Source organism: Pseudomonas sp. xss_2, from assembly GCF_043104195.1.
GTDB lineage: Bacteria > Pseudomonadota > Gammaproteobacteria > Pseudomonadales > Pseudomonadaceae > Aquipseudomonas > Aquipseudomonas urmiensis.
The window spans coordinates 1-49,532 of record NZ_JBICKL010000036.1 but is presented as its reverse complement, the minus strand read 5'-3'; the positions used below and the strand labels follow the sequence as shown (position 1 = coordinate 49,532).

Sequence of the window (49,532 nt, the reverse complement as noted above, 5' to 3'; positions counted from 1 at the left end):
GGTCAATAATCAGCCACTGCAATCGAAAAGGCCGGCATCCCTAAGGGGTGCCGGCCTTTTTGCATGTGTCGGTGAAAAAGCTGGCGAGCTGTTCAGCGCACAGGCTGCGACTCGATCCCTTCCAGCATCGCTTCAACCAGCCCATCAGCCATTTCGACGGCGTGCAGGTTGGCCCAGAGCAGACCTTTGCCTTTTTCGTGCACATGATCGAGTGCCTGGTAGCCACTGGCGTAGGCGCTGCGCAGGTACAGCGCGACATGCACCAAGGCGTCGTGGGCGGTGATGTTGGGATTGACGCAGAAGATCGGCGGATGGCCGGCGTCGCAGTGGCCGAAGGCGTGTTGCTGGGTGCTGGGGAGCGGTGGGTCGGGGACGATTTTTTTCATTGCAGGATCTCTGAAGTTGAGCTGCAACCGTCCGTTTCCACGCGAAGGGTGGCAGTTGTACGCAGGGTGGAAAACCGGTCAGAGAGTCACCCGGTAGGCCGTAAGGCCTCCCGCGTACAACCGCCATTGAAGACGAAACTCTGTAGCCAGGTTTCCACACCTGATCGCTGAAACGTCAGCGACTCGGTCAGCCTAGAGGGCTCGGATATCCCGGACAATCAGATGGGGGGCGACAGATTTCGTAGGGTATTTCGCTGGTCTGGTGGTAACCAGTAAGAAAGGTATTCAGCGGTTGTAGGACGATGCTGATACAACGATCTGGGGCCGCTTTGCGCCCCTTCGCGGGCCGCTCCCACAGGGACAGCGCGAAGCTTCAGAGCAGCGCTGTACTTGTGGGAGCGGGCTTGTCGGGGCGCCGAACCGCCGCGAAGGGGCGCAAAGCGGCCCCAAATGTACCCGTCTGGCTTTTGCCTGAGCCGCTCAATCGGCATCAGACTCGAACAAGCGTTGCAGCTCCTCCCGCGCCTCCTGGGCGTTCTGCATTACCTTGGCGCGGTCATCACGCACACGGCCCTGGGTCTCCAGTACCTGTTCGTCATGCTCGGTGAAGCGCTCGATACGATCCGCCGCCTGCTCCTCGGTCAAGCCCAGGCCAACCAAGGCGCGCCGGGTCATCTCCAGGCTGGAGTAGAAGGTTTCCCGAATCGGTACGGCGCCAACGTCAGTCAACTTGTGCACATGCTGGCGGTTACGTGCCCGGGCCAACACTTTCAAGTGCGGGTAGAGGCGCTTGACCCGTTCGGCAGTGCGGGTGGTGATCTCAGGATCATCCGTGGTGATCACGAAATACTCGGCCTCGCCCACCTTCGCCGCATGCAGCACCTCGGCGCGCAGCGGGTCGCCATAGAACACCGGTACTTGTTCGAAGGTGCGGGTCATTTCGATGGCGTCCACCGACGTGTCGAGGGCGATGAAGGGGATGTTCTGCGCGCGCAGGATGCGCGAGACGATCTGGCCCATGCGGCCCATGCCGACGATCACCACGCGCGGCGCATCGGTCTGGATCTGTTTGTACTGCTCGGGCACTTCGCGGGTGGCTTGCGGGCGCTTGAGCAGGCGCGCGCAGATGATCAATAGCAGCGGGGTAGCCGCCATCGACAGGGTGATGGTCATCAGCAGCAGGTCATAGGTGTAGGCGTCGAACAGGCCTTGGTCCTTGCCCAGCTTGAAGACCACGAAGGCAAACTCGCCACCAGCCGCCAGCACCACGCCCAAGCGCAGCGCATTGGCTTTGTTGAGGCCGCCGATGCGCCCGACCAGCATCAGCAGTGGCAGTTTCACCGCCACCAGCAGCAGCGTCAGGCCCAGCAGCAGAAGGGGGGCCTCGAGCAGCAGGCTGAGATTTGCGCCCATGCCCACACTGATGAAGAACAACCCCAGCAGCAAGCCTTTGAACGGTTCGATCTGTGATTCCAGCTCGTGGCGATACTCCGAGTCCGCCAACAGCAGGCCGGCCAGGAAAGCGCCCAGGGCCATGGAGATGCCGGCTTCTTCCATCAGCCAGGCGGTACCGATTACTACCAGCAGCGCAGTGGCGGTGGAGACTTCCGGCAGGCCGGTGCGGGCGACGATGCGGAACACCGGGCGCAGCAGGTAACGACCGCCGACGATGACCACCGCGATGCTGGCGAACACCTTCAGGCCATGCTCCAGGCTGTCGCCATGACTGGTCTCCGGGCCACTGGCAGCCAGCAGCGGCACCAGTGCGATCAGGGGAATGGCGGCGATGTCCTGAAACAGCAGGATGGCAAACGCCAAGCGGCCATGCGGCGCGTTGAGCTGCTTACTCTCGGCCAGGCTTTGCAGGCCAAGCGCAGTGGAGGAGAGCGCCAGGCCCAGGCCCACCACCAGCGCCGCCGGCAGCGATTGGCCGAAGCCGAACACGGCAATGGCGCCAATCACGGCGCCGGTCAGCAGCACTTGTGCCAGGCCCACGCCGAAGACCGACTTGCGCATCAGCCACAGGCGTCGAGGCGAAAGCTCCAGGCCGATGATGAACAGCAGCAGGACCACGCCCAGTTCAGAGATATGCGCGACGCTTTCGGTATCACGGATCAGGCCCAAGGCCTGTGGGCCGATGGCGACCCCGGCGAGCAGATAGCCGATTACGGCGCCCAGTTGCAGGCGCTTGGCCAGAGGCACGGCAATGACGGCGGCAAGCAGAAAGATCACCGCGGTTTGTAGAAGGCTGCCTTCGTGTGGCATCGCTCGGACTCCATGAGCTGCTACGGGGCAGCGTTGATAGGTGGAGGGCGGATTGTGGGGTGTCGGGGAGGCTTGGACAATCTGGATCGTATGAGACTGATTGTCTCCTTCAAGGTGACAGTCAGTTTTGCCCTCAGCCCTCGCCAAACTGCGCGCGATACTGATTCGGCGTCATCCCGATCCGTTCGCAGAACACCTTGCGCATGTGCCGATCGCTACCGAAACCACTGCGCGCCGCCACTACTTTCAACGCAAGGTCGCTACCTTCAAGGAGTTTGCGGGCGTGGTCGATGCGTGCATTCTGCAGGTACTGCAGGGGTGTCAGGCCCACCTCGCGGTGGAAGGTGCGAGCAAAATTGCGGCTGCTCATGGCCACCAGCTCGGCCATTTTTTGCACGGTATACGCTTGGTCGATGTGATCGACGATATACGCCTGGACCCTGGCGATAGGTGAGCCATCGCGCGGTACAGCGGCAAGCAAGGGCCCGTAGGGCAACTGGCCGCCCTGGCGATGGCGGGCCACCAGCAGCACCTTGGCCACTTCCAAGGCCAGCGCTTTGCCGTGGTCTTCGGCGACCACGGCCAGGGCCAGGTCGATCCCGGCGGTAATTCCGCCCGAGGTGATCAGGTTGCGGTCAATCACGTAGATCTGCTCGGTCTCGACCTTCGCTTCGGGAAACTGCTGGGCCAGGCGCTCCACGTAGTTCCAGTGGGTCGTGCAGCGAAAGCCGCCGAGCAGGCCGGCGCGGCCGAGCAAGAACACCCCGGTGCAGATCGCGCCAAAGCGCTTGGCGCTGGCTACGGCCTGGGGCAGCCAGCTTTCCAGCCCAGGCAGTGCCAGGTCATAGGCGCCCGGTCCGCCAGGTACCAGCAACAGGTCAATGTCACCGGGCAGCTGCTGCAAGCTGAGGTCAGCCACCACCTGCAAGCCACAGGAGCTGCGGATCTTGCCTTCGCCCTCTGCCAGGGTAAGCAGGCGGTAACGGCGCTCTGCTGGCAAGAAGCGGTTGGCCAGGGCGAACGCGTCCATTGGGCCCGTCACGTCGAGCATCAGCACATCATCGAACAGGACCACTGCCACGGTTTTGTGAGCATGAGGCTGCTGCATAACCCATATACCTCTTGAATCTGTGCGGCATCTTAACAAGGCGCGGGCGGCACAATTAAGAACTATTAAGCTTTGCCTCAGGACTTTGTAATGAGCCGGCGGCGAGACTGCTCCCATTGAAAGAGGAGCCTCGACATGCCCACCCAGACCGAGCCAGGCGCACTTACGGCCGGGCGTCTGCATCGAGCCAAGGAGCTGATGCTGCGCAGCGACCTGTCGATTATCGAGATCGCCGCGGTGTGCAACCTGACCCGCAGCCACTTCTCTCGCGCGTTCAAGATCAATACCGGGCTGTCACCACAGGCCTGGCGCCTGCTGGCGCGGCTGGAGAAGGCCAAGCAACTGCTGGTCACTGAAGCGCCAATCACCCATGTCAGCCTGGAGTGCGGGTTTTTCGACCAGTCGCACTTCACCCGTGTCTTCAGCCGCCTGGTCGGGCAGCCGCCCAAGGCCTGGCGCCAGTCGGCTAGATCGCAAGTTCCGAGCTACCACCCTTAAGCCATTTCTATCCCTATGGATAGGTCTGAAGGGTGTTCCCAACCCAAGGAGTTACCATCATGAGCAATCCCGACTACAAGCGCCTGAACAAAGATGATGCCGTGGTACTGCTGGTCGATCACCAGACTGGTCTGATTTCGTTGGTCCAGGATTTCTCGCCCAACGAATTCAAGAACAACGTCCTGGCCCTGGGCGATCTGGCCAAGTTCTTCGGCCTGCCGACCATTCTGACCACCAGCTTCGAGCAAGGCCCGAACGGCCCGCTGGTGCCCGAGCTCAAGGAAATGTTCCCGGACGCGCCGTACATTGCCCGTCCAGGGCAGATCAACGCGTGGGACAACGAAGATTTCGTCAAGGCGATCAAGGCCACTGGGCGCAAGCAGTTGATCATCGCGGGCGTGGTCACTGACGTGTGCGTGGCGTTCCCGACCTTGTCGGCACTGGCCGAAGGCTTTGAGGTGTTCGTGGTGACGGATGCGTCCGGCACCTTCAACGAAACCGTGCAGCAGGCGGCGTGGGTGCGCATGACCCAGGCCGGGGCGCAGATGATGAACTGGTTCTCGGTGGCGTGTGAGCTGCACCGTGACTGGCGCAACGACATCGAAGGCTTGGGCAATCTGCTGTCGCAGCGGATTCCTAACTATCGCAACCTGATGAACAGCTACTCGGCACTCACGGCCAAGTAATACCGCGGGGCCGCTGCGGCGGCCCCAGCTTTCAGGGCAGCGTCACCACAATTCGGCAGCCGCCCAGCGTCGAGGCCTGCACACGCAGACTGCCGCCATGCGCCTGCACGACTGAATTGCAGATCGCCAAGCCCATCCCCAAACCACTGGCCTTGGTGGTATAGAACGCGTCGAAAATCCGCTCTTGTTCCTCTGGCGCGATGCCTGGTCCGTTGTCATCCACACTGATTTCAACGCCCGCCTCGCCAAGGGCGCAGGCAATCTGCAGCACCCCGTCAGTGCGAAAATCGCTTAGCGCTTCCAGGGCATTGGTGATCAGGTTGAACACCAGTTGCTGAATCTGCACTGCATCGACCTTGGCGCTTACCCCAGGCTGCAGTTGCGCCTGGACCTTCACCGCAGCCCTGAGCGCATCGGATGACGTCATGCGGATAACGTCTTCGAGCAACTCATCCAGCCTGGCCACCTTGAGCTGCATCGGCGTCTGCTTGGCCAGGGCGCGCAACGCCTTGACGATGCTCGCCGCCCGTTCGCTGTCGGCGCGGATGTCTTGCAGGCCGTCGATGGCTTCCTCAAGGTTGGGCTGTTCGCGCTTGAGCCAGCGCAGGCTGGCCGCGGCATTGGAGGCGATGCCCAGCAGGGGCTGGCTGATTTCGTGGGCGATCGAGGCGGACAACTCGTTCATCACCTGCAGGTGCGAGCTGCGCGCAAGCTCGGCACGCGAGTGGCGCAGTTCCGCGGCCATCTGCGCGCGGGCCTGGTTGTCTTCGGCCAGGCGGGTATAGAACTTGGCCGTCTGGAGCGATACTGCGGCCTGCGAGGCGAGGATTTCCAGCATGGCTAGCCGCTGGCTGCCGAACAGGTTGGGCACCAGGCGATTTTCCAGATAGACCAGGCCGATCAACACCCCTTGAATCACCAGCGGCAGGCACAGCACCGAGCGCGCGCCGCGCGCTTGCAGGTCGTGGCGGAAGGCCTCGGGGCAGTCGGACAGGGCGTCATGCAGCAGCAGCGGCTTTTTGGTGCGCATGGTCGCGTTGATGATCGACAGCGGCGCTTGGGTGATGAACTTCTGGCAATCTTCCATGCTCACTTGCAGCCCGCCGTCGCTGATGGCTGCGCTGGCGGCCATCTGGAACTCGGCACCGCTGACGATCAGCAACGCGCCGTGGTCGGCACCGGAGTGCAGGGTCAGGTGGCCCATGAGCGTTTCGATCAGCCCTTCAAGCAGCACTTCTTCAGACAGCGCCCGCGCAGCCTGGATGCCGGCTTCAAGGTCCAGGCTGGCCTGGGAGGTCGAGCGATAGGTCTCCTGAATCGGCTGGGTACGCAAAAACGGGTGCAGTGTTTCCAACTGACGCACCTTGCCGGCTGCCCCCCAGATATGGAAGCAGTCGCGGGCAATACGCAGATGCAGGTTGGCCCCGGATATCAGACCGCTGGGGATGCACACTTCGGCCAGTTGCTCGTGGGCCAGCGCTTGCTCATGAATGAAGCCTGCGGCGGTAGCGGCGATCTGCGCCTGGTCAAAGCAGCGGATGGCTGCCAGTCCATCGCCGTCGAGTTTGGCGATCACCCCTTCGATCAACAGCAGTTTGTTGCGGAAGGTGACTGGATTGAACTGTGCCCACTGGCTGAACAGCTCGCGCAGCCGGCTCAACTGTTCACGCTTGTGCTCAAGGCTGCCGGGCGCTTCCGGGCTGCCCAGGGTCAAGCCGCAAAACAGGTGATAGTCGGCCAGGTTGATATGCGCAGGCGCTGCCCAGGTCAGGGGTGCGGCGCGCTCGAGGGCGACCACGGCCTGGTTGATATCCCCCAGGTAGAACGCCGACATGCCCTCGAACAGCCGCTTGAAGAATAACGTCGTGCGCGAAGTGGCGTGGGTTTCCAAGGCGTCGTAGAGCGCGCTTTCGAGGCTGTCGCGGTGGGCTTCGCCACCTTCGCTCAAGGCGCTCACGAAGGCCTGTTGGGCCAGCAGGATCTGTTCGATATCGCGATAGCCATACTGGCGCACAGTAGCCAGGCCGAGTTGGATTTCCTCGGCAACCGAATGCAAGTGCTGGCCCATCACCAGCGAATCGGAGACCAAATGGTTGCAGGCGTAGCAGGCCATCGCCAGGTCGCCGCTCAAGCGTCCCGAGTCGATGGCTTGCTGCGCGGTGCGCCGGGCGAAATCCATCGACGCAGTCCAGGCGCTGACTTGGTCGAGGGCTAGCAGGGTGCTGGTCAGGTCGACCTCAAAGCCGTACCGCTCGATCAGCTTGAGCGCCGCCAGGCAGTAGGCGTGACCATCGTGATACGCACCAAAGCGCTCTGCCGCCATCACCCCGAACCAGGCCAGGCCGTAGGTACTGCCGGGAGCAACGCCGTGCGCGAGGGTCAGTTCGAGGATTTTCGCCAGGTGCAGGTAACGGATATCGTCATCGATGAAGAAGGAGCAAGACAAGGTCGCCAGTAGGCCAATGGCGACGATGACTGTTTCGCTCTCGGCCTTGGGCAACGCCTCAAGGCAATGCCGGCCGCGCTGTTCGATCAGCGCCTGGATGCTGCGCAGCTGAGTCTCGACCTGAAGCGCGTCGTTGCCACGGCCTAGCTCGATGCCCAGCAGGCGCAGGCCTTCAAGCGCATCGTTGATCGCCGCGTCATAGTCTGAATGCAGGGTTTTGTATCGCGCGCGCAGTTTGCAGGCGATGGCCTGGTCGAGCGGCGAGCGCGCCCGTTTGCTGCATTCGCCGATCCGCTGCTGGGCTTGGCTCATGCGCGACAGCAGCATGTCGCATTCTGCCGCCATGCAGGCAAGGCTGAAGGCGTGTCGGTAGTCGACCGCTGGCGAGCCGCAGGTCTGTAGCAGTTCTTCGCCGGCGTTCAGATATCCAGCGGCTTGCTCGTGCGAGGCCGAGTCACGGGCGCGGCGTGCCGCCTCCATCAGGAGAATCAGGTAGGCCTCGCACTCCTCAGTGCTGAACACAGACTTTTCTGCACGTTGGACCTGATTGGCGATCTCGAACACTGCATCGGCCAGCGCGTTGCGCCACACGTATTTCATCACCCGGGCGATCTGGGCATGCTGTGCAGCGCGCTCCGGAGCGGCAGTCAGCAGGTAGGCGGCTTCCTCCACGCGGTCGTGCGAGAAACTCAAGCCGTGCTGGCTGGCCGCAAGAAAGCCTGCGTCCAGCAAAGCGTTGAGATGCTCGCCCAAGCGATCGTGGTCGATCGTCACCAGCTTGGCCAGCAGCGGTGGGTCGAAGCGCCCGCCAGCGGCGCCGGCGACCCGCAGGATCTCCCGTTGCGCCGCTGGCAAGCGGCCCAGGCGATGGATCATCAGGTCGGCGACATTGTCGGCATAACGGTGTTGGGCCACAGCTTCGAGAGACCACGACCAGCGCATGGCCAGGGGGTCGAAGGTGAACAATTTGTCTTCGACCATGGCTTTGAGGATTTGCCGAGCGAACAGCGGGTTGCCGGCGGTTTTCGCGTGCACCAGTTCAGCGACCTGCCGGGCGTCGTCAGTGGTGACGTGATAGCGCTCGCTGATCAGCTGGGCGACGGCATCGACCGGCAGCGCCAGCAGCTCCAGGTGATGGCTGTGCAGCGGGGTCAAATGGGTGGAGTTGGCCAGTTCGTAGGCTTTGCCAGCCGGGTTGCCGGCAGCATTGCAGCGGCTGGCAAAAATCAGCAGCAGGTTAGCCGGGGAGCGCGCGAGCAACTCCCTGAGCAGGTGCAACGAGGCGTCGTCAGCCCACTGCAAGTCGTCGAAAAAAAGAATCAATGGCCGGCCAGGCGCGGTGAACAGCTGAAGGAAATCGACGATTGCCCGCAACTCCTTTTCCAGTGCCAGCCGAGAGGGTTGTTGCGGAAATTCGGCCATTGGCCCGATGATCAGCTTCAGCTCTGGAGCCAGCGTGCCGAGCAAGCGGCCGCGGTTTTGGATGCGCTGCTGGATCTGGCTGCGGATGGTCTCCAGGTCTGCACGGTTCTTGGCCAGCAACTGGGTGGTCAGCGCACCTAGGATATCGACCCACGGCGCGTAGGGGATGGCCTGCTCCAGGCTGTTGCATTTGCCGGCCGCCCAATAGCCGGCGTCATGATCGCGCAAGGCCGCCTTGACCAGGCTCGATTTGCCCATGCCCGTCGCCCCGCTGATGAACAGCGCTTGGGCTGTGCTGTCACGACGCAAGGTCTTGAGGATGCGGGCGATGGACTGCAACTCGCTGCTGCGGCCATACAGGCGCTCGTGGGTGCAGGGCATGGGGTCGGAGCAGCCCAGGGTAAAGGTCGCGATCGTCTGGCTCGCCTGCCATTGACGCTGGCAATGGGCAAGATCGACGGCCAGCGCCTGGGCGCTCTGGTAACGCGCATCAGGCTCTTTGGCCAAGGCTTTGGCGAGGATCAGGCTGATCGCCTGGGGCACGTCTGGGCTGAGCTCGGCGGCGGGGCGGGGCAGAACGCCTGCGTGCAGCTGGCGCCAATGCTGCTTGTCGCGACCGGCCAGCGGTAGTTCACCCACCAGCAATTGGTAGAGGATGGCGGCTAGGGCGTAGAGGTCGCTGCGTCGGTCGCTGCTGGCGCCGTGTGGGCAAACCTGCTCGGGCGCAAGGAAGGACCAGGTATCGGTCGCTGTACCCTGATCACTGATCCGCTCGCCGCTGTCGGCCTGGAACCCACCGAGCTTGACCCGATTATCAGCGAGCAATACGACATGCTGCGGCTGCAACGCGCCATGCAAGACCCCGGCCTGATGGGCCTGCGCCAGCGCCTTGCTGGCGTTGACCGCGATCTGCAGAAACGCGCGCAAGGTAGGCCGTCCTTGGGCGATGACCTCGGCCAGCGATTCACCTGCTGGGTAGACCAACAAGGGGCCTTCGGCCGAGCGCACGAATGCACATGGCGTGACAGCCCATTCAGGGTCGAGCCGCAGTCGGTAGTCGCGCTCCAGACGCTGGCAGGCAGCCGGCGATTCCACTGGCGCGCGTATCGCCGTCCAGGCTCGAGCAGAACGTGCGTCCCACAAGCGGAAGTAGCTGAGCTCGCCCTCCTGTGTCAGCAAGGCAGTATCGCAACGGTTGAGCCAATCTTCATCGATCGACGGATCGTGATCCATAGGCCATTGAACGAGGCGTTCACCCAGCATCGCGCATCCCCTGCAGCCTGCATTTTCCACGCGAGTATACGCAGCGGACCCGGCGCGAATGCCCGTTGTAGGCGGCTTGGCAGGAATGGGAACCAATCTGACCGTTCTGGATCCTGCGCCGCGGCCTTTGCTCGATTGCCGCGTGCCTTGGAGGTGTATCCTCAGGCCAACCTATCCCTCGGGATAATTGTCTGAACGCGCAGGCTCACCTAGATTGCACAGGGCTGCGCAACCGCCTTGGCCTGTGAAACTTGAGACGATCATGATCCGACTAGGCAATGCGCTGGTGTCGCTTGAGCGACGAGAGGCTTTCCTCGACGGCAAGCCGTTGCCTCTGGGTGGCCGTGCGTTCGATGTCCTGGCGATGCTGGTCAGGGCCAAGGGCCGCGTGGTTAGCAAGGAAGAGCTGTTCAGCCAGGTCTGGGCGGGCACCGTGGTCGAGGACAACAATCTTCAGGTGCAGGTATCGCTGCTGCGTAAGATGCTCGGTGACAAGCGCCTGATCCAGACCGTCGCACGTCGAGGCTACCGGTTGGCAGTCGATATTGCCGCAGAACTTGCGTCATTTGCCCATAGCCCTTCATTCAACCTCGATCCCGACCTGCCGCCACCGAGCGACGATGGCGCCGCTGTGCCGGTTCTGGTGGTGGACGACGATCCGTCGGTGCGCTCCGCGCTGGGCAGGTTGTTGCGGGTAGAGGGTATCCCTCACCGGCTTTACGCCTCGGCAGAAGAGCTGCTGCAAGCGCAGTGGGATTCGCCTTATGCCTGCCTATTGCTGGACATCAATCTGCCAGCCGCCACTGGGCTGGAGCTGCAGGACATGCTCGGCAAGCTCGACCTGCCGTGGCCGGTGGTGTTCATGACCGGCTACGGGACTATTCCCATGGCGGTGCAGGCAATGCGCGCGGGGGCGATCGAGGTGCTGACCAAGCCGTTCGACGAGCAGCAGCTGTTGGCGCTGCTCGATGTCGTACGTTTGCGCGCGGTGGCGGCGGGCAGGGCGTGGCAGCATGCGCGACAGGTTAAAGACAAGTATGCGCGCCTCACTACTCGCGAGCGCCAGGTGTTTTCGCTGGTGGTCAGTGGGCTGTCGCACAAACAGATCGCCAAACACATCGGAACCAGCGAAGTGACGACCAAGGTGCACAAGAAAAACATCATGAACAAGATGCAGTCGCGCTCGCTGGTCGATCTGGTCTCGATGCACAACGTGGTCGCTGGCTGCGGTAGCGTCGAGGGCCAGGGCGCCGCATGAACGGACCCGTTTCAACCGCCAAGGCTTGGGTGTGCATCGTCGACGATGATGCGTCCGTTCGCAAAAGCCTGGCTAACCTGTTGCGCTCAGCAGGCTTCGACCCGCTGCCGTTCAGCTCGGGGGAGGCATTCCTCGGGTCAGGGTTGGCGCGTGAGGCGGGCTGCGCCTTGCTCGACTTGAAAATGCCGGGGCTCGGTGGCTTGCAGGTTCTGCGTGAACTGGCGGCGATGGGTTGGCGCTTGCCAGTGATCTGCATGTCTGCACACTGGAGCGATGCCGGGCTGGATGAGTCGATGCGCCAAGGGGCGGTGGCCTGTTTGCGCAAGCCATTCAGCGAAGAGGCGTTGTTGCAGGCAATAGGCCTGGCCTTGGCTGTTTGATGCCGGGGCCGCGAAGCAGCCCCGGGCACGTTGTACGATGACTTAAGTGAACAGATCCACACCCAGCTGGAACGCTACCCACAACGCAAGGCCGGTGGCGAAGGCCAGGGCAATATTCTCGAACAGGTTGTTGCGGTACTCCTTGCTCAGCAGCGACTTCTGGTTGGACATGATCAGCAAGCCCAGCGAGATCACCGGCAAACCGACGATGTTCAGTGCGCTGACCCCGATGGTCAGGGTGACGAAGTCCGGCATGCCGGGGATCGACCAGATCAGCGGCGTGACCAGGATGAACAGCATGAACCAGCGGTGCGCCGGATCCTTGTGGAACTCCTTGCCATAGCGCTCACGCCGCTGTGGCCGCACGTGCTGGAAGGCGTCGGTAATCAGCATCGGGAAGGCAGTGGTCTTGCCCGAGATGCTGGCGAACAAGGTCGCGAACACGCCGATGAAGAAGATGTACCAACCGATCGGGCCGAAGAACATTTCCAGGGCCTTGCCCAGGTCGCCCAGGGTGTTCACTTCGATGCCATTGGGACGCAGGATTTCTGCGCCGACGATCCAGATCGCCAGGTTGATCACGATGCCGACGAACACCGCGAACAGCAGGTCATTGCGCTGCACGCGCTTGTGCTGCGGGCCGGTCCAACCTTTCTGGCGCATCACGTACGGGTGGACGAAGTTGGCCACCGAGCCTGCCACCGCACCGATCACCGACACCGCGACCAGCATGGCGCCGTGCACGCCCTCATCAGCAGGGATGCTAAAGCCGATGGTGCCTTTGACGATGCCGACCACATCGGGGCCAGACATCACCGCCAGGGCGAGAAACGCCAGGGTCATCACTGCCAGCAGCAGCTTCATCACCCCTTCGATCATCGAATAGATATTGCGCCCGACCAGCATCCACACCGCCAGCACCACGGCCATCGAGCACAGCAGCGGATAGTCGATGCGCAGCAGCATCGCCAGCGCTTCGCCAGCACCCTTGATCATGTAGGCATTCATCAGATGGCCCATGAGCAAGGCATAGCCGAGCATGAACCAGGCAAACACCGGATGCAGTTGGGCGTAGCCCTGGAGAATGGTCATGCCCTGGTTATTGCACAGCTGGAAGCGGGCAATGATGTTGACGATCAGGTAGCGCAGCAGCAGTGACACTGCCAGTACCCACATCATCGCGTAACCATAGTTGGCCCCGGCCACCGACGAGGTGATCAGATCACCTGCGCCGAGCCAGGACAGCACGGCAATGATGCCCGGCCCGAGCAGTTTGACTACCCGAGAAAGGCGGCTTTGCGAGGGCGTGGCAGTTTTGCCCTCCACGGAAGGTATGCTCGTCATCGATGGTGTCTCCGTTATTTTTGTTGTGAGAGCCGGCGCAGTCGAACACAGTAGATAGGATGTCGTACAACTAAAATTACGCGCTAAATATTACAAGATGTTTCTAAGCCAGCGATGGCCTTTTAACACGAAAGGGCCGCAAAGCGGCCCTGTTCGGTGTGTCTGGACTCAAACTCAGTTCTGATTGGCGAGGGTGTTGGGTTGGCTGTAGCTCACCTGGTGTACCTGGCCATTGCTGTCGCGGTAAGTGAGTGTGGCGGTACTGCTGTGGCCTTGCGGGTTTGCCGGGGCCTGCACGCTGATCACCTGATCGATGTCCATCCCGTAGTGGTAGGCGCGGACTTCACCGGGCTGGGCGAAGGCACTGGCACTGCTGGCAATGGCGAAGGTGGTAGCGGTAATGGCGAAGCTTTTGCGAAGGGTCATGATCGTTCTCCAGATTAGTCGGTAGTGGGCGACGACTGCTTGCTGTCTGGAGGCAATATTGAGCGCAAATAGTTAGCGCGCAAAATATATTGCTGCTATGGCTGGGATTGAACCGGTGTATGGGCATCCCAACCCGCTCCTGTCAGGACCCTGGCCGATACTGCAACGCCTCCGCCAGGTGCGTGCGTGCGATGTCCTGCCCCTGTTCCAGGTCGGCCAAGGTCCGTGCGACCTTCAGTAATCGGTGCGCCGCACGCAGCGACAAGGTCAGGCGTTCGCAGGCGTTTTCCAGCCAGCGCTGGTCCTCGGCGCTCAAGTGGCAGTGCCGGCGTAGACCCTTGAGGTCGAGAAAGGCATTGGCGCAGCCTTGGCGGCGCTGCTGTACGTCGCGAGCTTCGGCGACCACGCGGGCGACGCTGGCGCTGGTTTCACCGCTGGGGGCGTTGGTCAGCACGGTGCTTTCGCGGGCCACGGTCAGGTGCAGGTCGATGCGGTCGAGCAGCGGGCCGGAGAGCTTGTTGCGATAGCGCTGGATCTGCTCGGTGCTGCAGCGACAGCGTCCGCTGGGGTCGCCCAGGTAACCACAGGGGCAGGGGTTCATTGCCGCCACCAACTGGAAGCGGGCAGGGAAGCGGACTTTGTCCTTGGCCCGGGCGACGACGATTTCGCCCGATTCCAGAGGCTCGCGCAGTACCTCAAGCACGCGGCGTTCAAACTCGGGCAGTTCGTCCAGAAACAACACGCCGTGATGGGCCAGGGTGATCTCGCCTGGCTGTGGACGACTGCCGCCACCGACCAATGCCGGCCCGGAGGCCGAGTGGTGCGGGTGGCGAAAGGGTCGCTGTGGCCAGCTGTTCAAGGGTGTGCACCCGCTGACTGACTGGATGGCGGCAACTTCCAGCGCTTCGTGTTCATCCAGCGGCGGCAGTAAACCCGGCAAGCGGCTGGCGAGCAGGGTCTTGCCAGTACCTGGCGGGCCGGTGAACAGCAGATTGTGCGCACCTGCCGCCGCCACCAGCAGGGCGCGTTTAGCCGCGATTTGGCCCTGCACCTCGCTCAAATCTGGGTAAGGCCTGCTCTGCAGGACCAGGCCATTGGCAGCATAAGGTGGCAGCGGCACCTGGCCATTGAGGTGAGCGACCAGTTCCAGCAAATGGCCGATGGCATACACCACCAGCCCGCTCGCCAAGCTCGCTTCTTCGGCGTTATCGCGCGGCACCACCAAGGCGCGACCGGCCTCGCGGGCAGCGAGCGCGGCGGGTAGCACGCCTTGCACGCTGCGCACCGCCCCTGAAAGGGCCAGTTCGCCCAGGCATTCGATGTCGCTCAGGGTCGCTACCGGGACCTGGCCATCGGCGGCGAGAATGCCCAAGGCAATGGCCAGATCGTAGCGTCCGCCATCCTTGGGCAGGTCGGCGGGGGCGAGGTTCTGGGTGATGCGCCTGGCGGGGTAGTTCAGCCCGGAATTGACGATGGCGCTGCGCACGCGGTCCTTGCTTTCTTTGACCGTCACTTCCGGCAAGCCGACCAGGGTCAGGCTGGGCAAGCCGTTGGCCAGATGGGTTTCAACGCTGACGGCCGGCGCCTGCACGCCGACCTGGGCGCGACTGTGGACAAGGGCAAGGGACATGGACACTCCGTGGTCGCTGAGATGTAGGCCGCGTCCTGCGGCTTTTCAAAGCGTAGCGGCGTAGTCACCGAGGCAACCGCAAAGAGTGAGTCGAGGTTTTACCGGCACGCACAGGTGCGCGGCTCACGCTCTGGTCAGCCACTCGGCCATGGCGGAATCTTCCAGTGCGTATTCGCCGCGATTGGCTTTCCATACCAGCTCTTGCTCGCGCAGCACCTCAAGGGCTTTCTGCACATTCGGAGCCGTCGCGTTCGGCAGGTTCTGGCTCAGCTCCAGCCGACGGTTGATTTCTGTGAAGGTCTGTTCACTGAACGGCGAAAACGGCTGTTTGTCGATGACGCGCCGCGCCATCACCTCCAATACCGCCTGCTGCAAGGGCGAAAGCTCGTTGAAGGCACTTTCGTAATCACTCCAGACCCCGGCCTGATGATTGAGTGCACCGGTCTTCAGCAGCTCGCCAAGATTGCCCGCTTCGCCCAAGCCGACACTGACTTCCGCGAGCAATTTGGCGAGCATTTCCGGGCGTCTGCCGACCAGGCCGAATGCATACTCGAGATCTTCGACCTTGAACTGGTTGGTAGCGGCCAGGCGTTGGTTCCACACCTGGGTGATGAATGCGACGAACTCTTTGCCCAGGAGCGGAAAGGGCGTGATGTTGGCGCCATAGAAGGGCTGTTTGCTTTTGAGTACCAGGTTGGCCAGTTTGTCGCGACTGGATCCGGTGAATACCAGCCGTAGGCCGTCCGGGTCGCTGCCACGGTTGAGCTGATCGCGGGCAGCCTTGAGGGCAAACATGGCGTTGATGCCGCTTTCGGTATTGAGCGCGTGCTGCGCTTCATCGATCACCAGCACGACCATCTTGCCCGCAACCTCATGCAATACCCACAGTGCCTGAGCCAGGGTGGTGCCTTGTGGCAGGCGCGGCTTGCTGAAATCCCAACTCAGGGTACGTAGCAAGTTGATCTTGTCGATTCCCGCCTTCTTGGCGACTTTTTCGAACGCGCTTTGGTATTGGCCCAACGCGTTACCGATGGCGGCGCTGATCAAGTCGGCGGGGTCGGCTTCGCGGTCTGCCCAGAGGTCGACATACACCGGCAGCCAGCCACGGCGTGCGCACTCGGGGATCAGGTCGTTGTTGAGGAAGGTGCTCTTACCCGTACGCCGCGGGGCTGCCAGGAACATCCCCGAGCTATAGTCGACCAGCGATTCCCCGGCCAGATCGTTGGCAAGTGTCTTGGCCAATAGCTCTCGTTTGAAGATCGGGCGGGAAGGGCTCATCGAATTATCCTAAATTATCTCGTTTGGTATAATTTATACCTAAAAAGATAATGTTGGTATAAAACAGAATTCAGACCCGGGCGCCTGCCCCCTGGAGGGGGCAGGGCTAACGAATCCAAATGACGGCCTGCATCAATCTGCTGCTGGGTTATCCGTTGTTGGCTGGGGCGCCGCAGCGGGAGCCATTCGCGCATCCAGCTCGGCGACTTGTTTCTCCAGGGCCTCCAGGCGTGCGCGGGTGCGCGCCAGGACCACCATCTGGCTGTCGAATTCTTCGCGGCTGACCAGGTCCAGCTTGCTGAAGGCGCTTTGCATGAGGACTTTGAACTGGCTTTCCAGTTCGGCGCGTGGTTGCGCGGTATCGCCGCTGAACAGGCGTGAGGCTTGGTCGCTGAGGGCGTCGAGGAGGGCTTTGGGCGCGAGCATGTTCGGCTGTCCGCTTGATCAGTGAAAAGAGCGCCAGTGTAGCACGCTGCTTTTGGCTCTCTGGCGGCCCGTGCGTTGCACAGTTTTTGCGCAGCGCCCCTGAATGGCGCGCACCGAAGTTGTGCATGTTTTTGCTGGTGGCGACTGGCCAATCCCCGGTTTTCTACGCAACACGCTGTTTTTTGGCGGTTTATCCGACCTGGCAAGGTTTCTGCAAAGACCTCTGCGAGCCATGCACTGATGCAGTTCCTTGTGACCAGGCAGTGCGCAGGCCGAGCCGAAAGGCTGTTCAGCACCGTCGAGGCGTGCATCGACGGTGAGGAGGGTGCCAACGATGCGTTACAAAGCCGGGCGCTGCGCTTAGACTTGAGACGGGTTTGTTTTCCTGGGGCAAGTCCACCAAATCGGGAGAGAGTTTCATGAAGCTAGTCACTGCCATCATCAAGCCGTTCAAGCTGGACGACGTGCGCGAGTCGCTGTCGGAAATCGGCGTGCAGGGCATCACCGTCACCGAAGTCAAAGGCTTCGGTCGGCAGAAGGGCCACACCGAGCTGTATCGCGGTGCTGAATACGTGGTCGACTTCCTGCCCAAGGTGAAGATCGACGTTGCCATCGACGACAAGGACCTGGACCGGGTAATCGAGGCCATCACCAAGGCCGCCAACACCGGCAAGATCGGTGACGGCAAGATTTTCGTAGTCAATCTGGAGCAGGCGATCCGCATCCGTACCGGCGAAACCGATACCGACGCGATCTAAGCAACAAAAAAAGCCTCACCAAACCCAACGCCCCAGGAGAAAACAACATGACTCTGCGTAAGATCGCAGGGCTAGGAGCCCTATTGTCCCTCGCAATGCCAGGCCTCGCCCTGGCCGAGGAAGCTGTCCCCACGCTGAACTCCGGCGATACCGCCTGGATGCTCACGGCGACGGCGTTGGTCCTGTTCATGACCATTCCGGGCCTGGCCCTGTTCTACGGCGGCATGGTCCGCTCCAAGAACGTGCTGTCGGTAATGATGCAGTGCTTTGCCATTACCGGCCTGATGAGCATCCTGTGGATGGTCTACGGCTACAGCCTGGCTTTCGATACCACCGGTATGGAAAAAGGCGTTCTCAATTTCAGTTCCTTTGTCGGCGGCTTCTCCAAAGCCTTCCTCAATGGCGTTACCCCTGACAGCCTGACCGCTGCCTTCCCGGAAGCGGTGTTCATCACCTTCCAGATGACCTTCGCCATCATCACTCCGGCGCTGATCGTCGGTGCCTTCGCCGAGCGGATGAAGTTCTCGGCGATGCTGATCTTCATGGCCGTGTGGTTCACCCTGGTCTATGCGCCGATTGCGCACATGGTCTGGAGCGGTGACGGCGCGCTAATGTGGGACTGGGGCGTACTGGACTTCGCTGGCGGCACCGTGGTGCACATCAACGCCGGTATTGCAGGCCTGGTCTGCTGCCTGGTACTGGGCAAGCGCAAAGGCTACCCAACCACCCCTATGGCCCCGCACAACCTGGGCTACACCCTGATGGGCGCAGCCATGCTGTGGATCGGCTGGTTCGGCTTCAACGCAGGCTCGGCTGCTGCGGCCAATGGCACTGCGGGCATGGCCATGCTGGTCACGCAGATCGCCACCGCTGCCGCGGCGCTGGGCTGGATGTTCGCCGAGTGGATCTTCCACGGCAAACCGAGCGCCCTGGGTATTGCTTCGGGTGTGGTTGCCGGTCTGGTCGCCATCACCCCGGCCGCCGGCACCGTCGGCCCGATGGGCGCCCTGGTGATCGGCCTGGCCTCGGGTGTGATCTGCTACTTCTGCGCCACCAGCCTCAAGCGCAAGCTGGGCTATGACGACTCGCTGGACGCCTTCGGCGTGCACGGTATTGGTGGCATCGTCGGCGCGCTGCTGACGGGTGTGTTTGCAGCACCGGCCCTGGGCGGCTTCGGCGCGGTCGAGGACATCGGCGCGCAGTTCTGGATCCAGGCCAAAGGCGTGATCTTCACCGTGGTCTACACCGCCATCGTCACCTACGTGATTCTCAAGGTGCTGGATGTGCTGATGGGCCTGCGGGTCAACGAAGAAGAAGAGTCGGTCGGCCTCGACCTGGCTCAACACAACGAACGCGGCTACAACCTGTAACTGCGACGCTGGAAAAACTTGCCCGGTTCGCCGGGCATTTTTTTGCCTGAATTTTGCAGTTTCGCGCACAGCAAACGGTTTATCTGCGCCGTTTGCGACGCGCGCAAAAAACTTACAACACATAGGGCGTTTATGGAGCTTTGCTTTTTCTGCGAGCACGCTAGAATGCGCGCCGAAGGGTGTTAGACGAGTAGTCCCCACACTTCGCTACCCTTTGCTAGGCTTGCCAATATCGTATGGCCAGCAAGGGCTCAAAAGATTTCGTCAGGTCCTGCCAGGAGCAGAGCCTGCAGGGTCCCGCCGCCCATCAGGAGGCGGATGCCCAGGGCAGTGGCCAACCCACGGCCAGTTGAATTTTCACCGGTGGCAGTCGGTCTACGGCTGCACTGGTCTATAACTAACCTGCTTTTCGCAAGTCATGAGGTAGAACATGAGCGACGACGATCTGGAAAATGATGACCTCGAAGTAGGCGACGAAGACGAGGCTGATGACGGCCTGGAAGCTGCGGCTGACGACGGCGCGGAAGACGCTGGCGACGATAGCCCCGCTCCGGTTGCCAAGGGCAAGTCCAAGGCGGCGGTCTCGGTAGACGAGATGCCGAGCATGGAAGCCAAGCAAAAGGAGCGTGATGCGCTGGCCAAGGCGATGGAAGAGTTTCTGTCGCGCGGTGGCAAGGTGCAGGAAGTGGAGGCCAACGTGGTCGCCGATCCGCCCAAGAAGCCGGACAACAAGTACGGCAGCCGCCCTATCTGAGTGGTTGTTTGCAAAAGAGCCCGCCGTCGCTGCGGGCTTTTTTGTGGGTGATGTCGCGGGGCACGCCCGCTCCCACCCAGTCGCTTGAGTGCTTGCTGTTTGCCTCAGCGCCAGCGCGCTAGCACCTCGGGTAATTGCGACAGCCGCTGAATCTCCGCGTCCGGCGCTTTCTCGCCGGCCCAGGCCTTGCCTTGCGGGTTGAACCACACCGCGCGCAAACCGGCGCGCTGGGCCCCGGCGATGTCATCGCCAGGATGGTCGCCAATGTGCACGGCATGCGCCGCCTGCACTTCACCGCGCTTGAGCGCTTCGAGGAAGGGCGCCGGGTCTGGCTTGCCAATCCCCAGGTCCTCGGCGCACAGGGCGAACTTGAAGTAGTCCGCCAGGCCGATCCGGCTGACGTCGGCATTGCCATTGGTGACCACGCCCAAGGTGTAGTGGTGGCGCAGTATCTCCAACACCGGCTGCACTTCAGGGAATACCTCGACTTGATGCCGCGCATGCAGGAACACCTCGAAGCCTTCGTTGGCCAACGTTTGGGCCTGCAGTTCGCTATAGCCGACCTCTTCCAGGGCATGGAACAGCACCCGCCGGCGCAGGGCGCTGATGCGGTGCTTGAGCCCAGGCTCAGCCTGGACCAGGCGTTCGCGGATGGCATACAGGTGCTCGACCGGCACACCGCCCAGGCGCGGAGCGTTGGCTTCGAGCCAGTCGCGCAGGACGGTTTCGGCGCTGAGAATGACCGGTGCGGTGTCCCACAGGGTGTCGTCCAGGTCGAAGGTGATCAGCTTAATGCTCATGAGTCTGTGCCTTTGCTGCGTTTGGCCCGGGGGTGGGCGCTGTCGTACACCGCGGCCAGGTGCTGGAAGTCCAGGTGGGTATAGATCTGCGTGGTGCTGATGTCGGCATGGCCAAGCATCTCTTGCACGGCGCGCAGGTCCTGGGACGATTCCAGCAAATGGCTGGCGAAGGAATGGCGAAGCATGTGGGGGTGCAGGTGCTGGCCCAGCTCGCGCTCTCCGGCCGCCTTGACCCGCAGCTGGATGGCCCGTGGGCCCAGGCGCCGGCCTTGGCGGCTCAAGAACACCGCGTTGTCACGGGGGGCACTGATGCCGCGCAGCTTGAGCCACTCTTGCAACGCCTCGCGGGCTTTGCGACCGACTGGCAGAACGCGGGTCTTGTTGCCCTTGCCCTGGACCTGGACCAACCCAGCGGCCAGGTCCAAATGCTCAAGATCGAGGTTGGTCAATTCCGATAGGCGCAGGCCTGAGGAGTAGAACAGCTCAAGAATGGCCTGGTCGCGGCGGGCGATGAAGTCGTCATCGACGCCGCCTTCGAGCAGTTGCAGGGCGCGATCGGTGTCCAGTGCCTTGGGCAGGCGCTTTTCGCCCTTGGGCGGCGACAGACCATTGGCTGGGTCGTGCGTGCAAACGCCTTCGCGGTTGAGGTAGCGATACAGCCCGCGCACTGCCGACAGCAGCCGGGCGATGCTACGTGAAGACTGGCCATGGTGATGCTGGCGCGCCACCAGCTGGCGCATCTGCTGTATCTGCAGCGCTTGCCAGCTGGCGATGCCCTGGCTGTTGCAGTATTCGAGGACCTTTTCCAGGTCGCGACGGTACGCCAGCTGGGTGTGTTCCGACACCTGGCGCTCGTTGCGCAAGTGTGCGCAATAAGCCTCCAGCTGGCGCTCCATCAGCGCACCGGTCGCAGTGTCTGGGTCAGGCGCGGGACGACCCGGCCGAGCACTTCGGCGATGTAGCTGAGGAACAACGTGCCGACCGTGCTTTTGTAGTGCTGCGGATCGCGGCTGCCGATGGCCAGGACGCCGTGCAGGCCCTGGTATTCCAGGGTCGCGACCGCACTGGAACCGACTTCCTTGCGCTGCTCGTCACCGAACAGGAAGGCCAGCTCGTGTTCGCGCAGGTTGCCGCTGACGGTCTTGCCGCTGCCCAGCAGAGCCCCGATGGCCTGCTGCGCCTCGCTGTTGCTGACCCAGCGGCCGACGGGCGTGGCGTTCTCGCCAAACAGGATCAGGCTGACGAAGGGCACCTGGAATTCCTGGCGCAGGCTGTCTTCGACGGCCATCACCACTTCTTCCAGGCTACTGGCATCGAGCAGGTCGAGAATCAGCCGGCGGGTTTTATCGAACAAGCGGTCGTTGTCGCGGGCCACGTCCATCAGTTGCGACAGACGATGGCGCATCTCGATGTTGCGATCGCGCAGCAGCTTGAGCTGGCGCTCCACCAGCGACACGCTGTCGCCGCGCTGGTGGGGGATGCGTTGCTCGATGAGCAGTTCGTCGTGCTCGGCGAAGAACGTCGGGTGGGCACGCAGGTAAGCCACCACCGCCTCGGCATCGAGGTCGGTGGTTTGTTCGGGTACAACCTGTGGCTGATCGGTCATGGCGGTTACTCGCTTAGAGACGAACCTGTCCTTCGTAGACACGTACGGCCGGGCCGGTCATCAACACCGGTTGGCCTGGGCCAGCCCATTCGATGCTCAGGCGTCCGCCTGGCAGATCGATGGACACCGGCGAATCCATCCAGCCCTGGCTGATGGCGGCCACCGCAGCGGCGCAGGCGCCGGTACCGCAGGCCTGGGTTTCCCCGGCGCCGCGTTCCCAAACCCGCAGGTTGGCGCGGTGACGGTCGATGACCTGGATGAAGCCGGCGTTGACCCGTTGTGGGAAGCGCGGGTGGTTTTCGATCTTCGGGCCCAGCGCGTGTACGGGCGCGGTGTGCACGTCGTCGACGCGCAGTACCGAATGTGGGTTACCCATCGAGACGGCGGCGATCGAATAGCTCTGGCCGTCGATTTCCAGCGGGTAGCTCAGGGCCTGTTCGGGCGCCTCGAACGGAATATCCACCGGATTGAGCCGTGGCGGCCCCATGTCGACACAAATCTGCCCGTCGTTGCGCACGTCCAGCTCGATGATGCCGCCTTTGGTTTCGACGCGGATCAGTTTTTTCGCGGTCAGGCGCTTGTCCAGCACGAAGCGCGCAAAGCAGCGCGCGCCGTTGCCGCACTGCTCGACCTCGGAACCGTCGGCGTTGAAGATCCGGTAGCGGAAATCCACGTCCGGATTGTTCGGCGCCTCGACGATCAGCAGCTGGTCGAAACCGATGCCGGTGTGCCGATCACCCCATTGCTTGGCGTGCTTGGGCTGGATGTGCGCGTGCTGGCTGACCAGGTCGAGGACCATGAAGTCGTTGCCCAGGCCGTGCATCTTGGTGAAACGCAGCAGCATGGTTTCACTCCGGCAGCAGGCTTTCGCCAGCGAACAGTTCAGCAATGGTCTCGCGGCGACGTACCTCGAAGGCCTGGTCAGCGTCGACCAGCACCTCGGCGCAGCGGCCACGGGTGTTGTAGTTCGAGCTCATGACAAAACCATAGGCGCCCGCCGACTCGACGGCCAGCAGATCGCCTTCGGCCAGGTTCAGCACGCGGTCCTTGGCGAGGAAGTCGCCGGTCTCGCAGATCGGCCCGACCAGGTCGTAGGCACGGCCTTCGCCGTCACGCGGCTGGACCGCGCTGACGCCCATCCAGGCCTGGTACAGGGCTGGGCGGATCAGGTCGTTCATCGCCGCATCGACGATGGCGAAATCTTTGTGTTCAGTGTGCTTGAGGTATTCGACGCGGGTCAGCAGGACGCCGGCGTTGGCCACAATGTAGCGGCCTGGTTCGAACACCAGGGCCAGGTCACGGTCGCCGACGCGTTCGCGGATGGCCTTTACGTAGTCGCCGGCCAGCGGCGGCTCTTCGTCGCGATAACGCACGCCGACGCCGCCGCCCAGGTCCAGGTGGCGCAGCAGGATGCCGCACTCACCGAGGCGGTCGATCAACGCCAGCAGGCGGTCGAGGGCATCGAGGAACGGCTCCAGGGTGGTCAGCTGCGAACCGATATGGCAGTCGACGCCGACCACTTCCAGGTTCGGCAGCTGCGCGGCGCGCACGTAGACTTCTTCGGCATCGGCGATGGCGATACCGAACTTGTTTTCCTTGAGACCGGTGGAGATGTAAGGGTGGGTACCGGCATCGACGTCCGGGTTGACCCGCAGCGAGACCGGGGCAACCTTGCCCATCTCGGCGGCCACCACTTGCAGGCGTTCCAGCTCATCGGTGGATTCGACGTTGAAGCAGTGCACGCCGACTTCCAGGGCGCGACGCATGTCTTCGCGGGTCTTGCCGACACCGGAGAACACCACGCGGTCAGCCCGGCCGCCAGCGGCCAATACCCGCTCCAGCTCACCGCCAGAGACGATATCGAAGCCTGCGCCCAAGCGGGCCAGCAGGTTCAGCACGCCGAGGTTGGAGTTAGCCTTGACCGCGAAGCACACCAGGTGCTCGACGCCTTGCAGGGCATCGGTGTAGCTGCGGTATTGCGCCTCGATGTGAGCGCGCGAGTAAACGTAGGTCGGCGTACCGAACCGTTCGGCGATGGCCGAGAGGGCCACGCCTTCCGCGAACAGCTGGCCGTCGCGGTAGTTGAAAGCGTCCATTGGATTTCCTTACTGCGCTGGCTGCTGCTCGGGTTCTTGCTCTGGCTGCGGCGCTGGCTGCTGCGAGGGCTGAGCGTGCTGGTGCTGGTGCGATTTTTTGGCCTTGCCGTCTTTGCCGTCTTCTGGCAAGTACAGGGGGCCCTTCTGACCGCAGGCCGAAACGAGGCAGGCAACCGCGACCAGCGCCGCGAGGGAGGAAATCAGGCGCTTCATTGGTGAAATCCTTGAAATATGCAGTATTGCGCCCGAGTATACCGAGCGCCTGCCTGATTGCCTATGCAAGGGCCGGTCCGCCTGGCGGGCGCGGGCCTGCCTCGTGATTGGGTTATCCTTTGCATTCGCCGGCCAGCGTCCGTATCGTGCCCCGCTTGCCGTAAGCAGCCAATTTCGAGGTTTGTGTAATGAGTTTGAGCGAAGCGCGTTTCCACGATCTGGTCGACGCGACCCAACAGGCCCTGGAAGACCTGTTCGATGAAACCGACCTGGACCTGGACATGGAAAATTCCGCCGGCGTGCTGACCATCAAGTTCGACAATGGCAGCCAGCTGATCTTCAGCCGCCAGGAGCCGCTGCGCCAACTGTGGCTGGCCGACAAGTCTGGGGGTTTCCACTTCGACTACGACGAAGAAAGCAAGAAGTGGGTCTGCGAGAAGAGCGAGGAGCTGCTCGGCGAGATGCTCGAGCGCATCGTATGGGAGCGGATCGGCGAGAAGCTGGACTTCGACGAGATCTGAGATGAGCGAGCAGCCGCGGCCACCTAAGCCGCTCTACAGTAATGTCAGCACCGCGGTGAAGTCGCCGTGCATCAGCGTTTGTCGTTTGGATGAGCAGCGGGTCTGCACCGGTTGCCACCGCCATGTCGAGCACATCCGCGAATGGCGCTCGGCCGACGACGAACGGCGCCGGCAGATTTGCCGCGAAGCCGAGGCCCTGCGCGCCCGGGCTTGAGTATTTACCCGGCTGTGATACTGTCGGGCTCTGCGTCGGTGCTGCCGAAAGCATTCACAAACCCCGCCCTTGGGCGGGGTTTTGCTTTATCTGCCCACCACAATTTGCCTGATGAACAAGGAGTCTGACTGGATCATGAGCACCAAACCTTCCCTCATCCTCACCCGATTGGACGTGCAACGTCTCGAGCGCCTGATCGACAGCCTCGATGAAAGCACGCCAGGTGTGGAGGCCTTGATGGCCGAGCTTGACCGCGCCGACAAGGTGGTCGGTCACGAGGAGGTCCCGGCTGGGGTGGTGACCATGAATTCGCGCGTGCACTGCCGCGAAGAAGCCAGTGGCAAGGACTACCACCTGACCCTGGTGTATCCGAAAGATGCCGGGCCGGAAGGCAATGTCTCGATCCTCGCGCCCATTGGCTGCGCGCTGCTGGGGCTGTCGGTGGGCGACCAGATCGATTGGCCGGCGCCGGCTGGCAAGACCCTCAAACTCAAGCTGCTTGAGGTTGAGTACCAGCCGGAAGCCTCGGGTGATTTCGACCTCTGATCACCCTTTTAGCGATCAAGGGATGTTGCGTGCCCGCAACAGGCTGGCATGGATGCAGTTGTCGACGATGCGGCTGCGCAGTGACCAGTCGGTGTTGATGATGTGGAAGTTCTGAATGTAGCTTCCCAGGTCGCGGGACTCGAACCACTCATCGATCTTGTCGCTGAAGTCGTCGGGGGTGAAAACCCCTTTGTTGTACTTGGCGCACTGGATCGCATGCAGCGGATCAAGCTCTCGACCTTCGGCTGCGACCTCGTCCATGAACGCCTTCAATTCGCTGGTTGTAGGTGTATTGCGGCCAATCCAGGCCTGGTACACACCATCCCAGTGCGCCCCTGGGCTTTCAGTGTTGTAGGCGATCACCACGGTTTTGCCAGGGTGGTCGCGCCATAGCTGGTCGAGGGTCAGATCCTTTAAGTGCCATGGAATCAATCGCTGGCCAATGTACTTGTCCAGCACCCCCTGCAGCCAACGATGCTCATTGGGGCTGAAGTTGTCGAATTGATGAAAGTCGAGGATGACGATCTCTTTGGCGTTTTCAGGTTTGCCATAGAATTTGTTCAGCTCGTAGATGACATCGCCCAGCAGGGTTCGCCCTGATGTATTGAGGTGGAACAGCTTGTATCGGTTGGGTGAGTCCGGCAGGTACTCACGGTTGGCCCTTACACGCAGGTCAAGAACACGAATGCCGCCGCGAATTTGCTCGATGCAGGAAACGTCTTGGGTGATTTCCTGAGGTAATGTCAGGCTGTCGGATTGTTTGTCCGCACCAGAATCGTGACTGCCAGGTAGCACCAACTGATCAATGCGCAGGCGACCCAGCTCGGGCAGGGAGCCCATCCAGTTTTCTTTGTTCATCTCGCACTCCGGTTTTGGATTCGAGTGCGCAGGATGTGGCGCCCCCACGCCGTCTGGCATAGGGAAAGTCCTCCTGTTGAGCAGGGTCAATCAGGGTTGCAAGGTCGCCTGAAGTTGCGCCAGACCCGCATTCAGTGCCTGCTCCAGCTCGCGCTTGTAGCGCAGGTAGAGAATGGTCGAGCCTTGGTCGTCGTCGAGCAGTTCGGAAAGATCCAGGTCAGTGATATAGCAGCGGTAAGTGCCGGCGCTACGACGCTTGCTGAGGATTTGCCGGGAAACCACGCTGTATAGCTGGTCTGCGTAGTCCAGCTCGGAAAACTCCTGCTGATTGCAATACAAGGTGACATGCACCCCGTCGCCAGCGCTTTTCTGCAAGATAGCCTGGACTTCGTAATAAGGCTGGTCGCTGCCATCGACGGGTACTGGCCGTTGTTCAATGCTGCGAGTTTTGCCGCTTCCCGGCAGCAATTGGTAATAAATAATGCTCAGCGAGTCTTGCAGGCTGTCCAGCGGTAGCTGGGCATCACGGCGCCTGACCACCGAACAAAGGAAGCGCTGCAGCGGCAGCAGCAGGTGGGTTTCATCATCCAGCGGCAGGCGCTGTTGCCACAGCGCATTGTATTCATCCAGCACATACAGGTCGGCCCAGCCCTCGAGCAGACGGTAGAACACCTGAATGCACTCGGGCTGGCCGAGCTCAAGAATCCGCGGCAGGTCGTGGTCCTGCAGGGCATTGGCATCCAGGTGCAAGGGGCTGTACTGGCCGCGCTCCTCGCCCAGGTAGCTGAGCACGTCTTCATGGTTGGCCAGTGTGGCCAAGGTGACATGCCCAGGCAGCAGCTCCAATGCGTGGGTGTCTTGGGCAATCTGCACCAAGTAGCGGTGGTTCAAGTTTTGATCGAGCAGCAGTTGCGCGGTGTCGAACAGTTCCTCGACCCGCTGGGCGATTGCCTGGGCGCGGTTATGGCAGAAACAGCGCACCCGAACTCGCGGGCGATGACTGCGCTGGCCCAGGCTGTTGAGGAAGTCGCGTAAACAGCGCATCAGGGCATGCTCGCCGTCGTAGCGCTGCACCAGCACTTCGTTCCAGCTGTTAAGGGTGATCTGGTCGAGGCTGAGTACCAGGTTCTCACGCACGCCGGCATAACTCAGCGAGTCGGTCCGTTCGGTGGTCATGAGGATGTTCAGGTCGCGGTGGTGGCGCAGGGGGTCCAGGCCAACGTTGACCAGCAGCAGGATCTCGTCGGCCACGCTTGGCTGCAACAGGCGCACCTCACTGACCGGCTCCAGCGGCAGGGCAATGCTCTGCTGCAAGCTGCCCAGCAGGTTGAACAGCTCGAACTCGCTCAAGTCACTGACGCCGGGGTGCAGAGCGAGCCGCGTGCTGCTGTCGATCACGCCATTGCGGTGCGCCCAGGTCAGCAGCTCAAGCAGTTCGCGGCAGCGCTTGATCGGGCTGAAATGCTCCCACTCGTGCACGCCCAGATTGCCGTTGTACAGGCCCCAGTGGTGGGTACCTGGCTCCTTGCGGTTGGGTGATTGCACCAGGGTCAGGGTGTCTTCAGCCAGATCCGGGGCGATCCCAGGGTTGATCACTTCGATCTTGCCGGCACGGCGCTCGAACGCCGCGTAAAGCCGGCGCCCGAGCACATTGAGGTCGCGCTGGTCGGCGCGGCTGCTGGCGTTCTGCTCGCGGGCGAGCTGGCTGAGGAAGCGGTAGCTGTGGTTGAGCTCGGCGACCAGCTCGCGGCGCTCGACCGCGACCTGGCGCACCTTCCACTGGCTGCGGCTGTCGAGCAGGGCCAATTGGCGTTCGTCCCAGCCCCATTCCTCGACCAGTCGGGCGAGCAAGCGCCGCTGCCAGTCGCCATTGCGCGAACGGCCAAGGCCGCTGAGTTTCTTGTTGATCTTCAGGTACAGGCTGCGGCGTACCAGCTCCAGGCGCTGCTGGTCACCGCGTTGCTGCAGGTACTGCTCGATGCGGCGGTAGACCATCACGTAAGGGTCGAGCGCATCGAGGTCGAGCTGGTTGGCGAACACCGCCTGTTTGTAATCCAGACTCAGGCAGCGCACGGCCGGCTGTTCGCTGGCATAGACCTCGGTCAGCAGTAACTTGAGCAGCGCTTTGTACGGTGAGTCGATGCCCTTGAACAGCTGCCACAGGCCGGCTCCGACAAACTCGCCTGCCGGGATGTGCGCCAGGTGGCCAAGGTCCAGATCGTGGTCGGCGCGAATGAACCGCTTGGACAGCAGGGTTTGCGTGTACGCCTGGTAATTGTGCTCTTCATACACGGGTACCAACCACCACAGCGGGGTGCGCCCGGCCAGCCAGATCGCGGTGCGATAGAACTCGTCGAGCAACAGATAGTGCTGGGTAGTGCCGCAGTCATCGGAGCTCAGCTGGCTGTCGCGCTCGCCTTGGACGAAGTTCTGCGGGTCGATCAGGAAAAAGTGCGCCTCGGTGCCCAGGCTCATCGCCCAGGCTTCAAGCAGCTGACATTTGCGTCTGAGCTCCGCCAGTGCACCTTCACCAAGCCCCGGGGCGTGGCAGACCCAGAGGTCCATGTCGCTGTGTTCGGCTTGGGCCAGGGTGCCCAGGCTGCCCATCAGGAACAGACCGTGAATGGGTCGTGGCGCATTGCCCAGGCGCGGCTTGTGGGTGAACGAGCGGGCCAGGCGCTGGGCTTCGGCAACCAGCTCGGGCTCAGGCTCGAAGCCTGATACACCGGCGGGGGTGTTGCCGCTGACATAACCCGGTAGCAGTGGGTGGTTGACGTGGAACAGTAGCGGCAGCAGCGTGAGCACCTGCTGCTGGCGAGTCGACAGGCCGTCCATCGCCCGTTCCAGTCGGCCGTTATTGATGAGCAGAAAGCGCGCGCGCAATTTCGCCAGCACCTTGCGGTCGATGCCTTCATCCAGATCGGGGCGAATTTCGTGGGGGTGGTTCATTGCGCACTCAGGGTCAGGCCGGGGCTGTGGCGAGTTTAGCCTGAGCGGGGAAGTCGGATAAGGGCTATGTGAATTTTTGGCGTCAGATTTTTAGCGGGGCTGTAGGCCTCTTCGCGGGCAAGCCCACTCCTACAGGGGTATGCAGGGAGCGAGGCTTGGCCGCGAACAGGATTACAGAAATCAGGCGGTCTCTGCGCTTTTCAGAATGATCAGCAGTGACTGGACATGCTCAGCCGCATCACGCCCCAGGCTGGTCAGATAACCACCATCGGGCTGGTCGGTCAGTTCCTTTTCGTGCAGGCGCTTGGCGGCGGCGATCAGCGCGGGGGAGGCGTTGTTGTGGACTTGGATGCCTTCCTGGCTGCTGTCCAGATTGAACAGGGCAAGGACTTCCAGTTCAGCGATCAGCTCGGGGGTAAGGGACATGGCAACTCCTGACTTCCAGACAAGGATGGGGCACCGCAATGGGTGCCTGAGCGTGGAGTGTAGTCAGACTTTTTACTGGTCGCCTTGATCCGCCTCAGGTGGCAGCTCCGGCAGTGCCCGCAAGGCGTTCTCGTACCACTCGGTATTGAACGGGCGATCTTCGTCGAGCAGGGCGTCAATCTCGATGGCCAGCACGTGAGCCATCAGGTTGAGGATGTCTTCGCGCTCGTAGCCGACCAGGGTCAGCTTGTTGAAGGTGGCCTTGGCGGCGGGGGGCTCGCCACTTTCAATCTGGTTTTCGATGGCCTGGGTCAGGGTGGCCTCGGCGAAGGCTTCTTCTTCATCAGTATCGATGTCGCGGGGTTCGCTCATGGCGGTGCTCCTGTAGTGAAGTGCACAGTTTGCCATGCTCGCGCAGGCAATGCCCGGCCATCGACGCGGTGCATGACGCTGGTCATGGCGAGGGGTTGCGGCTATAACTCCGGGGCCATCCCCACACGGCCTGGAGGCTGTATCAATGCTCAAGCTTCACGGATTTTCGGTCAGTAACTACTACAACATGGTCAAGCTGGCCTTGCTGGAGAAGGGCCTGCCGTTCGAAGAGGTGACCTTCTTTGGCGGGCAAACCCCCCAGGCCCTGGCTATCAGCCCACGTGGCAAGGTGCCGACGCTGGAGACCGAACATGGCTTTATCAGTGAAACCAGTGTGATCCTCGACTATATCGAGCAGACCCAGCCAGGCAAGCCGCTGCTCCCAGCCGATGCCTTCGGCCAGGCCAAGGTGCGCGAGCTGCTGCGGGAGATCGAGTTGTATATCGAACTCCCCGCGCGTACCTGTTACGCCGAGGCGTTCTTTGGCCAGGCGGTCGAGCCGCTGGTCAAGGAGAAGGCGCGTGCCGAGCTGATTGCCGGGTTTGCCACGCTCAAGCGTAATGGCAAGTTCGCCCCGTATGTTGCTGGCGAGCAGCTGACCCTCGCCGACCTGATGTTCTGTTTCTCGGTCGATTTGGCGTGTGCGGTGGGCAAGAAGGTGTTGAACCTGGACTTGCTGGAAGACTTCCCGCAGGCCAAGGCGCTGCTGGCGCTGATGGGGGATAACCCGCACATGGCGAAGATTCTCGCGGATAAAGCATCGGCGATGCCGGGCTTCCTGGAGATGATCAGCAAGAAGCGCTGATCTGAGCGAAAGGCTGCGTTGCAGCCATCGCGGGACAAGCCCGCTCCCACGCCTTGCGTAGAACGGTACGAGGGCGTAGCCCTGGCAATCAGGCTCCCACGCCTTGAGTCGAGCTGCGCGTGGGAGCGGGCTTGCCCCGCGAACGAGGGCGAAGCCCTCGCAATGAAGCTTATCGCGCAGCCAGCAACGCCTTGCCGCGCACTACAGCCGCACGCACCTGCGCCGGTGCAGTACCGCCAATGTGATTACGCGCATTGACCGAGCCTTCCAGGGTCAACACGGCAAACACATCCTGCTCGATCTGATCGCTGAACTGGCGCAACTCGTCCAGGCTCATCTCGGCCAAGTCTTTACCAGTATCGACACCGTACTTCACCGCATGGCCAACGATCTCGTGGCAATCACGGAACGGCAGGCCGCGGCGTACCAGGTAATCGGCCAGGTCGGTCGCGGTGGAGAAACCACGCAGCGCCGCTTCACGCATGATCGCGTGACGTGGCTTGATCGCCGGGATCATGTCGGCAAAGGCGCGCAGCGAGTCGCGCAGGGTATCGGCGGCATCGAACAGCGGCTCTTTGTCTTCCTGGTTGTCCTTGTTGTAGGCCAGTGGTTGGCCTTTCATCAGGGTCAGCAGGCCGGTCAGGGCGCCAAACACGCGGCCGCTCTTGCCACGTACCAGCTCCGGTACGTCCGGGTTCTTTTTCTGCGGCATGATCGAGCTGCCGGTGCAGAAGCGATCAGGCAGGTCGATGAACTGGAACTGGGCGCTGGTCCACAGCACCAGCTCTTCGGAGAAGCGCGACAGGTGCATCATGGCAATGCTGGCGGCGGCGCAGAATTCGATGGCGAAGTCACGGTCGGAGACGCCATCGAGCGAGTTGCCGGCCACAGCTTCGAAGCCCAGCAGCTTGCAGGTCAGTTCGCGGTCGATCGGGTAGGTGGTGCCGGCCAGCGCGGCGCTGCCCAGGGGCATGCGGTTGGCGCGCTTGCGGCAGTCGACCAGACGCTCGTAGTCACGGCTGAGCATCTCGAACCAGGCCAGCAGGTGGTGGCCGAAGGTAACGGGCTGCGCAGTCTGCAGGTGGGTGAAGCCCGGCATGATGGTCTCGGCTTCGCGCTCGGCTTGCTCCAGCAGGCCCTGCTGCAAGCGCGTGATTTCGGCCAGGATCAGGTCGATCTCGTCACGCAGCCACAGGCGGATGTCGGTGGCCACCTGATCGTTACGGCTACGGCCAGTGTGCAGCTTCTTGCCGGTGATGCCGATGCGGTCGGTCAGGCGCGCTTCGATGTTCATGTGCACGTCTTCCAGGTCGACGCGCCAGTCGAAGTTGCCGGCCTCGATTTCGCCCTGAATGGTCTTCAGGCCATCGATGATGGTGTCGCGCTCGGCGTCGCTGAGTACGCCGACCTGCGCCAACATGGTGGCGTGGGCGATCGAACCCATGATGTCGTGGCGGTACAGGCGCTTGTCGAAATCGACCGAGGCGGTGAAGCGGGCGACGAAGGCGTCGACGGGCTCACTGAAGCGGCCGCCCCAGGACTGATTGGTCTTGTCGGTGCTCATGGATTCACTCGTTGAAGGCGTGAACAATAAAAAGTGGCGCCGATAATAGCAGGGTTGTGCGGGCTGCCGCAGGGCGCCGGTCGATTGAAATCGCGAGAAAACACCAGACCCTGTCTTGCGTAAGGATATTTAGCGATTGAACGGCAGTGTTCCACGGACCGTCTACAGTTGGACAAAGGACTGGCAGTGAATCTGCCGGACCAGTGAATCTTTGGCCATTGCATCGGTCTAGAGCGTGACCGCGGTGTCGGTCGACCCACACCTGTCTACGCTATACCCGTGCGAGACTCATTCAGGAATCCAGCGCAATTATGAATGTCCTGATCGTTGATGACGAACCCCAAGCCCGCGAACGCCTAAGCCGCTTGCTAGGCGAGCTGGAGGGCTACACCGTGCTGGAGCCCAGCGCCACCAACGGCGATGAGGCCCTGGCCCTGATCGAAAGCCACAAGCCCGACGTGGTCCTGCTGGATATCGACATGCCCGGCCTTGATGGCTTGCAAGTCGCTGCACGCTTGTGCGAACGCGAAGCGCCGCCAGCTGTGGTGTTCTGCACCGCTGGCGATGAATACGACAGTGAAGCCTTCAAGGACAGTACCCTCAGCCACGTCGCCAAGCCGATTCAGCCGCAGGCGCTGCGTGATGCCCTGCGTAAAGCCGAAAAACCCAACCGCGCCCAGTTGGCGGCGCTGACACGCCCGGCCAATGAAGGGGGTGGGAATCCGCGCAGCCATATCAGCGCGCGAACGCGCAAGGGCATCGAGTTGATCCCCCTGCCGCAAGTCATCTATTTCATCGCCGACCACAAGTACGTCACCCTGCGCCACGAGGCCGGGGAAGTATTGCTCGATGAACCGCTCAAGGCGCTTGAGGACGAGTTCGGCGAACGCTTCGTGCGCATTCACCGCAATGCGCTGGTGGCCCGCGAGCGTATCGAGCGTTTGCAGCGCACGCCGCTTGGGCATTTCCAGCTGTTCCTCAAAGGGCTGGACGGTGATGCGCTGACGGTCAGCCGCCGGCATGTGGCCGGCGTGCGCAAGATGATGCAGGGGCTGCACTGACACAACCCAGGCAGCTGCTCGCGCAGGGCAGCACCGCGCCTTTGCGGCGAGGGCCGTCGATTGCTGATCTGGGTCTGCAGGCAGACCCGGAGGAGCTGTTATCATCGACAGCATCTCTCTGCATCGGGGCGTTACATGTCCACTCGCGAAATCCGCATTGCCACCCGTAAAAGTGCCCTGGCCCTGTGGCAGGCCGAATACGTCAAAGCGCGCCTGGAACAGGCTCATCCAGGCCTGCGGGTGAGCCTGGTGCCCATGGTCAGCCGCGGCGACAAGTTGCTCGACGCGCCGCTGGCGAAAATTGGCGGCAAGGGCTTGTTCGTCAAGGAGCTGGAAACCGCGCTGCTGGACAACGAAGCCGACATCGCTGTGCATTCGATGAAAGATGTACCCATGGACTTCCCGCAAGGCCTGGGTCTGTATTGCATCTGTGAACGCGAAGACCCGCGTGATGCGTTCGTTTCCAACCGCTTCGCCAGTCTTGAAGCGCTGCCAGCGGGCAGCGTCGTCGGCACCTCCAGCCTGCGTCGTCAGGCCCAACTGCTGGCGCGTCGGCCGGATCTGAAGATCCAGTTCCTGCGCGGCAACGTCAACACCCGCCTGGCCAAGCTCGATGCTGGCGAGTACGACGCCATTATCCTCGCCGCTGCTGGTTTGATTCGCTTGGGTTTTGAAGACCGTATTACCTCCAGCATCAGCGTCGACGACAGCCTGCCAGCCGGTGGCCAGGGCGCGGTAGGTATCGAATGCCGCAGCGCCGACAGTGAAATCCACGCCTTGCTGGCGCCGCTGCACCACATTGATACCGCCGACCGAGTGGTGGCCGAGCGCGCGCTCAACAAACACCTCAATGGCGGCTGCCAAGTGCCGATTGCCTGCTACGCGGTGCTCGAAGGCGAGCAGCTGTGGCTGCGTGGCCTGGTGGGTCAACCGAGTGGCGGCACCTTGCTAGTCGCCGAGGCGCGTGCGCCGCGCGCGCAAGCCCAAGCCTTGGGCGTGCAGGTCGCCGAAGACCTGCTGGGGCAGGGCGCCGAGGCGATCCTCAAGGAAGTCTATGGCGAGGCTGGCCATCCGTGAGCCCCTGGCGCCTGCTGCTGACCCGACCTGAAGAGGATTGTGCGGCACTGGCGCACAGCCTGGCGCTTGCCGGTATCGCCAGCAGCAGCCTGCCGCTGTTGGCGATCGAGCCAGTTGCCCTGGACCCGCCACAAACCCTGCGCGTGAGCGAGCTACAGCGCTACCAGGCCTTCATCGTGGTGAGCAAGCCGGCTGCCCGCATATTGCTCGAACGGCTCGCCCAGAATGGCCTGCAAGCACCCCGAAAGGGCTGGTTCACGGTGGGTGAAGCGACCGCCCGCGTGCTTGAGGATGCTGGGCTTTTGGTGACTTGCCCTACTGCAGGTGATGACAGCGAGGCCTTGCTTGAGCTACCCGATCTGCGTAAGGCTACCGCCAGGGCGGATTCACGGGTATTGATCATCCGCGGTGTCGGAGGTCGTGAACTGCTGGCAGAGCGTCTTGCTGAGCAAGGTGCTAGTGTCGATTATCTGGAACTGTATCGCCGCTGCCTGCCGCAGTACCCGCCGGGCACACTGGTACGCCAGATCGAAGCGGAACGCCTCAATGGCCTGGTGGTCAGCAGTGGGCAGGGTTTTGCACACTTGCGGCAGCTGGCAGGTGCAGATTGGCCACGTTTGGCGCATGTGCCGTTGTTCGTGCCAAGCCCGCGGGTAGCCGAGCAAGCGCGAGCGGCCGGCGCCCAACACATTGTGGATTGCCGTGGCGCCAGTGCCACGGCCTTGCTGGCAGCTGTGCAGCGCAGCGCTGCACCTGCCTCTTAAGGCGCTAAGCTCAGAGCGATGCGCCCCCATGCAAAGGATGGATACGTGAGCGAAACTGTCTTGTCCAACAACGAACAGCCCACCGCAGCCGACGCGCTGGAAACCCCAGCCGCAAAGCCCGCCAAGCGTTCAGGCAATGGCCTTGCAGTGCTGGCGTTGCTGCTCGGTGCCGCCGGGGTCGCGGTCGGGGGCTGGGGCGTCTGGCAGGTGCGACAGCTGCAGGGCAGCGAGCAAGGCCAGGGCCAGCGCCTCGAAGCGCTGAGCGAGCAGACCGCTGCCTTGCAGCAACGCGATCAACAAATCAGCGCCCAGCTGGCCAGTCTGCCGGCAGCCAGTGAGCTGGAAGACCGTCGCCGCCTGGTGGCGCAGCTGCAGGGCGATCAGCAGCGTCTGAGCCAACGCCTGGAAACCGTGCTGGGCGAGAGCCGCAAGGAATGGCGCCTGGCTGAGGCCGAACACCTGTTGCGCCTGGCGACCTTGCGCTTGTCCGCCCTGCAAGACATCACCAGTGCCAAGGCTCTGGTCGAAGGCGCTGACGAGATCCTGCGTGAACAAAGCGATCCAGGTGCCTTCGCCGCTCGCGAGCAATTGGCCCGCAGCCTGGCGACCCTCAACAGTACTGCGCAGCCAGACCGCACCGGCCTGTTCCTCAAGCTGGCTGCCCAGCGCGAGCAAGTCCAGCAGCTGAGCGCCCAGTCGCCAGAGTTCGATGGCAATGCCGACGCCCTCGGCGGGCTGACCTCCGACGGCGATGGTGCCAGCCGCTGGTCGCAGTGGTGGGCAGAGATTTCCAAGTACTTCCAGATCGAATTCGACGCTGACGACAACGTCCGCCCACTGCTGGCCGGGCAGTCGCTCAATCAGTTGCGCCTGGCCCTGAGCCTGACCATCGAGCAAGCCCAGTGGGCGGCCCTCAATGGTGAGGCAAAGGTCTATACCCAGGCCCTGGACGATGCCCGCAGCGTGTTGCTGGCCAACTTCAACGCCGACAACCCGCAAAGCAAGGCCATGCTCGACAGCTTGAATGCCCTGGCCGAGCAGCCGGTCTCGGTGGTTACCCCCGATTTGAGCGAAAGCCTGGCCGCAGTGCAGGCCTACATTCAGCGCCGCCATCTGCCCACTGAAACAGAAGGGGGCAAGCCATGAAGCGGGTCTACCTGCTGGCGGTACTGGCAATCGTGGTAGCCGCAGCGTTGGGCATCGCCATTGCCAAGCACAGTGGCTACGTACTGATCGCCTATGGCAGCTTTCGCTACCAGTCTGGCTTGTGGGCCGCGTTGGGTGCGTTGGTGGGTATCGTCCTGGCGCTGTGGCTGCTGCGTTACCTGATTGGCCTGGTATTGACCTCCAGTGGCGTGGTCAACCCTTGGTCGCGGCGCAACCGCCGTCGGCGCACGCGTATCGCTGTCGAGCAAGGCCAGCTGGATCTGGCCGAAGGCCGCTGGGCCAGCGCTCAGCGTCACCTGCATCGCGCTGCCGAGGCCGAGCGCCAGCCGCTGCTGTACTACCTCGGTGCCGCGCGGGCAGCCAACGAGCTGGGCCGCAGCGAAGACAGCGACAACCTGCTGGAGCGCGCCCTGGAGCGTCAGCCGCAAGCAGAACTGGCGATTGCCTTGACCCATGCGCAACTGCAGATGGACCGTGGTGAAGCCGATGGCGCCTTGGAAACCTTGCTGGCGATGCACGAGCGTCACCCGCACAACGGCCAGGTGCTGCGTCTGTTGCAACGATTGTATCTGCAGCGCGGCGATTGGCCGGCGCTGATTCGCCTGCTGCCCGAGCTGCGCAAGGGCAAGGTGTTGCCGGCTAGCGAGCTGGCCGAGCTGGAACAGCGGGCCTGGGGGCAAAACCTGAATCTGGCGACAACCCGAGGAGAAGACTCCCAGAGCGCGCGCCAAGCCTTGGAGCGCGCCTGGCAGCAGCTGACCTCGGCCCAGCGCCAAGAGCCGCAACTGGTCTTGGCCTACGCCGAACAGCTGCGCCAGGTGGGCGCCCAGGGTGAAGCCGAACAGGTGCTGCGCGCGGCACTCAAGCGTCAATACGAGAGCCACCTGGCCCGGCTCTACGGGCTGGTGCGCGGTGAAGACCCCGCGCGGCAGTTGCAGACCGCCGAAGGGTGGCTCAAGGACCACCCGCAAGACCCAAGCCTGCTGCTCACGCTGGGCCGCCTGAGCCTGCAGAATCGTCTTTGGGGCAAAGCCCGTGACTATCTGGAAAGCAGCCTGCGCCTGGAGCGCAATCCAGAAACCTGTGCCGAGCTTGCGCGTCTGCTCGCAGGATTAGGCGAGATCGAGCGCAGCAATCAGTTGTTCCAGGAGGGTTTGGGGTTGCTGGATGAGCGCCTGCTGGCGCTGCCGCTGCCCGAGGGCGTACGCGCCTGACCCATCCCCGGACCTGCGCAATGATGTGCAGGTCCGGGGGTACGGCGTTTATCCACAAGCATTCGGCCGGGTTACAGTACCGCCATCAGAATCTTCCTACGCAAAGATGAAACTTTTCCCGCGCATTCAGCGACTTGTCTCTACTGTAGTGCCTTGAAACAAACTGTCGCTTTCCTCTACCGTTTCAAGTCACGTCACTGACTCCCCCGGGACCTACATCGCTCATGTCGCTGGCCCGTTACCGAATTTGCTACCTGCCTGCCTTGCTCGCCTCGCTGGCGATCCTGAGCGCAACCTTCGTGCTGGAAAACAGCCTGGGCCTTGCGCCGTGTTCGCTGTGCTACAGCCAGCGCCTGCTGTTGGCACTGTACGCCATGGTCTGCTTGTGTGCAGTTGTTCACGCGCCGTCGGGGCTGGGCTGGCGCACCTATGCGCGGCTGACGCTGGCCTGCTCGGCAGGTGGCGCGCTGTTGGCGGCGCGGCATGTCTGGCTACAGGGCAGTGGTATGCCGATCGAGACCTGCCCGGCGCCTATCGGCAGGCTTTTCGAGCACTCCTGGAGCCAGGGTCTGAAAACGTTTTTGTTGGGTGGCCCGGACTGCGGCTCGCTGACCTGGAGCTTTCTTGACCTGACCCTGCCCGAATGGAGCCTGCTGGCCTTCCTGCTGCTCGCAGCGCTGCCCCTGTCGCGCCTGTTGGCGTATCGTTTCCGCACCCTCAACACGCTTTGACTTGGCGCAAGCCTGGGCCAGTTGCTCGACCAATGGCGTAATACCCAGGGATGAAACGCTTGTATGAACTTTGTCCAATGCGTACCTTGAAGGGCAGCACGTGCGGGAATAATCTCCCTGCACGGATACCGAAAAACACAACTGCTCGATGCCGTCCTGCTGATGTCACCTTTGTGCCGCAGAGTTGTGGAACGAGGTGCAGCGGCATCTACCCAGAAGGGAAGAATCGCCATGCTCGATAGTTGTCAGAATGCCCAGGAACGCTGGGGCGGGGTTCACAAGCTGATTGACCGTTGGCTCCAGGAACGCGAAGAGCTGGTGCAGTCTTTCCGTGCCCTGCGCGATGCCAAGCCGGCCTTCGCCGACAAGGACAAGAACAGCGGTTTCTGCGCGGTGTTGGTCGACTATGTCTCGGCCTGGCATTTCGAAATCAGCGAACAGCTGGTCAGCGAAGCCAAGGCCTTCGGTGATCAAGGGGCCTTGGAGCTGGCTACCCAGATCAACCCGCGCATCGATGACAGCACTCAGATCGCCCTGGCGTTCAACGACCATTGTGCCAAAGGTGAGTGCACCGATCCTGAGCGATTCGCCGACAAGTTGAGCAAGCTCGGTGCCTTGCTACGTGAACGCTTCGAACTGGAAGACTGCCTGATCGAAGTGCTGCACAACGCTCACAAGCAAGAGGATGCGGTCCAGGCCTGATGGCCCGGATCAGTCCGCCACCGACAGCAGTTCGATCTCGAACACCAGCGGGGTGTAGGGCGCGATCAAGTCGCCCGCACCTTCGGCGCCGTAAGCCTGGGCCGATGGAATCACCAGCCGCCACTTGCCGCCCGCCTTCATCTTCGGCAGTGCCACCTGCCACCCTTCGATTACCGAATCCAGGCTGAACCATTGTGGTTGCTGGTTCTGATCGAACACCGAGCCGTCCGGCAACTTCCCTACGTAGCGCACCTGCACCTTGCCGGTGGCCTTTGGCTGAGCACCAGTGCCTGCGACCAACTCGCTGTAGAGAATACCTTCGGGCAATTCGTGTACGCCTTTGCGGGCGCGTTCGTTAGCCATGAAGCGCGTTTCCACGGCCTTGAGTTGGTCTACCTGAGTCTGCTCGGAAGCGGCGTTGGCTTGCTCTTCGTGCTGCTCGAGAATGCGCTGCATGCGCGCCTTGTCGAGCTTCAGGGGTTTGTCCTGATAAGCCTGGCGCAGGCCCTCGACCAGGGCGTCGAGTTGTAGGCCGGGGACTTCCTGGCGCAGCCGTTCACCAAGGCTGGCGCCCAGGCTGTAAGCCAGGTCCTGGTCATTGGATGATGGTTTATCAGCGGCGGCGAGGGCCAAGGGCGCCATCAGGCACAGGCCAAAAACAAGATAACGAGGCACGGTCGACTCCTGCTGCGAAGAGTGGCAAGTATGCCAGCCTTGTTGTCGGCCCCGTGTAAATATCAGCAATACTTTAATGGCGAACTACACTTGCACGGAGCTGCAAGATAACAACTTTGCCCAGGCATGCAACGCGGCGCTAACAATACTGTCAACATGCCCTAGCGGCGGTAGCAGCAGAAGCATAGTATGAGCCGCAATCTCGTCAGCCAGGAGGTAAACCATGTCGGCCAAGAAGAAGCCAGTAAGTACGCCGTTGCACCTGCTCCAGCAACTTTCCGGTAGCCTGCTCGAACATCTGGAAGATGCCTGCTCGCAAGCGCTGGCGGATGCAGAGAAACTGTTGGCGAAGTTGGAAAAGCAACGTGGCAAGGCGCAGGAAAAACTGCACAACTCGCGTCTGAAATTGCAGGACGCGGCCAAGGCCGGCAAAGCCAAGGCGCAGAACAAGGCGCATAAAGCCGCAGGTGAACTTGAAGCATTGCTCGATTCACTCAAGGAGCGTCAATCGCAGACCCGTACTTATATCCAGCAACTCAAGCGTGATGCTCAGGAAAGCCTGAAACTTGCCCAGGGTGTTGGCAAAGTGCGTGAAGCAGCCGGCAAGGCCCTCGGCCAGCGTGCTGCTGCCAAGCCTGCTGCCAGCAAAACTGCAGCCAAACCTGCTGCGACTAAGTCGGCTGCCAAGCCAGCGGTGAAAGCCACCGCCGCCAAAGCACCAGCAAAAACCGCTGCCGCTAAGCCAGCAGCCAGAACCGCAGCTAAACCAGCTGCCGCCAAGGCCCCTGCGAAAACCGCCGCAGCCAAACCTGCTGCCAAGCCAGCTGCTAAGCCTGCCGCAGCCAAGGCTCCGGCCAGAGCCGCTGCCGCCAAGCCAGCTGCCAAAACTGCCGCGAAACCGGCAGCCGCCAAGGCCCCGGCCAAGACCGCTGCAGCCAAACCTGCTGCCAAGCCAGTAGCTGCCAAAGCGCCTGCTAAAACTGCTGCAGCGAAACCTGCAGCCAAACCAGCCGCCGCCAAAGCACCGGCCAAAACCGCTGCTGCTAAACCGGCTGCCAAGCCCGCCGCGGCCAAACCTGCTGCCAAACCAGCCGCTGCCAAGGCACCCGTGAAAACCGCTGCCAAACCCGCCGCCAAGCCCGCTGCCGCTAAAGCACCGGCCAAGCCAGCTGCCGCCAAACCAGCCGTAGCCAAGCCTGCCGCTGCCAAGGTCGAAAGCAAGCCAGCCGAAGCCAAGCCTGCACCGTCCGCGAGCAGCTCGGCCTCTGCGACCAACTCGGCAGCGCCAGCCTCGACCGCTTCGGCCCCGGCCAGCGCCCCAGCTCAGACGCCGTCTTCGGCTTCCTGAAGCTGCTGCGCCGCGACGCGCAGCTGATGCAGCGCGTCGTGGTCGTGGCAACGGTCTGGTGCCAGCCGGGCCAACCAATCGTCCGTGGTCTCGTTCGAGCCCGCGGGCCATTGTCGCGAGCATGCTTGCAAGCGCTCCAGTAGCGTTCTCTCTGCCTGCAATTCCAAACCCTTGACCTGCTCACGCAAGGCGGCCAACTGCGGGTCGGTTTGCGCAGCGCTGCGCCATTGTTGGCGCAGGCTGCGCAGGGGCATCACCACCTCCTGCTGCCAAGTCCGGGCAAGCTCGCCCAAGGCCTGCACGCGATCGGCATCAGCGCTGACACCCTGCGCCTGCAACCAGGTTGCGCAGAGCAGCAGGCAAACGTCCGCGCCCAATTGCTGAAGGCTCAGGCAGGCCTCTTCGACACCCGGCTTGGCGTACAGGGCCAGGGCGTGATTCCACAGGTCGGTGTGCATGGTTCCACTCGCGCTTGCGGCCGAGGAAGCTGGTAGACTCCGCGACCATCATGATCAGACTATCCAACCTCACTTTACAGCGTGGTCCGCAGCGCTTGCTAGATGGCGCCGAGATGACCCTGCACACCGGTCACAAAGCCGGCCTCATCGGTGCCAACGGCGCCGGCAAATCCAGCCTGTTCGCCCTGCTGCGCGGTGAGCTCACGCCCGATGGCGGCGATTGTCAGCTGCCCGGCGACTGGCGCATCGCTCACATGCGCCAGGAGGTCGACACCCTCGACCGGGTGGCGGTGGACTATGTGCTCGACGGCGACATCCGCCTGCGCCAGGTTCAGGCCGAGCTGGCGCTGGCCGAACAAGCCCATGACGGCACGGCCCTGGCCCGCTTGCACAGCGAGCTGGAGATCGCCGACGGCTATACCGCCGACGCCCGTGCGCGCAAGCTGCTGGCTGGCCTTGGCTTCAGCAACGAGCAGATGGACCGCCGCGTCGGTGACTTCTCCGGTGGCTGGCGGATGCGCCTCAACCTGGCCCAGGCGCTGATGTGCCCGTCCGACCTGCTGCTGCTCGATGAGCCGACCAACCACTTGGACCTGGATGCCATCCTCTGGCTGGAAGACTGGCTCAAGGGCTATCCAGGTACGCTGCTGCTGATTTCCCACGACCGCGACTTCCTCGATTCGGTGGTCGATCACGTGCTGCATGTCGAACAGCGCAAGCTCAACCTCTACAAGGGCGGCTACACCGCCTTCGAGCGCACCCGTGCCGAGCGCCTGGCGCAACAGCAGCAGGCCTACGAGAAGCAGCAAGCGCAGCGCGCGCACATGGAAAAGTACATCGCCCGCTTCAAGGCCCAGGCTACCAAGGCCCGTCAGGCGCAGAGCCGGATCAAGGCCCTGGAACGCATGGAAGAGCTGTCGGCGGCGCATGTCGATTCGCCGTTCGACTTCGTTTTCCGCGAGTCGGAGAAGATCTCCAGCCCACTGCTCGACCTTTCCGAAGGTCGCCTGGGTTATGGCGACAAGGCGGTGCTGGAGAAGGTCAAGCTGCAGCTGACCCCAGGCGCCCGTATCGGCTTGCTCGGCCCGAACGGCGCCGGTAAATCGACCCTGATCAAGAACCTTGCCGGCGAGCTGCAACCCCTCGGTGGGCGGCTGGTGCGCGGCGAAAACCTGGCGGTGGGCTACTTCGCCCAGCACCAGCTCGATTCGCTGGATGACAAGGCCAGCCCGCTGTTGCACCTGCAACGCATCGCTCCAACGGAACGTGAGCAGACCCTGCGCGACTTCCTTGGCGGGTTCGACTTCCATGGCGCCCGCGCCGAGGAGCCGGTGCTGAACTTCTCCGGTGGTGAGAAGGCGCGTTTGGCGCTGGCCCTGATTGCCTGGGAGCGGCCGAACCTGCTGCTGCTCGACGAACCGACCAACCACCTCGACCTGGAAATGCGCCTGGCCTTGACCATGGCCTTGCAGGAGTTCAGTGGCGCAGTGGTGGTGGTCTCTCACGACCGGCACCTGCTCAAGAGCACCACCGACGACTTCCTGCTGGTGGCCGACGGCAAGGTCGACACCTTCGATGGCGACCTCGATGACTACAGCCGCTGGCTGATCGACTACCGCCAGCGCAATGCGCCGGTCAGTACTACGCCGGCCAACCCGGACAAGACTGACAAAAAGGCCCAGCGCCAAGCCGCAGCCGCTTTGCGTCAGCAACTGGCCCCGCACAAGCGCGCCGCCGAGAAGCTGGAGACCGAGCTGGGCCAGGTCCACAGCCAGTTGGCCGAGATCGAGACTGCGCTCGGTGACAGCGGCTTGTACGAAGCCGCCCGCAAGGACGAGCTGCGCGACCTGCTCGCCCGCCAGAGCAAACTCAACCAACGCGAAGCGCAGCTGGAGGAGTCCTGGATGGAAGCCTTGGAACTGCTGGAAAGCATGCAAGCCGAGCTTGAGGCGCTGTCCTGATGGAGGAGTTGCAAGGCCTGCTGCCGGGGCAATGGATGGACGCACTGTGGTTGGGTTTGCAGATTTTGCTGATCCTGGTCGCAGCGTTTGTCCTGCAACGCTTCATCGCCCGCTGCCTGAGCCGCCTGGGCGAGCGCTACCCGTTGCCACCGGAGCTGCTGGTGCCGGTGCGCGGCGGTTTGCGTTGGCTGATCATGGGCAGCGCGCTGCTGTTCGTGTTGGAGCGCATGGGCGTTTCGGCGACGGTGTTGTGGACTGCGCTGTCAGGCTTCGTCGCGGTTGCGGCGGTGGCTTTCTTCGCCATGTGGAGCGTGTTGTCCAACCTGCTGTGTGCGGTGCTGATCTTTACCGTGGGGCCGTTTCGCATTGGTGATGTGGTCGAGCTGGTCGATACCCTCGACAAACCGGGGGTGAAGGGTCGGGTGATTGCCATCAACCTGCTGTTCACGACCTTGATGGAGCTGCCCGAAGCGGGTGGGGCGCTGGTGCAGGTGCCGAACAGCCAGTTCTTCCAGAAATCGGTGCGGCGCTGGCGGGGCGCTGAGGTGCCGGGTGTGGCTAAGGATGTTTCGGTTCAAGAGGACTGAAAGGCTGCCTGAACCCGTCCCTGCAAAATATCGCTGGTCATTTTTTCATCAACCTCGTAGCTTAACGTTTTGCAACATGTGCACGAGCGAGGTGTGTGATGTCGATGGAAACGTGGTTGGCCTTTTTTGCCGCGTGCTGGGTGATCAGCCTGTCGCCAGGTGCCGGGGCGATCGCCTCGATGTCCAGCGGTCTACAGTACGGTTTCTGGCGCGGTTACTGGAACGCGCTAGGCCTACAGATCGGCCTGATCGTGCAAATCGCCATCATCGCTGCCGGTGTCGGCGCGATCCTCGCCGCCTCCGCCACTGCCTTCCAAGTCATCAAATGGTTCGGCGTCGGTTACCTGGTGTACCTGGCCTACAAACAGTGGCGCGCGCTGCCGATGGACATGAGCGAAGAGTCCGGCGTGCGGCCGATTGGCAAGCCGTTGAGCCTGGTCTTTCGTGGCTTTCTGGTGAACGTCAGTAACCCCAAGGCATTGGTATTCATGCTGGCGGTGCTGCCGCAGTTCATCAACCCGCACGAGGCGCTGTTGCCGCAGTACCTGGCGATCACCGTGACCATGATCAGCGTCGATCTGCTGGTGATGGCGGGTTATACCGGGCTGGCTTCGCGGGTGCTGCGTTTGCTGCGTACGCCCAAGCAGCAGAAGCGTCTGAACCGCACCTTCGCCGGGTTGTTCCTGGGCGCTGCGACCTTCCTCGCGACCCTGCGTCGGGCGCCGCTCTGATGCAGTTTGGGGCCGCAATGCGGCCCCAGTCATGAGCGATCCCGATCCACCATTCCCTTGAGCAAATCGAGCGGCATCGGAAAGACGATGGTCGAGCTCTTGTCCCCGGCAATCGAACCCAGCGTCTGCATGTAGCGCAACTGCATCGCCCCTGGCTCCTTGCTGAGCATCTGCGCGGCCTGCATCAGCTTTTCCGACGCTTGCAGTTCACCCTCGGCATGGATCACCTTGGCCCGCCGTTCGCGCTCGGCTTCGGCCTGGCGGGCGATCGCGCGGATCATCGACTCATTGAGGTCGACATGCTTGATCTCGACGTTGGCCACCTTGATTCCCCAGACATCGGTCTGCGCATCCAGCACTTGGCGAATGTCCTGGTTGAGCTGCTCGCGCTCGGCCAGCAGCTCGTCCAGCTCGTGTTTACCGAGCACTGCTCGCAAGGTGGTCTGGGCCAGCTGGCTGGTGGCGTTGAGAAAGTCCTCGACCTGGATGATCGCCTTCTGCGGATCGAGCACTCGAAAGTACAGCACCGCGTTGACCTTGACCGAGACGTTGTCCCGGGTGATGACATCTTGTGGCGGCACGTCGAGCACCACGGTGCGTAGGTCTACCCGAACCATCTGCTGGATCACCGGGATCAGCAGGATCAGCCCCGGCCCCTTGACCTGCCAGAAGCGCCCAAGCTGGAACACCACCCCGCGCTCATACTCGCGCAGGATGCGAAACGCCGAGATCAGCAGCACGCCGACCAGCATCAGCAGCGCGCCGAAGCCCAATTGCACGAACATCGTCATTCTCCTTGCGCCGTGGGCGCAGTGGCGCTGACCTCAAGCCGCACGCCGTGGCGGGCGATCACCCGTACCGACTGGCCGGGCTGCAGTGGCGTCGCGCATTGCACTTGCCATTGTTCGCCCTGGGCCTGTACCGAGCCGCAGATGGGGTTGTCCGCCGTGACCTGGGTCACTGTCACCAGGCTGCCGACCAAGCCGGCATCGCCGCTGACCAGCGCCCGTCGTCGTGCCCGCATGGCCATCCCCAGCACGCCACCGAGCAACAGCGCCGAGGCTACCGCCAAGGTGACGATCAACGGCAGCGGAATGCCGTAGCCAGGGGCGTCGGTGTCCATCAGGATTACCGCGCCGACCACGAACGCGACGATGCCGCCAAAGCCCACAACGCCAAAGCTGGGCAAGAACGCCTCGGCGATCATGAACGCCAGCCCGAGCATGATCAGCGCCACCCCGGCATAGCTCACCGGTAGCAGCTGCAGGGCGTACAGCGCCAGCAGCAGGCTGATGCCGCCGATCACGCCCCCCACACCAGTGCCGGGGCTCATGAATTCGAACAGCAGGCCGTAGATGCCGATCATGATCAGGATCAGCGCCACGCTAGGGTTGGTGATCACTGCCAGCAGACGGGTGCGCCAGTCCGGCAGGTGCTCGACCAGCGGCGCGTCATTGGTTTGCAGCTGGCGCGGCTCGCCGGCGGCTTGCAGGGTCTTGCCGTCCAGTTGCCGCAGCAGGTCGGGCACATCGTTGGCCATCTGGTCGATGACCTTCAGGCGCAGCGCCTCATTGGCCGACAGGCTGACCGCCTCGCGTACCGCCTTTTCCGCCCAGTCTGCGTTGCGTCCACGTAACTGGGCCAGGCCGCGGATGTAGGCAGCAGCGTCGTTGACCTGCTTGCGGGTGAGGGTGTCCTGATCGTCTGGCGTATCGGTTTGGTCGTCCTTGGTCTCGCCTGGCTGTTTGCCGGGCATACCGATTTGCACAGGGGTGGCGGCGCCCAGGTTGGTCCCCGGCGCCATCGCTGCCACGTGGCTGGCATAGAGGATGTAGGTGCCGGCACTGGCAGCGCGAGCGCCACCTGGGGCGACGAACGTGGCGACCGGTACGGGGCTGGCGAGGATGGCCTTGATGATCTGGCGCATGGAACTGTCCAGGCCGCCTGGTGTGTCCATGCGGATCACCACAAGCTGGGCGCCTTGTTGCTGAGCCTGGTCCAGGCCGCGTACCAGGTAATCGGCGCTGGCCGGGCCGATCGCGTCATCGATATCCAGCATCCAGATGCTGCCGCCAGCCGCAGCGTGGCCACCCGTGGCAACGCCGAGCAGCAGTAACAACAGCAAACAGCGCCAGCAGCGAGCGATCACCTGTCGTCACCTCGAGTGTCTCTATCAGTGAAGTTTAGTCGTGCCCTTCGAGGCAGGGCCTAAACTTGGAGAGGGGGCGAGGCCAGCGCTGTTCATGCGCAGGCGCTCGGGCGGCTTTGCTGCCCAATCGCGGCACAACGCCGCTCCTACAGGTGGGGGCGAAACCGGAGGTGCATCATGCGTATGGCCAAGACCCTGCAGCAGCGCCTGGACCAGGCCAACTGCGACTATGACATTGTTCCCCATCCACATTCCGCGACCAGCCTGGAGTCGGCACGCACCGCAGGCGTACCGGCCGAGCGAGTCGCCAAGTCGGTCCTGCTCGACGACCGCCACGGCAACTACATCATGGCGGTGCTGCCGGCCAACCGGCACCTGGACATGAGTAAGGTGCGCATGACCGGCGCCTGGCAACTGACCCGCGAAAGCGGCCTGCCGACCCTGTTCGGTGATTGCGAACGCGGTGCTGTACCGGCGTTGGGCGATGCCTATGACATAAAAATGCTGCTCGACCCGACCTTGACCCGCCAAGGCGATGTCTACCTTGAGGCAGGTGATCACGATCACCTGATCCACATGAGTATGGAGCAGTACCTCAAGCTGGTCCCGCAGGCCGAAGTGCGCGAGCTCTGCTGATGAATCTCAACCCAGTGCCGGGCGGGCGTCGTGGACGACCTTCCCGGCCAAGGAGGAACCCATGGAAGCACCGAACCATCCGTTTTCCGATCTGTTCAAGCAACTAGGGCTGGCGGACGATGCCAAGAGCATCGATCAGTTCATCACCGCGCATTCGCCGCTGAAGAACGACATCAAGCTGGTCGATGCGCCGTTCTGGACCGACTCCCAGCGCGCGTTCCTCAAGGAAAGCATCATCGAAGATGCCGATTGGGCGGTGCCGTTCGATCAACTCAACGAGGCCTTGCGTCTCCCGCGAAAATAAAGCGCCGAGCGGCACCTGATGGGTGATTTGGTCGTTGCTATGCTCAGGTAAAACAATAAGGGGATAGCGCGATGAAAGATCCCTACGCACCAGGCTTCTGGTGCACCGTGACGATCCTGGGCACCCTGACCGCCGGCTACTTCTACGGTATCCGGCACACCCACCAGATGAACCAGGCGGTGCAGTTCATGTACGCCGCTGCGGCGGTGACTGCGGCGGTGGCGCTCTGCGGTCTGGCCTGGATCGCCTGGCAGCAACTGCACTTGAACAAGCGCGAAGTGAGCCAAGGGCGAACGTTGGTGACCATCTGGAACACCAAGGTCGCGCTACGCCGGGTCGAGACGGTCTTCGACCGCTATTTCTGGGGCAGCTACTGGCATTCGGGGCGCACCTTCGAAGAAGTCATGGGCGAGCTCAAGGGCACGCCGCTGGAACAGAGCCTGGACGCCCTCAAGTGCCAATGCCGTGAACTCGACCGCGAGACTCACGACCCGCACCATCACTGGCTGGCCTTTGCCCGCGACCTCTCCAGCGTGGCCACGGCGATGGCCCGCGAGCGCTACCAGTTGGATCTGTGCGATACCCCGGATAACAGCCGGGGCGGCACTGCGCTGCTCAACCGCGATCTGGAAGTGCTGGTGTACACCTGGTCGGCGCGCCTGCGCAGCTTCGACCATCAACTGGACGAGCTGGAGAGCGCCTATCACTGATCATTCGCCGCGAATGTACTGCTCCAGTTGGCGGATCAGGCTGGCCTGCTCGGCGATGGTTTCCTTGACCAGGTCGCCGATCGACAGCAGGCCGAGCAGCTTGCCGTCGCTGACCACAGGCAGGTGGCGCAAGTGGCGGTCTGTCATCAAGGTCATGCACTCATCCAGGTTTTTCTTGAGATCGACAGTGATTACAGCTTTGGTCATGATTTCGCCAACTTTGGTAAAAGGTGACGATCGGCCTTTGAGCATCAGCTTGCGGGCATAATCACGTTCGCTAACTATCCCTACCACCAGGTCGTTCTCTACCACCGGCAGAGCGCCGACGTTTTTATCCGCCAGTAGTTTCAGGGCGTCGAGCACCGAATCATCAGGGCCAATGGTATACACGGTCTGATGGTGGGCTTTGGTTTTGAGGAGTTCTTCGACGTTCTTCATACAGGCCTCGGTGGGTGGGGAATGCTGGTCTTCAGGTAACTAAAGCATCGGCGACGACGCTCTGCACGGCAACGCGGAAAACGGCATGGACCTGATTGAAAAACGTCATGAGCCTGGCTTGTGTCCGTAAGTTGTTGGGGCCGCTTTGCGG

50 protein-coding genes are annotated in these 49,532 nt (G+C 62.4%); 25 read left to right on the top strand and 25 right to left on the bottom strand.

The window, feature by feature from the left end; translation table 11 throughout:
* Window positions 1-92 precede the first annotated feature (92 nt).
* The 3 genes from ACF8K2_RS05535 to ACF8K2_RS05525 all read right to left on the bottom strand — a co-directional run bounded on the left by ACF8K2_RS05535 (window position 93) and on the right by ACF8K2_RS05525 (window position 3,759).
* On the bottom strand, window positions 93-386 hold the full coding sequence (locus tag ACF8K2_RS05535) for a hypothetical protein (RefSeq protein ID WP_392463809.1): 294 nt from the start codon (window positions 384-386) through the stop codon (window positions 93-95).
* 480 nt (window positions 387-866) lie between these two features.
* Window positions 867-2,651 (bottom strand): monovalent cation:proton antiporter-2 (CPA2) family protein, encoded by a 1,785-nt coding sequence (locus ACF8K2_RS05530; RefSeq protein ID WP_392463808.1) that lies wholly within the window; start codon window positions 2,649-2,651, stop codon window positions 867-869.
* Between the two features lie 133 nt (window positions 2,652-2,784).
* Window positions 2,785-3,759, bottom strand: coding sequence for a GlxA family transcriptional regulator (locus ACF8K2_RS05525; RefSeq protein ID WP_186552981.1), 975 nt, complete (start codon window positions 3,757-3,759; stop codon window positions 2,785-2,787).
* Window positions 3,760-3,894: 135 nt separating this feature from the next.
* Here ACF8K2_RS05525 and ACF8K2_RS05520 point away from each other — a divergent pair, with 135 nt between their 5' ends.
* Together ACF8K2_RS05520 and ycaC are read left to right on the top strand one after the other, a co-directional pair.
* Window positions 3,895-4,257: a helix-turn-helix domain-containing protein gene (locus tag ACF8K2_RS05520; protein WP_186552980.1), complete on the top strand. Its 363-nt coding sequence runs from the start codon at window positions 3,895-3,897 to the stop codon at window positions 4,255-4,257.
* Between the two features lie 59 nt (window positions 4,258-4,316).
* Window positions 4,317-4,943, top strand: coding sequence for an isochorismate family cysteine hydrolase YcaC (gene ycaC, locus ACF8K2_RS05515; RefSeq protein ID WP_186552979.1), 627 nt, complete (start codon window positions 4,317-4,319; stop codon window positions 4,941-4,943).
* Between the two features lie 31 nt (window positions 4,944-4,974).
* Here the strand turns inward: ycaC and ACF8K2_RS05510 are convergent, their stop codons facing one another.
* On the bottom strand, window positions 4,975-10,074 hold the full coding sequence (locus ACF8K2_RS05510; RefSeq protein WP_392463806.1) for an AAA family ATPase: 5,100 nt from the start codon (window positions 10,072-10,074) through the stop codon (window positions 4,975-4,977).
* A gap of 262 nt (window positions 10,075-10,336) precedes the next feature.
* On the opposite strand from ACF8K2_RS05510, the gene ACF8K2_RS05505 reads away from it, so the two are divergent.
* Both ACF8K2_RS05505 and ACF8K2_RS05500 read left to right on the top strand, forming a co-directional pair.
* Window positions 10,337-11,332, top strand: a complete 996-nt coding sequence (locus ACF8K2_RS05505; RefSeq protein WP_392463805.1) for a response regulator — start codon at window positions 10,337-10,339, stop codon at window positions 11,330-11,332.
* 29 nt (window positions 11,333-11,361) lie between these two features.
* The gene (locus ACF8K2_RS05500) at window positions 11,362-11,712 is read left to right on the top strand and encodes a response regulator transcription factor (RefSeq protein WP_392463810.1); all 351 of its coding nucleotides are present in this window, start codon (window positions 11,362-11,364) and stop codon (window positions 11,710-11,712) included.
* Window positions 11,713-11,754: 42 nt separating this feature from the next.
* On the opposite strand, the gene ACF8K2_RS05495 is transcribed toward ACF8K2_RS05500, so the two are convergent.
* The 5 genes from ACF8K2_RS05495 to ACF8K2_RS05475 all read right to left on the bottom strand — a co-directional run bounded on the left by ACF8K2_RS05495 (window position 11,755) and on the right by ACF8K2_RS05475 (window position 16,816).
* On the bottom strand, window positions 11,755-13,056 hold the full coding sequence (locus ACF8K2_RS05495) for an Nramp family divalent metal transporter (RefSeq protein WP_186552976.1): 1,302 nt from the start codon (window positions 13,054-13,056) through the stop codon (window positions 11,755-11,757).
* A gap of 174 nt (window positions 13,057-13,230) precedes the next feature.
* Window positions 13,231-13,482: a DUF2790 domain-containing protein gene (locus ACF8K2_RS05490; RefSeq protein ID WP_392463803.1), complete on the bottom strand. Its 252-nt coding sequence runs from the start codon at window positions 13,480-13,482 to the stop codon at window positions 13,231-13,233.
* A 142-nt stretch (window positions 13,483-13,624) separates the two neighbouring features.
* Window positions 13,625-15,112: a YifB family Mg chelatase-like AAA ATPase gene (locus ACF8K2_RS05485; protein ID WP_392463802.1), complete on the bottom strand. Its 1,488-nt coding sequence runs from the start codon at window positions 15,110-15,112 to the stop codon at window positions 13,625-13,627.
* A gap of 123 nt (window positions 15,113-15,235) precedes the next feature.
* A complete protein-coding gene (locus tag ACF8K2_RS05480) occupies window positions 15,236-16,390 on the bottom strand; it encodes a hypothetical protein (RefSeq protein WP_392463800.1) in 1,155 nt (384 codons plus the stop codon).
* 132 nt (window positions 16,391-16,522) lie between these two features.
* Window positions 16,523-16,816 carry an accessory factor UbiK family protein gene (locus ACF8K2_RS05475; RefSeq protein WP_312151559.1) on the bottom strand — a complete coding sequence of 98 codons (294 nt, stop codon included), beginning with the start codon at window positions 16,814-16,816 and terminating at the stop codon, window positions 16,523-16,525.
* Between the two features lie 419 nt (window positions 16,817-17,235).
* On the opposite strand from ACF8K2_RS05475, the gene glnK reads away from it, so the two are divergent.
* The 3 genes from glnK (at window position 17,236) to sutA (ending at window position 19,698) form a co-directional block, all read left to right on the top strand.
* Window positions 17,236-17,574, top strand: coding sequence for a P-II family nitrogen regulator (gene glnK / locus ACF8K2_RS05470; RefSeq protein WP_002555808.1), 339 nt, complete (start codon window positions 17,236-17,238; stop codon window positions 17,572-17,574).
* 47 nt (window positions 17,575-17,621) lie between these two features.
* Window positions 17,622-18,944 carry an ammonium transporter gene (locus tag ACF8K2_RS05465; RefSeq protein ID WP_186552955.1) on the top strand — a complete coding sequence of 441 codons (1,323 nt, stop codon included), beginning with the start codon at window positions 17,622-17,624 and terminating at the stop codon, window positions 18,942-18,944.
* A gap of 430 nt (window positions 18,945-19,374) precedes the next feature.
* The gene (gene sutA, locus ACF8K2_RS05460; RefSeq protein ID WP_186552954.1) at window positions 19,375-19,698 is read left to right on the top strand and encodes a transcriptional regulator SutA; all 324 of its coding nucleotides are present in this window, start codon (window positions 19,375-19,377) and stop codon (window positions 19,696-19,698) included.
* Window positions 19,699-19,802: 104 nt separating this feature from the next.
* Here the strand turns inward: sutA and ACF8K2_RS05455 are convergent, their stop codons facing one another.
* From ACF8K2_RS05455 to ACF8K2_RS05430, 6 genes are read right to left on the bottom strand one after another with little or no spacing between them, the layout of a single operon-like run.
* Window positions 19,803-20,498, bottom strand: coding sequence for an HAD family hydrolase (locus ACF8K2_RS05455; protein WP_392463799.1), 696 nt, complete (start codon window positions 20,496-20,498; stop codon window positions 19,803-19,805).
* Window positions 20,495-21,394 (bottom strand): tyrosine recombinase XerC, encoded by a 900-nt coding sequence (gene xerC / locus ACF8K2_RS05450; protein WP_264233905.1) that lies wholly within the window; start codon window positions 21,392-21,394, stop codon window positions 20,495-20,497. The genes ACF8K2_RS05455 and xerC overlap by 4 nt, the downstream gene beginning before the upstream one ends.
* A complete protein-coding gene (locus tag ACF8K2_RS05445; protein ID WP_264233903.1) occupies window positions 21,394-22,104 on the bottom strand; it encodes a DUF484 family protein in 711 nt (236 codons plus the stop codon). Before ACF8K2_RS05445 ends, xerC begins: the two co-directional genes overlap by 1 nt.
* A gap of 13 nt (window positions 22,105-22,117) precedes the next feature.
* A complete protein-coding gene (gene dapF, locus ACF8K2_RS05440) occupies window positions 22,118-22,948 on the bottom strand; it encodes a diaminopimelate epimerase (protein ID WP_392463798.1) in 831 nt (276 codons plus the stop codon).
* Window positions 22,949-22,952: 4 nt separating this feature from the next.
* A complete protein-coding gene (lysA, locus tag ACF8K2_RS05435) occupies window positions 22,953-24,200 on the bottom strand; it encodes a diaminopimelate decarboxylase (RefSeq protein WP_186552949.1) in 1,248 nt (415 codons plus the stop codon).
* A gap of 9 nt (window positions 24,201-24,209) precedes the next feature.
* On the bottom strand, window positions 24,210-24,413 hold the full coding sequence (locus ACF8K2_RS05430; protein ID WP_392463797.1) for a lipoprotein: 204 nt from the start codon (window positions 24,411-24,413) through the stop codon (window positions 24,210-24,212).
* Between the two features lie 188 nt (window positions 24,414-24,601).
* On the opposite strand from ACF8K2_RS05430, the gene cyaY reads away from it, so the two are divergent.
* The 3 genes from cyaY to rnk all read left to right on the top strand — a co-directional run bounded on the left by cyaY (window position 24,602) and on the right by rnk (window position 25,694).
* Entirely contained in the window at window positions 24,602-24,934 is a 333-nt protein-coding gene (gene cyaY / locus ACF8K2_RS05425; RefSeq protein ID WP_186552947.1) for an iron donor protein CyaY, read from the top strand.
* A gap of 1 nt (window position 24,935) precedes the next feature.
* Window positions 24,936-25,148 carry a DUF1289 domain-containing protein gene (locus ACF8K2_RS05420; RefSeq protein ID WP_186552946.1) on the top strand — a complete coding sequence of 71 codons (213 nt, stop codon included), beginning with the start codon at window positions 24,936-24,938 and terminating at the stop codon, window positions 25,146-25,148.
* 135 nt (window positions 25,149-25,283) lie between these two features.
* Window positions 25,284-25,694 carry a nucleoside diphosphate kinase regulator gene (rnk, locus tag ACF8K2_RS05415; protein ID WP_312151551.1) on the top strand — a complete coding sequence of 137 codons (411 nt, stop codon included), beginning with the start codon at window positions 25,284-25,286 and terminating at the stop codon, window positions 25,692-25,694.
* A gap of 15 nt (window positions 25,695-25,709) precedes the next feature.
* Here the strand turns inward: rnk and ACF8K2_RS05410 are convergent, their stop codons facing one another.
* The 4 genes from ACF8K2_RS05410 to ACF8K2_RS05395 form a co-directional block, all read right to left on the bottom strand.
* Window positions 25,710-26,552, bottom strand: a complete 843-nt coding sequence (locus ACF8K2_RS05410; protein WP_312151549.1) for a hypothetical protein — start codon at window positions 26,550-26,552, stop codon at window positions 25,710-25,712.
* Window positions 26,553-26,642: 90 nt separating this feature from the next.
* Window positions 26,643-29,501: a class I adenylate cyclase gene (locus ACF8K2_RS05405; RefSeq protein ID WP_392463794.1), complete on the bottom strand. Its 2,859-nt coding sequence runs from the start codon at window positions 29,499-29,501 to the stop codon at window positions 26,643-26,645.
* A gap of 180 nt (window positions 29,502-29,681) precedes the next feature.
* Complete coding sequence (locus ACF8K2_RS05400) at window positions 29,682-29,927, bottom strand: TIGR02647 family protein (RefSeq protein WP_186552942.1); 246 nt, start codon at window positions 29,925-29,927, stop codon at window positions 29,682-29,684.
* A gap of 72 nt (window positions 29,928-29,999) precedes the next feature.
* Window positions 30,000-30,299 (bottom strand): hypothetical protein, encoded by a 300-nt coding sequence (locus ACF8K2_RS05395; RefSeq protein ID WP_186552941.1) that lies wholly within the window; start codon window positions 30,297-30,299, stop codon window positions 30,000-30,002.
* 145 nt (window positions 30,300-30,444) lie between these two features.
* Here ACF8K2_RS05395 and ACF8K2_RS05390 point away from each other — a divergent pair, with 145 nt between their 5' ends.
* A complete protein-coding gene (locus ACF8K2_RS05390) occupies window positions 30,445-31,104 on the top strand; it encodes a glutathione S-transferase (protein WP_392463793.1) in 660 nt (219 codons plus the stop codon).
* Window positions 31,105-31,273: 169 nt separating this feature from the next.
* Here ACF8K2_RS05390 and argH read toward each other — a convergent pair whose 3' ends face one another.
* Complete coding sequence (gene argH / locus ACF8K2_RS05385) at window positions 31,274-32,668, bottom strand: argininosuccinate lyase (RefSeq protein WP_186552939.1); 1,395 nt, start codon at window positions 32,666-32,668, stop codon at window positions 31,274-31,276.
* A gap of 311 nt (window positions 32,669-32,979) precedes the next feature.
* On the opposite strand from argH, the gene ACF8K2_RS05380 reads away from it, so the two are divergent.
* From ACF8K2_RS05380 to rsd, 7 genes are all read left to right on the top strand, one after another.
* A complete protein-coding gene (locus tag ACF8K2_RS05380) occupies window positions 32,980-33,729 on the top strand; it encodes a LytTR family DNA-binding domain-containing protein (protein WP_186552938.1) in 750 nt (249 codons plus the stop codon).
* Window positions 33,730-33,864: 135 nt separating this feature from the next.
* The gene (gene hemC / locus ACF8K2_RS05375) at window positions 33,865-34,806 is read left to right on the top strand and encodes a hydroxymethylbilane synthase (protein WP_186552937.1); all 942 of its coding nucleotides are present in this window, start codon (window positions 33,865-33,867) and stop codon (window positions 34,804-34,806) included.
* Complete coding sequence (locus ACF8K2_RS05370) at window positions 34,803-35,570, top strand: uroporphyrinogen-III synthase (protein WP_392463792.1); 768 nt, start codon at window positions 34,803-34,805, stop codon at window positions 35,568-35,570. Before hemC ends, ACF8K2_RS05370 begins: the two co-directional genes overlap by 4 nt.
* 45 nt (window positions 35,571-35,615) lie before the next feature.
* Window positions 35,616-36,716 (top strand): uroporphyrinogen-III C-methyltransferase, encoded by a 1,101-nt coding sequence (locus ACF8K2_RS05365; RefSeq protein WP_392463791.1) that lies wholly within the window; start codon window positions 35,616-35,618, stop codon window positions 36,714-36,716.
* The gene (locus ACF8K2_RS05360; protein ID WP_368971597.1) at window positions 36,713-37,951 is read left to right on the top strand and encodes a heme biosynthesis protein HemY; all 1,239 of its coding nucleotides are present in this window, start codon (window positions 36,713-36,715) and stop codon (window positions 37,949-37,951) included. The genes ACF8K2_RS05365 and ACF8K2_RS05360 overlap by 4 nt, the downstream gene beginning before the upstream one ends.
* Before the next feature lie 224 nt (window positions 37,952-38,175).
* Window positions 38,176-38,682: a disulfide bond formation protein B gene (locus ACF8K2_RS05355; RefSeq protein ID WP_264233873.1), complete on the top strand. Its 507-nt coding sequence runs from the start codon at window positions 38,176-38,178 to the stop codon at window positions 38,680-38,682.
* A gap of 231 nt (window positions 38,683-38,913) precedes the next feature.
* A complete protein-coding gene (rsd, locus tag ACF8K2_RS05350; protein ID WP_186552934.1) occupies window positions 38,914-39,384 on the top strand; it encodes a sigma D regulator in 471 nt (156 codons plus the stop codon).
* Between the two features lie 9 nt (window positions 39,385-39,393).
* Here the strand turns inward: rsd and ACF8K2_RS05345 are convergent, their stop codons facing one another.
* The gene (locus ACF8K2_RS05345; RefSeq protein WP_264233869.1) at window positions 39,394-40,059 is read right to left on the bottom strand and encodes an FKBP-type peptidyl-prolyl cis-trans isomerase; all 666 of its coding nucleotides are present in this window, start codon (window positions 40,057-40,059) and stop codon (window positions 39,394-39,396) included.
* A gap of 223 nt (window positions 40,060-40,282) precedes the next feature.
* Here ACF8K2_RS05345 and ACF8K2_RS05340 point away from each other — a divergent pair, with 223 nt between their 5' ends.
* Window positions 40,283-41,407: an AlgP family protein gene (locus ACF8K2_RS05340; protein WP_392463789.1), complete on the top strand. Its 1,125-nt coding sequence runs from the start codon at window positions 40,283-40,285 to the stop codon at window positions 41,405-41,407.
* Here ACF8K2_RS05340 and ACF8K2_RS05335 read toward each other — a convergent pair.
* Complete coding sequence (locus ACF8K2_RS05335; RefSeq protein WP_392463787.1) at window positions 41,383-41,865, bottom strand: TIGR02444 family protein; 483 nt, start codon at window positions 41,863-41,865, stop codon at window positions 41,383-41,385. The genes ACF8K2_RS05340 and ACF8K2_RS05335 overlap by 25 nt on opposite strands.
* Before the next feature lie 50 nt (window positions 41,866-41,915).
* On the opposite strand from ACF8K2_RS05335, the gene ACF8K2_RS05330 reads away from it, so the two are divergent.
* From ACF8K2_RS05330 to ACF8K2_RS05320, 3 genes are all read left to right on the top strand, one after another.
* Window positions 41,916-43,826, top strand: coding sequence for an ATP-binding cassette domain-containing protein (locus ACF8K2_RS05330; RefSeq protein ID WP_392463785.1), 1,911 nt, complete (start codon window positions 41,916-41,918; stop codon window positions 43,824-43,826).
* On the top strand, window positions 43,826-44,413 hold the full coding sequence (locus ACF8K2_RS05325) for a mechanosensitive ion channel family protein (RefSeq protein WP_186552929.1): 588 nt from the start codon (window positions 43,826-43,828) through the stop codon (window positions 44,411-44,413). Before ACF8K2_RS05330 ends, ACF8K2_RS05325 begins: the two co-directional genes overlap by 1 nt.
* Before the next feature lie 98 nt (window positions 44,414-44,511).
* Entirely contained in the window at window positions 44,512-45,144 is a 633-nt protein-coding gene (locus ACF8K2_RS05320; RefSeq protein ID WP_186552928.1) for a LysE family transporter, read from the top strand.
* Between the two features lie 29 nt (window positions 45,145-45,173).
* Here the strand turns inward: ACF8K2_RS05320 and ACF8K2_RS05315 are convergent, their stop codons facing one another.
* Both ACF8K2_RS05315 and ACF8K2_RS05310 read right to left on the bottom strand, forming a co-directional pair.
* Window positions 45,174-45,929 (bottom strand): slipin family protein, encoded by a 756-nt coding sequence (locus ACF8K2_RS05315; RefSeq protein ID WP_392463783.1) that lies wholly within the window; start codon window positions 45,927-45,929, stop codon window positions 45,174-45,176.
* Window positions 45,930-45,931: 2 nt separating this feature from the next.
* Window positions 45,932-47,293 carry a nodulation protein NfeD gene (locus ACF8K2_RS05310; RefSeq protein WP_392463782.1) on the bottom strand — a complete coding sequence of 454 codons (1,362 nt, stop codon included), beginning with the start codon at window positions 47,291-47,293 and terminating at the stop codon, window positions 45,932-45,934.
* Between the two features lie 177 nt (window positions 47,294-47,470).
* On the opposite strand from ACF8K2_RS05310, the gene ACF8K2_RS05305 reads away from it, so the two are divergent.
* The 3 genes from ACF8K2_RS05305 (at window position 47,471) to ACF8K2_RS05295 (ending at window position 48,943) form a co-directional block, all read left to right on the top strand.
* The gene (locus ACF8K2_RS05305) at window positions 47,471-47,929 is read left to right on the top strand and encodes an aminoacyl-tRNA deacylase (protein WP_186552925.1); all 459 of its coding nucleotides are present in this window, start codon (window positions 47,471-47,473) and stop codon (window positions 47,927-47,929) included.
* Window positions 47,930-47,990: 61 nt separating this feature from the next.
* Entirely contained in the window at window positions 47,991-48,233 is a 243-nt protein-coding gene (locus ACF8K2_RS05300) for a DUF2789 domain-containing protein (RefSeq protein ID WP_392463776.1), read from the top strand.
* Window positions 48,234-48,304: 71 nt separating this feature from the next.
* Window positions 48,305-48,943 carry an NADH:ubiquinone oxidoreductase subunit N gene (locus ACF8K2_RS05295; protein ID WP_186552923.1) on the top strand — a complete coding sequence of 213 codons (639 nt, stop codon included), beginning with the start codon at window positions 48,305-48,307 and terminating at the stop codon, window positions 48,941-48,943.
* Here the strand turns inward: ACF8K2_RS05295 and ACF8K2_RS05290 are convergent, their stop codons facing one another.
* On the bottom strand, window positions 48,944-49,381 hold the full coding sequence (locus ACF8K2_RS05290; protein WP_392463774.1) for a CBS domain-containing protein: 438 nt from the start codon (window positions 49,379-49,381) through the stop codon (window positions 48,944-48,946).
* Between the last annotated feature and the right edge of the window lie 151 nt (window positions 49,382-49,532).

Bases quoted from the DNA above. Each gene is read 5' to 3' on its own strand.
- ACF8K2_RS05535 (WP_392463809.1), bottom strand. From the start codon at position 386: ATGAAAAAAATCGTCCCCGACCCACCGCTCCCCAGCACCCAGCAACAC.
- ACF8K2_RS05530 (WP_392463808.1), bottom strand. From the start codon at position 2,651: ATGCCACACGAAGGCAGCCTTCTACAAACCGCGGTGATCTTTCTGCTT.
- ACF8K2_RS05525 (WP_186552981.1), bottom strand. From the start codon at position 3,759: ATGCAGCAGCCTCATGCTCACAAAACCGTGGCAGTGGTCCTGTTCGAT.
- ACF8K2_RS05520 (WP_186552980.1), top strand. From the start codon at position 3,895: ATGCCCACCCAGACCGAGCCAGGCGCACTTACGGCCGGGCGTCTGCAT.
- ycaC (WP_186552979.1), top strand. From the start codon at position 4,317: ATGAGCAATCCCGACTACAAGCGCCTGAACAAAGATGATGCCGTGGTA.
- ACF8K2_RS05510 (WP_392463806.1), bottom strand. From the start codon at position 10,074: ATGCTGGGTGAACGCCTCGTTCAATGGCCTATGGATCACGATCCGTCG.
- ACF8K2_RS05505 (WP_392463805.1), top strand. From the start codon at position 10,337: ATGATCCGACTAGGCAATGCGCTGGTGTCGCTTGAGCGACGAGAGGCT.
- ACF8K2_RS05495 (WP_186552976.1), bottom strand. From the start codon at position 13,056: ATGACGAGCATACCTTCCGTGGAGGGCAAAACTGCCACGCCCTCGCAA.
- ACF8K2_RS05490 (WP_392463803.1), bottom strand. From the start codon at position 13,482: ATGACCCTTCGCAAAAGCTTCGCCATTACCGCTACCACCTTCGCCATT.
- ACF8K2_RS05485 (WP_392463802.1), bottom strand. From the start codon at position 15,112: ATGTCCCTTGCCCTTGTCCACAGTCGCGCCCAGGTCGGCGTGCAGGCG.
- ACF8K2_RS05480 (WP_392463800.1), bottom strand. From the start codon at position 16,390: ATGAGCCCTTCCCGCCCGATCTTCAAACGAGAGCTATTGGCCAAGACA.
- ACF8K2_RS05475 (WP_312151559.1), bottom strand. From the start codon at position 16,816: ATGCTCGCGCCCAAAGCCCTCCTCGACGCCCTCAGCGACCAAGCCTCA.
- glnK (WP_002555808.1), top strand. From the start codon at position 17,236: ATGAAGCTAGTCACTGCCATCATCAAGCCGTTCAAGCTGGACGACGTG.
- ACF8K2_RS05465 (WP_186552955.1), top strand. From the start codon at position 17,622: ATGACTCTGCGTAAGATCGCAGGGCTAGGAGCCCTATTGTCCCTCGCA.
- sutA (WP_186552954.1), top strand. From the start codon at position 19,375: ATGAGCGACGACGATCTGGAAAATGATGACCTCGAAGTAGGCGACGAA.
- ACF8K2_RS05455 (WP_392463799.1), bottom strand. From the start codon at position 20,498: ATGAGCATTAAGCTGATCACCTTCGACCTGGACGACACCCTGTGGGAC.
- xerC (WP_264233905.1), bottom strand. From the start codon at position 21,394: ATGGAGCGCCAGCTGGAGGCTTATTGCGCACACTTGCGCAACGAGCGC.
- ACF8K2_RS05445 (WP_264233903.1), bottom strand. From the start codon at position 22,104: ATGACCGATCAGCCACAGGTTGTACCCGAACAAACCACCGACCTCGAT.
- dapF (WP_392463798.1), bottom strand. From the start codon at position 22,948: ATGCTGCTGCGTTTCACCAAGATGCACGGCCTGGGCAACGACTTCATG.
- lysA (WP_186552949.1), bottom strand. From the start codon at position 24,200: ATGGACGCTTTCAACTACCGCGACGGCCAGCTGTTCGCGGAAGGCGTG.
- ACF8K2_RS05430 (WP_392463797.1), bottom strand. From the start codon at position 24,413: ATGAAGCGCCTGATTTCCTCCCTCGCGGCGCTGGTCGCGGTTGCCTGC.
- cyaY (WP_186552947.1), top strand. From the start codon at position 24,602: ATGAGTTTGAGCGAAGCGCGTTTCCACGATCTGGTCGACGCGACCCAA.
- ACF8K2_RS05420 (WP_186552946.1), top strand. From the start codon at position 24,936: ATGAGCGAGCAGCCGCGGCCACCTAAGCCGCTCTACAGTAATGTCAGC.
- rnk (WP_312151551.1), top strand. From the start codon at position 25,284: ATGAGCACCAAACCTTCCCTCATCCTCACCCGATTGGACGTGCAACGT.
- ACF8K2_RS05410 (WP_312151549.1), bottom strand. From the start codon at position 26,552: ATGAACAAAGAAAACTGGATGGGCTCCCTGCCCGAGCTGGGTCGCCTG.
- ACF8K2_RS05405 (WP_392463794.1), bottom strand. From the start codon at position 29,501: ATGAACCACCCCCACGAAATTCGCCCCGATCTGGATGAAGGCATCGAC.
- ACF8K2_RS05400 (WP_186552942.1), bottom strand. From the start codon at position 29,927: ATGTCCCTTACCCCCGAGCTGATCGCTGAACTGGAAGTCCTTGCCCTG.
- ACF8K2_RS05395 (WP_186552941.1), bottom strand. From the start codon at position 30,299: ATGAGCGAACCCCGCGACATCGATACTGATGAAGAAGAAGCCTTCGCC.
- ACF8K2_RS05390 (WP_392463793.1), top strand. From the start codon at position 30,445: ATGCTCAAGCTTCACGGATTTTCGGTCAGTAACTACTACAACATGGTC.
- argH (WP_186552939.1), bottom strand. From the start codon at position 32,668: ATGAGCACCGACAAGACCAATCAGTCCTGGGGCGGCCGCTTCAGTGAG.
- ACF8K2_RS05380 (WP_186552938.1), top strand. From the start codon at position 32,980: ATGAATGTCCTGATCGTTGATGACGAACCCCAAGCCCGCGAACGCCTA.
- hemC (WP_186552937.1), top strand. From the start codon at position 33,865: ATGTCCACTCGCGAAATCCGCATTGCCACCCGTAAAAGTGCCCTGGCC.
- ACF8K2_RS05360 (WP_368971597.1), top strand. From the start codon at position 36,713: ATGAAGCGGGTCTACCTGCTGGCGGTACTGGCAATCGTGGTAGCCGCA.
- ACF8K2_RS05355 (WP_264233873.1), top strand. From the start codon at position 38,176: ATGTCGCTGGCCCGTTACCGAATTTGCTACCTGCCTGCCTTGCTCGCC.
- rsd (WP_186552934.1), top strand. From the start codon at position 38,914: ATGCTCGATAGTTGTCAGAATGCCCAGGAACGCTGGGGCGGGGTTCAC.
- ACF8K2_RS05340 (WP_392463789.1), top strand. From the start codon at position 40,283: ATGTCGGCCAAGAAGAAGCCAGTAAGTACGCCGTTGCACCTGCTCCAG.
- ACF8K2_RS05335 (WP_392463787.1), bottom strand. From the start codon at position 41,865: ATGCACACCGACCTGTGGAATCACGCCCTGGCCCTGTACGCCAAGCCG.
- ACF8K2_RS05330 (WP_392463785.1), top strand. From the start codon at position 41,916: ATGATCAGACTATCCAACCTCACTTTACAGCGTGGTCCGCAGCGCTTG.
- ACF8K2_RS05325 (WP_186552929.1), top strand. From the start codon at position 43,826: ATGGAGGAGTTGCAAGGCCTGCTGCCGGGGCAATGGATGGACGCACTG.
- ACF8K2_RS05320 (WP_186552928.1), top strand. From the start codon at position 44,512: ATGTCGATGGAAACGTGGTTGGCCTTTTTTGCCGCGTGCTGGGTGATC.
- ACF8K2_RS05315 (WP_392463783.1), bottom strand. From the start codon at position 45,929: ATGTTCGTGCAATTGGGCTTCGGCGCGCTGCTGATGCTGGTCGGCGTG.
- ACF8K2_RS05305 (WP_186552925.1), top strand. From the start codon at position 47,471: ATGCGTATGGCCAAGACCCTGCAGCAGCGCCTGGACCAGGCCAACTGC.
- ACF8K2_RS05300 (WP_392463776.1), top strand. From the start codon at position 47,991: ATGGAAGCACCGAACCATCCGTTTTCCGATCTGTTCAAGCAACTAGGG.
- ACF8K2_RS05295 (WP_186552923.1), top strand. From the start codon at position 48,305: ATGAAAGATCCCTACGCACCAGGCTTCTGGTGCACCGTGACGATCCTG.
- ACF8K2_RS05290 (WP_392463774.1), bottom strand. From the start codon at position 49,381: ATGAAGAACGTCGAAGAACTCCTCAAAACCAAAGCCCACCATCAGACC.